At 68.8% G+C, this 54,707-nt stretch carries 59 protein-coding genes (2 of these 59 running past the window's edge); 36 read left to right on the forward strand and 23 right to left on the reverse strand.

Annotated elements, in window-relative coordinates:
* Positions 1–332: the 3' end of a WD40/YVTN/BNR-like repeat-containing protein gene (locus D187_RS25885; protein ID WP_002625564.1), read on the forward strand. The gene continues 991 nt to the left of window position 1, outside the view; only the last 332 of its 1,323 coding nucleotides appear in the window; the start codon falls outside the window, past its left edge; it ends in the stop codon at positions 330–332.
* Between the two features lie 21 nt (positions 333–353).
* Here D187_RS25885 and D187_RS25890 read toward each other — a convergent pair whose 3' ends face one another.
* Positions 354–980 (reverse strand): FMN-binding negative transcriptional regulator, encoded by a 627-nt coding sequence (locus tag D187_RS25890; RefSeq protein WP_002625563.1) that lies wholly within the window; start codon positions 978–980, stop codon positions 354–356.
* A 150-nt stretch (positions 981–1,130) separates the two neighbouring features.
* Here D187_RS25890 and D187_RS25895 point away from each other — a divergent pair, with 150 nt between their 5' ends.
* The 5 genes from D187_RS25895 to D187_RS25915 are packed head-to-tail and all read left to right on the forward strand — an operon-like array spanning position 1,131 to position 5,625.
* Entirely contained in the window at positions 1,131–1,748 is a 618-nt protein-coding gene (locus D187_RS25895; protein WP_002625562.1) for a hypothetical protein, read from the forward strand.
* Positions 1,748–3,061, forward strand: a complete 1,314-nt coding sequence (locus tag D187_RS25900) for an AHH domain-containing protein (protein WP_002625561.1) — start codon at positions 1,748–1,750, stop codon at positions 3,059–3,061. Before D187_RS25895 ends, D187_RS25900 begins: the two co-directional genes overlap by 1 nt.
* An 8-nt stretch (positions 3,062–3,069) precedes the next feature.
* Positions 3,070–3,642 carry an imm11 family protein gene (locus D187_RS25905; RefSeq protein ID WP_002625560.1) on the forward strand — a complete coding sequence of 191 codons (573 nt, stop codon included), beginning with the start codon at positions 3,070–3,072 and terminating at the stop codon, positions 3,640–3,642.
* A 16-nt stretch (positions 3,643–3,658) separates the two neighbouring features.
* Positions 3,659–4,915, forward strand: coding sequence for a YncE family protein (locus tag D187_RS25910; RefSeq protein WP_002625559.1), 1,257 nt, complete (start codon positions 3,659–3,661; stop codon positions 4,913–4,915).
* On the forward strand, positions 4,912–5,625 hold the full coding sequence (locus D187_RS25915) for a c-type cytochrome (protein WP_043431552.1): 714 nt from the start codon (positions 4,912–4,914) through the stop codon (positions 5,623–5,625). Before D187_RS25910 ends, D187_RS25915 begins: the two co-directional genes overlap by 4 nt.
* Before the next feature lie 6 nt (positions 5,626–5,631).
* On the opposite strand, the gene D187_RS25920 is transcribed toward D187_RS25915, so the two are convergent.
* Positions 5,632–6,591, reverse strand: coding sequence for a terpene synthase family protein (locus D187_RS25920; RefSeq protein WP_020918278.1), 960 nt, complete (start codon positions 6,589–6,591; stop codon positions 5,632–5,634).
* 461 nt (positions 6,592–7,052) lie between these two features.
* Between D187_RS25920 and D187_RS25925 the strand changes: the two genes are divergently transcribed.
* The 3 genes from D187_RS25925 to D187_RS25935 all read left to right on the forward strand — a co-directional run bounded on the left by D187_RS25925 (position 7,053) and on the right by D187_RS25935 (position 9,353).
* Positions 7,053–7,589: a hypothetical protein gene (locus D187_RS25925; protein WP_002625556.1), complete on the forward strand. Its 537-nt coding sequence runs from the start codon at positions 7,053–7,055 to the stop codon at positions 7,587–7,589.
* Positions 7,590–7,658: 69 nt separating this feature from the next.
* Positions 7,659–8,582 carry an NmrA/HSCARG family protein gene (locus tag D187_RS25930; RefSeq protein WP_043431553.1) on the forward strand — a complete coding sequence of 308 codons (924 nt, stop codon included), beginning with the start codon at positions 7,659–7,661 and terminating at the stop codon, positions 8,580–8,582.
* 81 nt (positions 8,583–8,663) lie between these two features.
* Entirely contained in the window at positions 8,664–9,353 is a 690-nt protein-coding gene (locus tag D187_RS25935; RefSeq protein WP_002625554.1) for a hypothetical protein, read from the forward strand.
* A gap of 31 nt (positions 9,354–9,384) precedes the next feature.
* Here the strand turns inward: D187_RS25935 and D187_RS25940 are convergent, their stop codons facing one another.
* Positions 9,385–9,675, reverse strand: coding sequence for a YgaP-like transmembrane domain (locus D187_RS25940; protein ID WP_043431554.1), 291 nt, complete (start codon positions 9,673–9,675; stop codon positions 9,385–9,387).
* Positions 9,676–9,848: 173 nt separating this feature from the next.
* Here D187_RS25940 and D187_RS25945 point away from each other — a divergent pair, with 173 nt between their 5' ends.
* Positions 9,849–10,106: a hypothetical protein gene (locus D187_RS25945; protein WP_002625552.1), complete on the forward strand. Its 258-nt coding sequence runs from the start codon at positions 9,849–9,851 to the stop codon at positions 10,104–10,106.
* A gap of 9 nt (positions 10,107–10,115) precedes the next feature.
* Here the strand turns inward: D187_RS25945 and D187_RS25950 are convergent, their stop codons facing one another.
* Positions 10,116–11,078, reverse strand: a complete 963-nt coding sequence (locus D187_RS25950; RefSeq protein WP_043431555.1) for an ornithine cyclodeaminase family protein — start codon at positions 11,076–11,078, stop codon at positions 10,116–10,118.
* A 194-nt stretch (positions 11,079–11,272) separates the two neighbouring features.
* On the opposite strand from D187_RS25950, the gene D187_RS25955 reads away from it, so the two are divergent.
* Positions 11,273–13,276, forward strand: coding sequence for an ATP-binding protein (locus D187_RS25955; RefSeq protein WP_043431614.1), 2,004 nt, complete (start codon positions 11,273–11,275; stop codon positions 13,274–13,276).
* Positions 13,277–13,303: 27 nt separating this feature from the next.
* Here D187_RS25955 and D187_RS25960 read toward each other — a convergent pair whose 3' ends face one another.
* On the reverse strand, positions 13,304–13,714 hold the full coding sequence (locus D187_RS25960) for an Mpo1-like protein (RefSeq protein WP_002625548.1): 411 nt from the start codon (positions 13,712–13,714) through the stop codon (positions 13,304–13,306).
* Between the two features lie 108 nt (positions 13,715–13,822).
* Between D187_RS25960 and D187_RS25965 the strand changes: the two genes are divergently transcribed.
* The gene (locus D187_RS25965) at positions 13,823–14,869 is read left to right on the forward strand and encodes a hypothetical protein (protein WP_002625546.1); all 1,047 of its coding nucleotides are present in this window, start codon (positions 13,823–13,825) and stop codon (positions 14,867–14,869) included.
* Between the two features lie 3 nt (positions 14,870–14,872).
* Here the strand turns inward: D187_RS25965 and D187_RS25970 are convergent, their stop codons facing one another.
* Complete coding sequence (locus D187_RS25970; RefSeq protein WP_002625545.1) at positions 14,873–15,310, reverse strand: acyl-CoA thioesterase; 438 nt, start codon at positions 15,308–15,310, stop codon at positions 14,873–14,875.
* A gap of 125 nt (positions 15,311–15,435) precedes the next feature.
* Between D187_RS25970 and D187_RS25975 the strand changes: the two genes are divergently transcribed.
* The 4 genes from D187_RS25975 (at position 15,436) to D187_RS25990 (ending at position 20,561) form a co-directional block, all read left to right on the forward strand.
* The gene (locus tag D187_RS25975) at positions 15,436–17,283 is read left to right on the forward strand and encodes a metallophosphoesterase family protein (protein WP_438356964.1); all 1,848 of its coding nucleotides are present in this window, start codon (positions 15,436–15,438) and stop codon (positions 17,281–17,283) included.
* Between the two features lie 129 nt (positions 17,284–17,412).
* Positions 17,413–18,345, forward strand: a complete 933-nt coding sequence (locus tag D187_RS25980) for an aldo/keto reductase (RefSeq protein WP_002625542.1) — start codon at positions 17,413–17,415, stop codon at positions 18,343–18,345.
* Complete coding sequence (locus D187_RS25985) at positions 18,342–19,403, forward strand: LLM class flavin-dependent oxidoreductase (protein ID WP_002625540.1); 1,062 nt, start codon at positions 18,342–18,344, stop codon at positions 19,401–19,403. The genes D187_RS25980 and D187_RS25985 overlap by 4 nt, the downstream gene beginning before the upstream one ends.
* Before the next feature lie 96 nt (positions 19,404–19,499).
* Positions 19,500–20,561, forward strand: coding sequence for an MBL fold metallo-hydrolase (locus D187_RS25990; protein WP_002625538.1), 1,062 nt, complete (start codon positions 19,500–19,502; stop codon positions 20,559–20,561).
* Here D187_RS25990 and map read toward each other — a convergent pair.
* Entirely contained in the window at positions 20,531–21,529 is a 999-nt protein-coding gene (map, locus tag D187_RS25995; protein ID WP_020918280.1) for a type I methionyl aminopeptidase, read from the reverse strand. The two genes, D187_RS25990 and map, sit on opposite strands and share 31 nt — an antisense overlap.
* A 263-nt stretch (positions 21,530–21,792) precedes the next feature.
* Between map and D187_RS50345 the strand changes: the two genes are divergently transcribed.
* Positions 21,793–23,151 carry a Fic family protein gene (locus tag D187_RS50345; RefSeq protein WP_002625535.1) on the forward strand — a complete coding sequence of 453 codons (1,359 nt, stop codon included), beginning with the start codon at positions 21,793–21,795 and terminating at the stop codon, positions 23,149–23,151.
* Between the two features lie 9 nt (positions 23,152–23,160).
* Here D187_RS50345 and D187_RS26005 read toward each other — a convergent pair whose 3' ends face one another.
* The 3 genes from D187_RS26005 to D187_RS26015 form a co-directional block, all read right to left on the reverse strand.
* On the reverse strand, positions 23,161–23,850 hold the full coding sequence (locus tag D187_RS26005; protein WP_002625534.1) for a hypothetical protein: 690 nt from the start codon (positions 23,848–23,850) through the stop codon (positions 23,161–23,163).
* A 260-nt stretch (positions 23,851–24,110) separates the two neighbouring features.
* On the reverse strand, positions 24,111–24,506 hold the full coding sequence (locus D187_RS26010) for a hypothetical protein (protein WP_002625532.1): 396 nt from the start codon (positions 24,504–24,506) through the stop codon (positions 24,111–24,113).
* Between the two features lie 177 nt (positions 24,507–24,683).
* Positions 24,684–25,109: a 2TM domain-containing protein gene (locus tag D187_RS26015; RefSeq protein WP_002625530.1), complete on the reverse strand. Its 426-nt coding sequence runs from the start codon at positions 25,107–25,109 to the stop codon at positions 24,684–24,686.
* A 121-nt stretch (positions 25,110–25,230) separates the two neighbouring features.
* Between D187_RS26015 and D187_RS55480 the strand changes: the two genes are divergently transcribed.
* The 6 genes from D187_RS55480 (at position 25,231) to D187_RS26045 (ending at position 30,449) form a co-directional block, all read left to right on the forward strand.
* The gene (locus tag D187_RS55480) at positions 25,231–26,034 is read left to right on the forward strand and encodes a hypothetical protein (protein WP_020918281.1); all 804 of its coding nucleotides are present in this window, start codon (positions 25,231–25,233) and stop codon (positions 26,032–26,034) included.
* A complete protein-coding gene (locus D187_RS26025; RefSeq protein ID WP_051256539.1) occupies positions 26,031–26,936 on the forward strand; it encodes a type VI immunity family protein in 906 nt (301 codons plus the stop codon). The genes D187_RS55480 and D187_RS26025 overlap by 4 nt, the downstream gene beginning before the upstream one ends.
* A gap of 48 nt (positions 26,937–26,984) precedes the next feature.
* The gene (locus tag D187_RS26030; protein ID WP_155893579.1) at positions 26,985–27,791 is read left to right on the forward strand and encodes a hypothetical protein; all 807 of its coding nucleotides are present in this window, start codon (positions 26,985–26,987) and stop codon (positions 27,789–27,791) included.
* Positions 27,788–28,693 carry a DUF3396 domain-containing protein gene (locus tag D187_RS26035; protein WP_020918284.1) on the forward strand — a complete coding sequence of 302 codons (906 nt, stop codon included), beginning with the start codon at positions 27,788–27,790 and terminating at the stop codon, positions 28,691–28,693. Before D187_RS26030 ends, D187_RS26035 begins: the two co-directional genes overlap by 4 nt.
* Positions 28,694–28,741: 48 nt before the next feature.
* Complete coding sequence (locus tag D187_RS52670) at positions 28,742–29,314, forward strand: hypothetical protein (protein WP_155893580.1); 573 nt, start codon at positions 28,742–28,744, stop codon at positions 29,312–29,314.
* A 229-nt stretch (positions 29,315–29,543) separates the two neighbouring features.
* Positions 29,544–30,449, forward strand: coding sequence for a type VI immunity family protein (locus D187_RS26045; RefSeq protein WP_051256540.1), 906 nt, complete (start codon positions 29,544–29,546; stop codon positions 30,447–30,449).
* Positions 30,450–30,634: 185 nt separating this feature from the next.
* Here the strand turns inward: D187_RS26045 and D187_RS55485 are convergent, their stop codons facing one another.
* The 4 genes from D187_RS55485 to D187_RS26060 all read right to left on the reverse strand — a co-directional run bounded on the left by D187_RS55485 (position 30,635) and on the right by D187_RS26060 (position 36,707).
* A complete protein-coding gene (locus D187_RS55485; RefSeq protein WP_155893581.1) occupies positions 30,635–31,966 on the reverse strand; it encodes a putative sensor domain DACNV-containing protein in 1,332 nt (443 codons plus the stop codon).
* 531 nt (positions 31,967–32,497) lie between these two features.
* Positions 32,498–33,859: a M24 family metallopeptidase gene (locus D187_RS26050; protein ID WP_002629325.1), complete on the reverse strand. Its 1,362-nt coding sequence runs from the start codon at positions 33,857–33,859 to the stop codon at positions 32,498–32,500.
* Between the two features lie 65 nt (positions 33,860–33,924).
* Positions 33,925–35,793 (reverse strand): serine/threonine protein kinase, encoded by a 1,869-nt coding sequence (locus D187_RS50355; protein ID WP_002629326.1) that lies wholly within the window; start codon positions 35,791–35,793, stop codon positions 33,925–33,927.
* Positions 35,790–36,707 (reverse strand): DUF2381 family protein, encoded by a 918-nt coding sequence (locus tag D187_RS26060; RefSeq protein ID WP_081713864.1) that lies wholly within the window; start codon positions 36,705–36,707, stop codon positions 35,790–35,792. The genes D187_RS50355 and D187_RS26060 overlap by 4 nt, the downstream gene beginning before the upstream one ends.
* Positions 36,708–36,778: 71 nt before the next feature.
* On the opposite strand from D187_RS26060, the gene D187_RS26065 reads away from it, so the two are divergent.
* Positions 36,779–37,006: a hypothetical protein gene (locus tag D187_RS26065; RefSeq protein WP_043431557.1), complete on the forward strand. Its 228-nt coding sequence runs from the start codon at positions 36,779–36,781 to the stop codon at positions 37,004–37,006.
* Here the strand turns inward: D187_RS26065 and D187_RS26070 are convergent.
* Complete coding sequence (locus D187_RS26070; protein ID WP_245591825.1) at positions 37,003–37,638, reverse strand: START domain-containing protein; 636 nt, start codon at positions 37,636–37,638, stop codon at positions 37,003–37,005. The two genes, D187_RS26065 and D187_RS26070, sit on opposite strands and share 4 nt — an antisense overlap.
* Before the next feature lie 111 nt (positions 37,639–37,749).
* Between D187_RS26070 and D187_RS26075 the strand changes: the two genes are divergently transcribed.
* Positions 37,750–39,267, forward strand: coding sequence for an HAD-IG family 5'-nucleotidase (locus D187_RS26075; RefSeq protein ID WP_002629330.1), 1,518 nt, complete (start codon positions 37,750–37,752; stop codon positions 39,265–39,267).
* Positions 39,268–39,287: 20 nt separating this feature from the next.
* Here D187_RS26075 and D187_RS26080 read toward each other — a convergent pair whose 3' ends face one another.
* Complete coding sequence (locus tag D187_RS26080; RefSeq protein WP_002629331.1) at positions 39,288–39,800, reverse strand: YfbM family protein; 513 nt, start codon at positions 39,798–39,800, stop codon at positions 39,288–39,290.
* 65 nt (positions 39,801–39,865) lie between these two features.
* On the opposite strand from D187_RS26080, the gene D187_RS26085 reads away from it, so the two are divergent.
* Both D187_RS26085 and trxA read left to right on the forward strand, forming a co-directional pair.
* Positions 39,866–40,783 (forward strand): LysR family transcriptional regulator, encoded by a 918-nt coding sequence (locus D187_RS26085; protein WP_002629332.1) that lies wholly within the window; start codon positions 39,866–39,868, stop codon positions 40,781–40,783.
* Between the two features lie 140 nt (positions 40,784–40,923).
* Positions 40,924–41,259, forward strand: a complete 336-nt coding sequence (gene trxA / locus D187_RS26090; protein ID WP_002629333.1) for a thioredoxin — start codon at positions 40,924–40,926, stop codon at positions 41,257–41,259.
* A gap of 35 nt (positions 41,260–41,294) precedes the next feature.
* Here the strand turns inward: trxA and D187_RS26095 are convergent, their stop codons facing one another.
* Positions 41,295–41,750 carry a DUF2267 domain-containing protein gene (locus D187_RS26095; protein WP_002629334.1) on the reverse strand — a complete coding sequence of 152 codons (456 nt, stop codon included), beginning with the start codon at positions 41,748–41,750 and terminating at the stop codon, positions 41,295–41,297.
* A 168-nt stretch (positions 41,751–41,918) separates the two neighbouring features.
* Here D187_RS26095 and D187_RS26100 point away from each other — a divergent pair, with 168 nt between their 5' ends.
* From D187_RS26100 to D187_RS26115, 4 genes are all read left to right on the forward strand, one after another.
* Positions 41,919–42,422, forward strand: a complete 504-nt coding sequence (locus D187_RS26100) for a hypothetical protein (protein WP_245591826.1) — start codon at positions 41,919–41,921, stop codon at positions 42,420–42,422.
* 118 nt (positions 42,423–42,540) lie between these two features.
* Positions 42,541–42,807: a hypothetical protein gene (locus tag D187_RS26105; protein WP_071903065.1), complete on the forward strand. Its 267-nt coding sequence runs from the start codon at positions 42,541–42,543 to the stop codon at positions 42,805–42,807.
* Between the two features lie 62 nt (positions 42,808–42,869).
* Positions 42,870–43,526, forward strand: a complete 657-nt coding sequence (locus tag D187_RS26110) for a hypothetical protein (RefSeq protein ID WP_002629337.1) — start codon at positions 42,870–42,872, stop codon at positions 43,524–43,526.
* Between the two features lie 83 nt (positions 43,527–43,609).
* A complete protein-coding gene (locus D187_RS26115) occupies positions 43,610–43,879 on the forward strand; it encodes a hypothetical protein (protein ID WP_002629338.1) in 270 nt (89 codons plus the stop codon).
* Here the strand turns inward: D187_RS26115 and D187_RS26120 are convergent.
* From D187_RS26120 to D187_RS26140, 5 genes are all read right to left on the reverse strand, one after another.
* Positions 43,842–45,086: a S1 family peptidase gene (locus D187_RS26120; protein WP_245591827.1), complete on the reverse strand. Its 1,245-nt coding sequence runs from the start codon at positions 45,084–45,086 to the stop codon at positions 43,842–43,844. The genes D187_RS26115 and D187_RS26120 overlap by 38 nt on opposite strands.
* Entirely contained in the window at positions 45,083–45,622 is a 540-nt protein-coding gene (locus tag D187_RS50360) for a hypothetical protein (protein ID WP_002629340.1), read from the reverse strand. Before D187_RS50360 ends, D187_RS26120 begins: the two co-directional genes overlap by 4 nt.
* 16 nt (positions 45,623–45,638) lie before the next feature.
* On the reverse strand, positions 45,639–45,986 hold the full coding sequence (locus tag D187_RS26130; protein ID WP_245591828.1) for a hypothetical protein: 348 nt from the start codon (positions 45,984–45,986) through the stop codon (positions 45,639–45,641).
* A 17-nt stretch (positions 45,987–46,003) separates the two neighbouring features.
* Positions 46,004–46,909, reverse strand: a complete 906-nt coding sequence (locus D187_RS26135) for a hypothetical protein (protein WP_002629342.1) — start codon at positions 46,907–46,909, stop codon at positions 46,004–46,006.
* A gap of 97 nt (positions 46,910–47,006) precedes the next feature.
* A complete protein-coding gene (locus D187_RS26140; protein ID WP_002629343.1) occupies positions 47,007–47,831 on the reverse strand; it encodes a CheR family methyltransferase in 825 nt (274 codons plus the stop codon).
* A 218-nt stretch (positions 47,832–48,049) separates the two neighbouring features.
* Between D187_RS26140 and D187_RS26145 the strand changes: the two genes are divergently transcribed.
* Entirely contained in the window at positions 48,050–48,625 is a 576-nt protein-coding gene (locus D187_RS26145; protein WP_051256549.1) for a CAP domain-containing protein, read from the forward strand.
* Positions 48,626–48,704: 79 nt separating this feature from the next.
* Here D187_RS26145 and D187_RS26150 read toward each other — a convergent pair whose 3' ends face one another.
* The gene (locus tag D187_RS26150; protein WP_002629345.1) at positions 48,705–49,478 is read right to left on the reverse strand and encodes an FKBP-type peptidyl-prolyl cis-trans isomerase; all 774 of its coding nucleotides are present in this window, start codon (positions 49,476–49,478) and stop codon (positions 48,705–48,707) included.
* 291 nt (positions 49,479–49,769) lie between these two features.
* Between D187_RS26150 and D187_RS26155 the strand changes: the two genes are divergently transcribed.
* The 4 genes in view from D187_RS26155 to D187_RS26170 are tightly spaced (at most 44 nt apart) and all read left to right on the forward strand, a layout consistent with a single transcriptional unit that may run on beyond the window.
* Positions 49,770–51,008 carry a hybrid sensor histidine kinase/response regulator gene (locus tag D187_RS26155; protein WP_002629346.1) on the forward strand — a complete coding sequence of 413 codons (1,239 nt, stop codon included), beginning with the start codon at positions 49,770–49,772 and terminating at the stop codon, positions 51,006–51,008.
* Positions 50,998–52,566, forward strand: coding sequence for a sensor histidine kinase (locus D187_RS50365; RefSeq protein ID WP_002629347.1), 1,569 nt, complete (start codon positions 50,998–51,000; stop codon positions 52,564–52,566). Before D187_RS26155 ends, D187_RS50365 begins: the two co-directional genes overlap by 11 nt.
* Positions 52,563–53,699, forward strand: coding sequence for a GNAT family N-acetyltransferase (locus D187_RS26165; protein WP_002629348.1), 1,137 nt, complete (start codon positions 52,563–52,565; stop codon positions 53,697–53,699). The genes D187_RS50365 and D187_RS26165 overlap by 4 nt, the downstream gene beginning before the upstream one ends.
* Positions 53,700–53,743: 44 nt before the next feature.
* Positions 53,744–54,707 carry the 5' portion of a tetratricopeptide repeat protein gene (locus D187_RS26170; RefSeq protein ID WP_002629349.1) on the forward strand. Its footprint extends 251 nt past the window's final position, so only the first 964 of its 1,215 coding nucleotides appear in the window; the start codon lies at positions 53,744–53,746; its stop codon lies beyond the right edge, outside the window.

Below are 54,707 nucleotides of genomic sequence, written 5' to 3' on the forward strand. Positions count from 1 at the left end.
TCTGTGGCGCCTCGCGCCTGCACGACTGGGCCCTGGCCACCACCCCCGACGAGGGCGTCACATACACGCCCCTGCTCGATCTCCCCGACATGAAGCCCTCGGCGTGTCCCGTGGGCACTCCGGCGCGGGATGTCTGCCAGCCCCTCTGGCCCCAGCTCGCCGCCCTCGTCGAGGCCGATCCCCTGTCCACCCCCGGCGGAGACGCCGGGACGCCGCCGGCATACGAGCCCCCGCCCCCGCCTCCACGCAAGGGATGCTCCGCCACGGAGGGACTGTTGCCCGCCGCCGTGCTGCTCGCCCTTGCCCTGCCGCGCCGCTCCCGGCGGCCCTGACCCGGAGCGGGCCGGGAGCGCTCACCCCTGGGGCTCGTACGCCTTCATCAACTCGACGAGCCCCTGGCTCCCGTGCTGATCGCCGAGCCCCACGAAGCGCATGACCCCGTCGTAGTCCCGCGCGTCGCGGTTCTGGCCCAGCTTGAACTTGCCCTCCAGGCGGGTGATTGCGAGCTCGAACGCGACGATGCCCGCGAGCAGCCGACTCACGACCGCCTCGGCCGCGTCCGGACTCCAGGGCTCGTCCCTGCCCGCTTCGTACTTGCTGGCCAGTTGCCGCATGGAGAGCAGGACCTTCCCGGGCTCCTCGACGAGCGAGGGCGTGCCGTACGCATGCACGACCGCGTAGTTCCAGGTGGGGACAGAGGGCGCCGAGTAACAGGAGGGCGAGACATAGGCGTGCGGCCCCTGGAAGATGGCGAGCACCTCGCGCTTGTCCGCAAAGGACCGCCACTGTGGATTCGCGCGCGCCACATGGCCCTTGAGCAGCAGCCGTCCCCCTTCATCCCGCTCGACGAGCAGGGGCAGGTGCGTGGCGAAGGGCACGCCCTGGGGGTCGGAGGTCACCAGCGTCGCGAAGCCGTACTGGCCCATCAGCGCGAGCAGCCGCGGCTCGTCCTGCTCGTGGAAGTGGCGCGGGATGTACATTTCAGTCCTCCTCGGGTTTTCCGTCCCGACCGGTGAAGGGGAGCCTTGCTCATGCGAGGCATCGCTTTGAAGCACGCTGTGGCCTCGCTCTCTCGTCCGGCCAGGACATCCGCTCGAAGCGAGCCCCCCCACCGAATAACCTTCCGGCCCATGAACATGAAAGCCCCGAACCTCGCCGCCCTCGCCACCACCCTCGCCCTGACCGCATCGGCCTGCGGGGAGCAGCCCACCGACACCGAGCCCACGTGCGCCGAGCCCATCTATGCCGGCAAGGCCACGGACGAGGCTTGGCACTCGCTGGTGGACGTGCGCGACAAGCCACTGGATGCCTCGGGTGCCGTGTACCTGACCTCGCCCACCGAGGGCCAGGAGTACGCGGTGGGCTCGCCGCCGCCCACCTGGGAGTGGAGCCTGCCCTTGACCTCGCTTCCGCGCGGGCTGCCGGCCACGCCCCGCGCGACGTCCCGCACCTTCACCACCTGGCTGGGCGAGTTGCTGCTGCCCTCGGCGCGCGCCCACCTGCCGCCCTACACGGGAGAGATCTACTGGGTGGAGGTGTTCGCCCCGGGGACCACGTGCCCCGTGGCGCAGGTGCTCACCTCCGAGTTGAAGTGGCAGCCGGACACGGACACCTGGGCGGCGCTCGGCCAACGCGCGGACAGTTCCCTCACCGTGCAGATAACGCGCGCGTACCTCCTGCAGAACCGCGTCACCGAGGGCCCTTACCGCCTGGAGCAGCCGCGCACCATCCGCTGGAGCGCTCCTTGATGCGGCGCCCGCGCGTGCCGCTCACGCCATCACACATCCTCCATGCCCTCTGCATGCTGCTGGTGCCGCTCGCTGTCCAGGCGGCTCCAGCCGAAGTCGAATCACGGCTCTCGATACTGAAGCCCGTGACGGTGAGCGAGTACCGAGGTGCTCCGGCGCACGGGCTGAAACTCACCTTCGAGAAGCTCGGGCCGAACCCCGCTCTGGCGCTGTTCTCCTTGAAGGACGCGCGGGAAGTGCTCGCGGCGATGGAGCGAACCGGGTCTTCACCTGATGCCCGCTCCTCCAACCTGGAGAGACGCGTACGCGAAGAGTTCGAGGAGATGTATGGGCCTCCCCTGGTCTCGCCACCGTCGTCGCTGGAGAGTGCCAGGTGGTTCCAGGCCCTGAAGCTCTCACCTCGCTACATGGGGGATGGAGCCCGGGAGGCGGCCGTGGAGATGTTCAAGTCTCCGGCCATGCTGCTGTCCGTGGGCATGTCGATGGTGCTCTACATGATGGCGTGGGCCGCGCCGGAACCCGTGTTCTCCAAGGCCTTCGCGGCAGCGGTGACGCTGGGTCTGCTGATGACCTACACGGCAACGGAACTGCACAACGTGGGAATGGCGTGCCTGACCCTGTACCGGGAAGCGGAAGCGGCGAGGACGAAGGAACAGTTGGAAGCGGTGGCAGAGCGATTCGGCAAGGCGATGGGAGGAGTGGGGCTACGAGTGCTGGTGACGGTGGCGGGGACGCAGATGGCCAAGGGACTGCCAGAGGTCCCCGGAGGCGGCTTGTGGACACGGCTGTCGCCTCCGCGCTTCGCCTTCGCGGGAGGGGGCGCACGGGGAGGATTGTCGGTGGGAGCGGGGGCCCGCGCCCAGGTGAGCGTGGCGAACGGAACGGTGGTGCTCATGGGCGTGTCGGCGAACACGACCGCCTCCGCGGTGGCTTCGGCGGTGTCCTCGGCTCGGACCACAGGCGACTGTGCCCAGTCGAAGGAAGACGACAACCATGCGCACCATCTGTGCACGAACAAGAACAACAAGTCCGAGAGTACGGGAGGGCCCTGGACGCCCAGGTTCGAGGAATTCTTTGAGCAGGCGGGGATGAGCCTTGAGGATCCGATAAACATCGTCTACCTGCGAGGCCATAAGGGTCCACATCCCGAGGAGTATCACCGCGAGGTCTTCAGTCGATTGGATACTGCAATGGAAGCATGCGGGACTCCGTCTGATTGTCGAGCCCGGCTTATAAAAGAACTCGACAGAATCGCGGGCTCTGTGTGTACACCAGGATCCAAACTCAACAAGCTCATCAAGAGGAATCCATGACAGCTCAGATGAGATACTTCGACCTCTACGACAACGTATACATTCGAGAACGATGGCATTTGAGAATGCCTCTCCACGAAGAGGAAGGTCGGGAAGAACTCTTCAACACCTGGCGGTTCAAGGAGGGACGGACCCTGAACATCGAGAAACCCATCCGCATCTCCATGAAGCCCGCTGGCCGCCCTCTCGAGTTCTCTCTTGCCCGGGGGGTTCCCATCGTGCACCGCCGGGTGGTCTCGCTCTTCGAGCGTCTGGGTCTCCAGAAGGAAGTGCAGTTCATCCCCGTCGAAGTGGAAGGACAGACAGAGCCCTGGTTCATCCTCAACGCCTTGCAGATCATCCGCTGCATCGATGACGCCCGCTGTGAGGAGGTTCTCCACTGGCTCCCGGAGGACAACCGCCCGGACAAGGAGCCTGGCGAATACCGTAACGTCTCGGGGCTGAAGATAGACCCGGAGAAGATCGGGGAGGCCCACATCTTCCGTCCCTGGGGTTGGAAGGTGATCCTCATCGTCTCCGAGCACGTCAAGCGGGCCCTGGAGGAAGAGGGCATCACCGGCACGAAGTTCATCGAGGTCTGAACCACCAGGAAGCACCATGAACCTGAAGCTCCCACGCCTCGCCGTCCTCGCCACGCTCGCGCTCGGCGCCTGCATCGACACGAGCGGCGAGCCGCCCCCGCTCGACTACGACCACCCCAACGGCTGGCCCGGCCGCAGTGAAATGCCTCCCCTCGGCGGCGGGCGCATCGTCGTCACCAACAGCATGGACGACACCGTCAGCCTGCTGGACCTGGACACCCTCGACACTCCGGACTGGGGAGAGCTCGCGCGCGTGCCCGTGGGACTCAACCCCGTGGAACTCGAGGGCCCCCACCACGCCGCCTTCTCGCCGCGCGGCGACTTCTATTACGTGGGCCTCTCCTACTCCGTGCCCGGCGCGGGCTCGGGTCCCCACGGCGCGCACGGCACCGGCACCGCCGACGGCTACTGTCTCAAGCTCGACGCCAGGGACAACCACCTCGTCGCCTCCACGCGCGTGGACCGCAACCCGGGCGACCTCGTGCTCAGCGCCGACGGCCGCACGCTCTACGTCACCCACTTCGATCTGCTCAAGCTCCAGGAGGCCCTCCAGAACGGCACCCCCCACGACAACCTCGATGCCAACCTCGTCCTCGTCGACACCGACACCATGCGCGTGAAGAAGCGGGTCGCCGTGTGTCCCGCCCCCCACGCCGTGCGCCTGTCCCCGGACGAGACGCGCGCCTATGTCGCCTGCCTCTCGGACGAGGTCGCCGTGGTGCGCCTGGATGACCCGGCCTTCCCCGTCACCCGCATCCCCCTGCCCAACCCGGGCACCGCCCACGCCCCCCGCTACTCCCCCTACTCGCTCACCCTCTCGCCCACGGATGGCTCGCTGTGGGTGGGTTCCCTGGACAGCCCCATCGCGTACCACATGGATCCCCAGTCGCTGCGCATCCTCCCCGAGCGCTCGCTGCTCCCCGAGCGCATGGACGAGGAGTTGCGCCAGGGCGTCCCCATGTTCGGGGCCTTCAGTGTCGATGGCCGGACACTCCTCCTGCCCTACCAGCGGGTGGACACCGTGGCCATCATCGACGTGAGCGGGAGCGGGCCCGCCGTGAAGGGGAAGATTCCACTGTCGCCCGCGGGCTGTCTCAACGTGCATCAAGTGGAGCTGATACCGGGAGGCAAGCAGGCGCTGGCGGTGTGCGAGGGAGACCATGTGGGCCCGGGCACCCTGCACGTGCTGGATCTGGAGGCGGGCACGGTGAAGAAGACGGTGAAGGTGGGCATCTATCCGGACTCGGTGGGCCTGCTGAGGAGCAAGCCATGAGGGCACGAAGGGTGGCGGGCGCGGTGGCCTGCGCGGTGGCGGGGCTGGTGGCCGGGTGTGGTCCCACTCCCGCGGAGGAATACGGCGAGGCCCTGTTCCGGGACTCCCGGCTGTCGACGAGCCAGTACAACGCCTTCTCGTGCGCCACGTGCCACGCGACGTCGAGCGAGCAGGCCCGGGACAAGCTGTACACGGGCCTGTCGCTGGAGGGCGTGGCCTCGCGTCCCCACTGGTGGGGCGGCTACGAGGTGACGCTGCTGGACGCGGTGAACTTCTGCTACACGGCCTTCATGCGCGGCACCGCTCCCCTCGATGCGGAGGATCCCAAGAGCCGCGCCCTCTACGAGTACATGGTGAGCCTCAGCCCCCGGCCCGACGCGTCGGCGCAGCCCTTCACGCTCGTGCGCGACATCACCGACGTGCCGCGGGGAGACGCCCGCCGGGGCGCGGAGGTGTACCGCGCGGCGTGCCAGGACTGCCATGGCGAGGCGCGCTCCGGCCAGGGCCGGCTCACGGAGCTCGCCCCCGTGCTGCCCGACGTGGCCCACGAGTACCACCAGCTCTTTCCCAACAGCCCCCCGAGCCTCGTCTTCATCGAGAAGGTGCGCCATGGCCGCTTCTTCGGCGTGGGGGGCAACATGCCGCCCTACAGCCGCGAGGCCCTGTCGGATGAAGACCTGGGCGCGCTCCTGGCCTGGCTCGGGCTGTGAGCAGGCTCACGCCACGCGCGAGCACTGGGACGCGGCCGTCCGCGGATAGCGGCCCGTCAGCAGCGACCAGTCGAGGTTGGCGCGGATCCACCGGCGCAGCCCGAGCACGAGCCGCGACACGGCGGCGTCATGCGCGCCGAACGAAGGCAGGGCGCGCTCCTGCACGAGGAAGCGCCGCACCGCCGTGTCGTGCATCTCCACCGCCGCGCGCAGCGCCTCGTCCAGCGGCAGTGTCCGTTCGAGTTGCAGCGAGAGCACCAGGTTCGGGTGGAAGTCATCCCTCAGGTCGCACTCCAGCGAGAAGAGATCGTTGGCCCAGGCCATCACGTCCGTGGCGGTGCGCATGAGTTGCACGAGCGCCGGGTGGGCCAGGGTGTCCTCCGGGAGGAAGAAGCCCTCGAGCGCCTCCATCTGGGTGAACACCATGGACGTGCCCGCCGACATGCGGCGCAGTTCGACGTAGGACGACACCTCCAGGCACAGGCGCCCGGCGCGTACCCGCGCCTCGCAAATCGTCCCCCGGAAGTACGACTGGCAGGCCCGGATGAAGCGCTCGCGCCAGTCGCGGGGCATGGACCCGAGCAGCCGCTCGCGGATGTCCCGGAGCAGCCACAGCGAGGGCAGCGCGTCGCGCGCGGGCGTGGCCCCCTGCAACACCGCCAACGCCAGCCAGCTCTGCTCCTGAAGCCATACCGGCGGCACTCCGGCCATCTGGTCATTCCAGGAGAAGCACCAGATGAGGAAGTCGAGCGCCGCGCCCAAGCGCTCCGGGGGCAGCGTGGGATGGGCGCGGCCGAGCAACAGGGGGAAGTGGCCGCGGCACAACTTCTCGAGGTCCACATGCTGCGTGGGCGTCTCCAACTGGCCCGCCCAGCGCGCCAGGGCCTCTTCCTCGAGTTGCCGCAGGCGGGGATGTTCCTGCGTGGGGAATGGACAGAACAGCGGGGGCGAGACGAGGGGGCTCATGCCGCGAGGTTCTGCAAGGCCCGATCCCACCCAGGCGCTCGCGCGAGGCCCGCCGCCCCGCGCAGAGGGAAGAGCCGTCCGTCCTGCCCCGGGACGCCGCTCCTCGCGCGGCATCTGCCCGGAGGTGAAAAAGACCCCGAGGTCCCCCTCTACCCGCGTCCCCCGGAGACGAGGAAAGCGCACGGAGGTGAACACTCTCCAGACGGTCCCCGGCTCGCGAAGCGCGCTGTCTGTCCAGGACTGAAAGCCAGACGCCTGGACGTCTCTCCTTGGGCGTGAGGGGGGCCCTGCGGGAGGGGTTCAGCACGGACCCGGGGGACCGTCGTGTCTGGTACTGGAGCGCAAGACGGAGCGCCCGTCCGCCCGCCTGCTCCAGGCCCATTCCCGGGCACGGGGCACGACCTACCTTGGAAGGCTCAACGGGAAGATTCAACGACGCGTCCAAACGCGAGGAGCCGAGGATGACCAAGACGTTCCGTGACGAGCAGAACACCGTGGCCGCCCCCGACGAGAACACCCGCCAGGAGCTGGACGCCCCACGTGAGAAGCACTCCGCCCCCAAGAGCGAGCCCGCTCCGCAGGCGGCCAACAAGGTGCGCTACGGCCATGCCCACGCGCGCACCGAGCAGCTCTATCAGGAGCGTCGCGCGCGGTATGAGCTGAAGAAGCAACAGGAGGCGGCCCAGGCCGCACGCGAGCAACAGGCCCGGACGCACGAGGAGAGTCCCTCGGTGGAGGCCCGCGCGAGCGAGACCGCTCCGCGGACGCCTCACCTGGAGAGCGCTGGTGAGAACGCCAGCGAGGGCTTCGGCCGGGAGCGCGTGAAGGAGCTGGCGCTCGACGCCGTCAAGAGCGTGATCGGCGCCGCGCGCGAGGCCGTCCATGGCCATCCGCTGGTGGGGGCTCGCAAGCTCGCTGGGGATGCCTTGTCGGGCGCGCTCAAGGTGGCGCGAGAGGTGACGTCGCGCCCCACCTCTCCGAGCGGCGGGGAGCACTGACCCACGCCTGGGCTCGCTCCACGTGCGCACAGTGCCCACCTTGGATGTGATTGTCTGGAGGATGCATAAATGTCCCGACTACTGACGGTGTTGGTGACCGGAGCGACCGGCAAGCAAGGAGGGGCAGTGGCGCGCATGCTCCTCGCGCGTGGGCATCAGGTGCATGCGCTCGTCCGCTCACCGGACAACGCACAGGCCAAGGCCTTGGAGCACCTGGGAGCCCGGCTCGTCCCAGGTGACTTCGAAGAGGTGGACACCCTGGAACACGCCATGATGGGCGTGGACGCCGTGTTCGCCATGGCGACGCCGTATGGCGATGAGGGCCTGGACCTGGAGGGTGAGGTACGCCACGGCCGGCACCTCATCGACGCCGCGAAGATCGCCCGCGTGCCCCATTTCATCTACTCGTCCGTGGCGAGCGGCAACCTGCCCACGGGCGTGCCCCACTTCGAAACCAAGCTCGTGCTGGAGGAGCACCTGCGCCACAGCACCCTGCCCTACACCATCCTGGCGCCCGTGTTCTTCATGGAGAACTTCCTCGGGCCCCTGTTCGCCCAGCGGCTGCATGAGGGCACGCTGGCCCTCCCCCTGCCGCCCCACCGCGGCCTGCAGATGATCGCCCTCGCGGACTTCGGCGCCTTCACCACCCGGGTGATGGAGCGCGCGGAGGACTTCATCGGCAAGCGCATCGAGCTCGCCTCGGACGAGGTGACGGGAGAGCAGGCCGCCGCGCTCATCTCGTACGTGAGCGGGCACAAGCTGCGCTACGAGGAGGTTCCCCTGGAGGCCATACGCTCGCGCAGCGAGGATCTGGCGCGCATGTACGCCTGGCTGCAGACCGAGGGCTACCACGTGGACAGCACCCTCTTGCGCCAGGACTACCCGGACGTGGGCTGGCACACCTTCGAGGACTGGGCGCGCGTCCAGGACTGGAGCGGACTGCTGGGCACCACCTGGCGGGGACCCGTCGCCGCGGAGCCATCCTTGACCTAGTCCGCCCAGCGAGCGGGCACCGCCCGTGCCCCCGCGTCCCCTCCGAGCTCTTCCTACCTTCCTGGGAGGAGGAGCTTTTCCATGCGCATGCGTGCTTTCCGGCCCGTTCTCGCCACGGCGCTGCTCGCCGCGGGGTGTGTGTCCACGACGACGTTGCAACCGCTGGCCTCGACCCCCACCACGCCGGCAGGCACGCCCCTGGATCAGGAGCACGGCGTGCGGCTGGTGGCCAATGGCGCCGCCTGGAAGGGCTACCCCTCCCACCTCGGCCGCATCGTCACGCCGGTGGAGGTCCGCCTGGAGAACCAGAGTGGGCGGCCCCTGCGCATCGCCCCCGAGGACTTCACGCTGGTGGGCACCTCGCGCTTCGAGTACGCCGCGCTCACGCTCCCAGAGCTCAGCCAGGAAAACGTCTCGGGCGTGGGCGGCTCGGGCCAGGCGGGCGAGGGCGTGGCCGAGCCCATCTTCGTGGGCCGCCCTCCCCTCTGGCCAGGCTTCGGCTGGGGATTGGGCGGGTTCGATCCCATCTATGATCCATTCTACGGGCCCTACGCGTACGGCTACGCCCCCGAGCCCCTGCCCACCGAGGACATGGTGAAGGCCGCCCTGCCCCAGGGGACGTTGCAGCCCGGAGGCGCCGTGACGGGGTTCCTCTATTTCCAGAACGTGAGCGAGCGCGAGGGTCAGGTCACCCTGCGCGCGAGGCTGGTGGACGCCCGGACGGGCGAGCAGTTCGGCACCCTCGACATCCCCTTCGAGGTGCGGGGCTAGCCCTCCCGAGGCGGCCCGGAGGCCGCCTGGCTCAGTGCAGCAACAAGGGGCGATCCGACGGGAACAGCGGCGGGTGAGGCAGGAGCGAGTCCTCGCCGATGCGTCCCGCCTTGCGGCGGATGGCCTCGCCCTGGATGGGCAGACCGAAGAGGGGGCCCAGGACACAGACGTCGAACGCCCCCTCGACCAGGGGAAGCAGGCCCAGCAGCGCCATCACCCGTCCCGAGCCGGACCTCCGGGCGAGCCCTCCCACCACCAGCGAGGCGCCCGCCAGCATGCGTGTCCAGCGCCCCGTCCTCGATGCGATCCATCCCATCAACATTCACACACCTCCTGGAAGGAAGATGGGCATGCACGGGAAGAGGACACCAGCGCCCGTGCCCCTCCCGGGTTTTCGTATACCGGCCAACCCTCGGACGCTCCCCTGGTCGCCGGGCCGGTGCCAGTGCCTCGCGCCGGGCCCTAGCTTGGACGCCAGGAAGAGGAGAGGTGACCATGGTGGATCGCTCGGAGTTGCACGCGGGGATGGCGGTCTGGACCCCACGTGGCGAGAAGCTCGGGTACGTCGTCGAGGTGACGGACGAGGAGTTCATCGTCGAGAAGGGAGTGCTCGTGTGGCGCCGGGGCTACGCGGTGCCCCTGGGCGAGGTGCGCGAAGTCGTCAAGGACGAGGTGTTCCTCCACCACGGTCCGGACGCCCTGCTGTCGGGCCCCCGGGAAATCCCCCCCACCTCCCGGCGCACCTCGCACTGAGCCCGTGCGTCAGGCGCCGAAGTCCATGCGCCGCACGGAGTCGTCGCCTCGCGCGCCCTGGTAGACGTGCCAGGCGGCGACCAGATCCTGGAAGGGCAGCCCCACCGAGCCGAAGACGGTGACCTGGCTCGCGTCGCCGCGGCCGGGTTTCTGGCCGGCCAGCACCTCGCCCAGCTCCGCGTGGATGATGTCCACCCCGAGGCCCACGCGCGCGGGCGCGCCCTGACGGGCATTGAGCTCGCGGTGATCACAGAAGAAGGTGGACTGGCGCAAGAGCCCGGCGGAGAGGGCCACGGACTCCGGCGCGTCCGCGTCCAGCACGGTGACGTGCGTGCCCCCGCGCAACATGCCGGGCAGGAGCAAGGGCTCGCGCGAGGCCATGGAGATGACGACGATGTCCGCGTCCTCCACCGCCTCCTCCACGGACAGGGCGGGCCGCACCGGGAGGTTGAGCGCCTGGTACATGCGGGCGGCGAAGTCCACCGAGCGCGCCACGTCCTCGTCATACACGCGCACGTGCTGGAGGCTGCGCACCAGCCGCAGGCTCTTGAGCTGCATGGACGCCGCGGGCCCGGCGCCCAGCAGCGCCACCCGGGACGAGTCGGGCCGGGCGAGCACGTCCGCCGCCAGCGCCCCCACCACCCCGGTGCGCAGCGCCATGAGGTGGCCCGCGTCCATGATGGCCAGGAGCGCCCCCGTCTCGAGCTCGTACAGGTGAACCACGCCCTGGCGGGAGGCCGTGGGCCCGGACGCCCGCGACAGCACCTTCACGGTGGAAGCGGCGAGACCGGACAGGGTGCCGGGAAAAGAGACCTCCAGCGTGGCCTGGCCCGGTGGGGAGGAGAGGAGAAGCTGGGGCTCGGCGAGTCGGCGCTCGGCGTCCACGCGGAACGCGGCGCGCATGTCCTCCAGCAGGGGGAGGGCCTCCATGGACCGGAGGACATCGGTGTGGCTGAGAAGCAGGGTGCTCATCTTCCCAACCTATCCCCTTCTTCGGGGTGGCACAGCCAGCCGGAAGGGCGGTCGGTGCGTCCCGCCGGGCGCCGAGGGAAATGGCGGGCCCGGTGTGAAGGGCCACCTCTCGCCTCTGGGGACAACGGCCACGCCCACTCGCCATGCGCACCTTACGCGCGGACAGAGGGGAGGTGATCTGAGGGGTGTTCGTGATGCAGGAGAAGGGTGAGCATTCCTCGGACGAATCACACGACCTGGCGGACTCCCTCCGGCGGCATCGCGAGGACATCCTGCGCCACTGGGAAAGGGCCGTGGCGGAGCACCAACCGGACGGGCTGGTACGGGAGGCGCTGTTGCACGCCTACCTGCCCGGCTTCCTCGAGCGGATGGCGGACGTGTTGGAGCACCCTCCGGCCGAGGGACAGCTGGCCCGGTTCATCCCCGACGAGCACACCCTGCACCACCTGGAAGCGGGCCTGGAGCCGGATCGAGTCGCCCTGGAGTTCGGGCTGTTGCGCCACTGCCTCCACCAGCACCTGGCCCATGTGGGTGGCTTCGCGCAGTGGGCATTGCTCCACGAGAGCATCGATCAAGGCATCCTCCGCGCCACCTCGCTCTACACGACCATGCGCGACCGGATGCTCGAGGCGCTGGAGCGCGTGTCCGAGGCGGCCGTCACGAATCAGGACGTCGACACCTTCTTGACCCGGTTGCTGAACATCCTGCTGGAGTGCTCGGTGTCGGTGGATGGCGCCGCCATCCTGCTGAGCGACAAGGCGGAGCTTCGGCTGCGCGCCGCGGTGGGTCTCGGTGCGAAGGAGTCCTTGGAGTCCAACATCCACCTTCCGCTCGACGCGGGGCTCACCGGCCAGGTGGCCACCCAACGCCGTCCGATCCTCGTGCGCATGGCGTCCACCCATCCCGAGGTGCGCTCGGACCTCGTCCGTCGGCTCGGCGTGCGCGCCGTCTACAGCGTGCCCCTGCTCCAGGGCGAGCGGCTCATCGGCGTGGCGCACATGGGCTCGAGAACCCTCTTCGACTTCACCGAGTCCGACAAACAACTCTTCCGCACCCTGATGACGCGCGCCCTCAACTTCATCGTGAAGGCGGAGTCGATCGAGCGGGAACAAGCCGCGCGGGCCGAGGCCCAGCGTCTGCTGTCCCTGATGGACACGCTGGTGGAAGCGTGTCCGGTGGGCCTGTGCCTCATGGACCGGGAGCTGCGCTTCATCTGCATCAACGACACCCTGGCCCGGCTCAACGGCCACGTGACGAAGCAGCATCTGGGAAGACCCTTGCGCGAGATGGCGCCCGACTGGGTCGCCGCGCTGATCGAGCCCCACTTCCGCCGGGTCCTGGAGGAGGGCCAACCCATCTGCGACCATGAGTTCACCAGCCCGCCCTGGAAGGAGGGCCCCGAGCAGCACTGGCTCTGCCACTACTACCCGGTGCGCAACGCGGACGGCGAGGTGGACGGGGTGGGCTGCGTGTTGGTGAACATCACCCAGCAGAAGCGGGTGGAGGCGGAGCTGCGCCGGGCGGGCGAGCTGCGCGAGCGGCTCATCGGCGTGGTGGGGCATGACCTGCGCAACCCGCTCAACGCCATCAGCATCTCGGCCGGGCTGCTGCGGCGCGAGGAGAACCTGGAAGCGGACGCGCTGCGGGCGGTGGAGCGCATCCGCGCCAGCGCGGCGCGGATGGCGCGGATGCTCAACGACATCCTCGACTTCGCGCGCAGCAACACGAGTGAGGGCCTGCCCGTCCACCGTGAGCGGGTGAACCTGCACGAGCTCTGCCGGAGCGCGCTGGAGGAGCTTCAGGTGGCGTACGCGAACCAGCGGCTGGAGCTGGACGCGCGGGGCGACGGCTGGGGGTGGTGGGATCCGGACCGGCTCACCCAGGTGGTGGGCAACCTGGTGAGCAATGCCGTGCAACACGGACGCGAGGGCACGCCCGTGCGCGTGGAGGTGCGGGACGAGGGAAACGACGTGCTCCTGGCCGTCCACAACGAGGGCGAACCCATCGCCCCCGAGCTGCGCCCGGCGCTCTTCCAGCCCTTCCGCCACGGCGCCAGGGGCAAGGCCAGCTCGCGCAGCGTGGGGTTGGGGCTGTACATCGTCCAGCAGGTGGCCCACGCGCACGGAGGCGAGACCCAGGTGAACTCCAGCGAGCACGGGCACACCGTCTTCACGGTGCGCCTGCCCCGGGGTGGCTAGCGCGCGGGGGGGCCCCTCACCGGGGGCTCAGCGCCCGTGGCGGCGGTGGTGGTTGCTGCGCACGGGGATGGGGATGGGCTGTAAGTGACCGCCGGACTGATCATCCTCGTCGCGCACGCCCGCGCGCGCCAGGTGCTTGTCCAGGCGGCCCACGAGCATCAGGCCCGCCATGCGGAAGTCCGAGACGAGCGACCACAGCGGATAGGTGAAGGTCGCCGGACGGTTCTTCTCGAGGGTGAAGTGGCTCACCCAGGCGAAACCGTAACCCGCCACCAGCGCGGCCGGCAGCAGCCCCACCCGGCCCGTCAGCGCGGCGGTGCCCGCCAGGCAGACCGCGACGGAGGTGCCCAGGAAGTGCAACCACCGGGTGCTCGCCAGGGCGTGCTCGCGCAGGTAATGGGGCCAGAACTCAGCGTAGGTTGGGATTCGCTCGTTCATAGGATGGATTCTGCTGCCGGAAGAGCCCCCTTCGTCAACCCTCCACGGGCCTCTTTGGCGCTCGGGTGTCATTCCGCCTAGGCTCAGAGGGGCCGAGGGAGCTGGATCGTGAACGACTGGACGCCCAAGCCCATTCCCACCACCGCCCTCGCCCGGCTTCCGCTCACCCCCGAGGAGGGCTTCGTCCTCTCGCGTCTGGATGGGGCCACCCCCGTGCGGCACCTGACGGCCCTCACGGGCCTGCCTCCCGAGCGCATCCAGGCCATCCTCGCCCGACTGCTGACACTCGGCGCCGTCCTTCCCCCGCCCACCTCCGCCGCCCCGCCTCCCACTCCCGCCCCCGCGGCCTCCGCCCCGGCCGTGCCGCCGGAAACGCCCGGGGAGCCGCCCGACGCCGGGGAGGAGGAGGAGGTCGAGGACGCCGGAGAGCCGGAGGACGAGGGCGCCGAGGCCCACGCGGGCACCTTCCGGCAGCTCTTCGAGCGGCGGCTGCATCCGCTCGCGGCGGATGAGCGGGCCCGGCTCGCGCGCGAGTCCGGCGAGCCGGAGTTGTCCGCGCTGTGCTTCGACCCGGTGCCCGCCGTCATCCACGCGCTGCTGGAGAACACGCGCCTGGGGCTCGCGCATGCGCGGCTCATCGCCCGGCACCACCTCAACCCGGTGGGGCTGGAAGCACTGTGTGGCCGCGCCGCCTTCGCCTCGGACGCGGGGGTGAGGCGGTGGCTGGTGCGCAACCCTCAACTGCCCGCGGGGCTCTTCCGCCGTCTGTGGGGAGGCCGCCGGCTGATGGAGCAGTTCAAGGTGGCGGGCAATCGCGACGTCCCCGAGGGCACCCGCCGCACCGCGCGCGAGGTGATGCGTTCACGCTTCAGCACCGCGCCCGCCGAGGAGCGCGTGGAGCTCATCCTCCTCACCGAGGGCCGGGTGTTGGGCGCGCTCATGGGGCTGCCCGTGGACGGCAAGACGGCGGCGCTCTTGTGTGGGCGCGTCTACCGCTCGCCCCTGCTCATCCAGAACCTGGCGCGCTGGAGCGCCGCGCCTCCAGCCCTCATCGCGCACCTGCTCAAGCAGGAGGCCGTGCGCCGCCAGCCCCAGCTGCGGCAGTTGCTCCAGCGCCACCCCAACGCCCCCGCGGACGCGCGCCGGGGCGACTGACGCTCACGAGAAGGAGCGCGCCTCGACGGCCTCGATGGCGGCACGCACCCCGGCGGGCACGGGCACCTTCTGGTGGTCGGCGTAGCGCAGGGTCACCAGCACCGCGCCGCCGCGCGCGTAGATCACCCCGCTGTTCGCGTCCTCCACGGCGTACTCCATGGTGAAGCTCGTCGTGCCGATGCGCGAGACGCGCGCGCCCACCACCAGCTCCGCCGGGTAGACGACCGGGCGCAGGTACTCCGCGTTCGTCGCGGCGACGATGGGACCCACGCCCTTGCCCTCGGGCTTGCGCATCTCGGGGCCCACCAGCCCGACGCGGGTCATGTACGCGATGCGCGCCGCCTCGAACCAGGTGAAGTAGCGCGCGTTGTTCACGTGGCCGAAGGCGTCCATGTCGGACCACTGGATGGGAAAGCGCACGGTGACGGGGAAGTCGTTCATGGGATGGCATGCACCACGGGGGCCCCCTCCGGGGCAACTCCAATCAACCCCTCGCCCGCCCGCCTGGCGCTGGGGGAATCCAGGAGTTGACCGGGGCGGGGCGCATGGGAGACCGTTTTGTCTCCGTGACACGCCCCGAGCCCGCCAACGCGCCGAAGCCCTCTCCCCCGAAGACGAGCGAGGAGTCCTCGAGCGATCGCATCCTCTATGTGCCCTCGGACCGCGGGCTCATGCCCTGGAAGCGCGCGGACATGGTGCGCTGGCTCCACCCGCAGCACCTCATCCGCTCGGGCCTGGACGCGCTCGTGGCCAGCATCTTCGGCGTGCGCGCGGACCACCGGCTCATCGAGGCCGTGGTGCGTCCGCAGGCCCCCTACTTCGACTACTCGGACGAGGCGGCGGGCGAGGACTTCTGGCTCGACTACGTGTCGGACACCGGGGACGGGTGGAACTCCACCTACGCCGTGGCGCGGCTGCTGGCCAAACCGGAGCTGGAGCTGAAGGATCCGAACGGAGACACCCACGCGCTGGAGCGCGGACGCATCCTCGTGTTCGGTGGCGACCAGGTGTACCCGGGCGCCAGCCGCGACACGTACGAGCAGCGCCTGGTGCAGCCCTACCGCGAGGCCATGTCGCGCTCGCCCGAGCCCAGCCCCCACCTGTTCGCCATCCCCGGCAACCACGACTGGTACGACGGCCTGTCCGCCTTCATGCGGCTGTTCTGCGCGGACCGCTGGTTCGCCGGGCGCCGCACGCGCCAGAGCCGCAGCTACTTCGCCCTCAAGCTGCCGCGCGGCTGGTGGCTCATCGGCACCGACGTCCAGCTCAACAGCGACATCGACGTGCCCCAGCTCGAGTACTTCCGCCAGACGGCCGCGTCCATGCAGCCGGGAGACCGCATCATCCTGTGCAACGCGGAGCCGGCGTGGATCCACGCGGCCACCACGCCCCGGCCCCGGGGCTACATGGAGAACAACCTGGAGTACCTCCAGGAGAAGGTGTTCGGCCGGCGCATCAGCCTCTTTCTCGCCGGGGACCTGCACCACTACAAGCGGCACGAGGACGCCGCGGGCCGGCAGAAGATCACCGCGGGCGGAGGCGGGGCCTTCATGCACCCGACCCACGCCCCCCAGGCGCAGCGGCTGCGCTGCGGGTCCGAGCAGAAGAAGTGCTTTCCCGACGAGAAGACCTCGCGGGAGCTCACGCGCCAGAACCTGATGCTCATCCGCCACAGTCCCTTCTTCGGACTGCTCACGGGCACGCTCTATCTGCTCCTCGCGCTGTCGGCGTACACGGAGCTGGGCAACCACGGGCTGCTGAACATGCACGAGGCCCTGCGGCAGTTGGCCGCCTCGCTGGTGAACCGGCCCATGTCGCTGGTGGTGGGCGCGGCCACGCTCGGGGGGCTGGTGGGGTTCGCGGATCCCGCCCTCGGGCGCTGGCGCGTGACCATGGGGTTGATGCACGGCCTCGGACACATCGTCTGTGCGTTCCTCGTGGCCTGGGGCGCGATGTACTTCACCGTCAACACGCTGGGCATCTGCGCCGAGCCACCGCCTCAACAGCTCGCGGGTTTCATCATCCCCGGCGCCAACGCGTGCGCCGGCGGGTGGACGCACATGTGGGCCAAGTTCCTGCTGGGCACCTTCCTGACCTTCGCGGGCGGCTTCCTCGTGGGCCCCTTCGTCATGGGCCTGTACCTCACGGTGAGCCTCAACCGTTTCGGCGCCCACTCCAACGAGGCCTTCATCTCCCTGGCCATCCCCGACTGGAAGAACTTCCTGCGGCTGCGCATCGACCCGGAGGGACAACTCACCGTGTTCCCCGTGGGCCTGGAGCGCGTGCCCCGCAAGTGGAAGGCGACCTACGCCGATCGCTCCTCGCCCGCCTACGATCCGGATGACCCCCAGGCCACCGACCCCCTCCTCATCGAGCCGCCCGTGCGCGTGATGCCTCGGGAGCAGGCGCCCTAGCCCTCCTGTGCCACCTCCCCCCGCCCGGAGGGCCGCGCGACGCTCCGGGCATCCTTCCCGCCGCTCGCGCATCCCATGTCGGGTGCGCCGCTCCCAGGCGCATCCAGGAACGGGAAAGGCGGAACACGCATGGAGACACGGAAGCTGGGGTCGCTCGAGGTGTCGGTGGTCGGCCTGGGGTGCAACAACTTCGGATGGCGCCTGGACGCCCAGGGCACCGCCACCGTGGTGGACGCCGCGCTCGACGCGGGCATCAACTTCTTCGACACCGCCACCCTCTATGGCGAGGGGAAGAGCGAGGAGTTCCTCGGCCGCGCGCTCGGCAAGCGCCGCAGCCAGGTCCTCATCGCCAGCAAGTTCGGCCACCCCGGCGAGGGTCCGGGCAAGGGAGCCAAACCCGCCTATCTCCAGCAGGCCATCGAGACGAGCCTGCGCCGCCTGGGCACGGACTACATCGATCTCTATCAGCTCCACATGCCGGATCCCGAAACACCCATCGCGGACACCCTGGGTGCCCTCGACGCGCTCGTGCGCGCGGGGAAGGTGCGGGAGATTGGCTGCTCGAACTTCTCGGCGGCCCAGTTGCGCGAGGCCGCCCAGGCCGTACGCCCCGGCGCGGCGCGCTTCGTGAGCGTGCAGAACGAATACAGCCTCCTGCACCGTGAGCCCGAGGCCGAGGTGCTCCCGGAGTCCGAGCGCGGCCAGCTCGCGTTCCTCCCCTACTTCCCGCTGGCCAGTGGACTGCTCACCGGCAAGTACCGCCCGGGACAAGCCCCTCCCGAGGGCAGCCGCCTGAGTGGAGGCGGGCTGGCCAATCGCTTCCTCACCGAGGCCAACATCGCCCGCGCCGAGGAGCTGCGCCGCCATGCCGAGTCGCGCGGGCATACGCTGCTGGATCTCGCCTTCTCCTGGTTGCTCGCGCGCGGGCCCGTCGTCGCCTCGGTGATCGCCGGGGCGACCTCGGCCGAACAGGTGCGCGCCAACGTGGCCGCGGCCGGCTGGCGGCTCGACGCGGCGGACCTCGCGAAGGTCGACGCCCTCACCAGGAGCACCTCCCGATGAACGGTGGAACGTCCCGCGGGAGCGGCCCGGCGCTGCGCCTGAGCGTGTTGGATCAATCCCCCATCCCCGAGGGCTCGACGGGGGCCGAGGCCCTGAGGAACACACTGGACCTCGCCCGGCACACGGACGCGCTCGGCTATCACCGCTACTGGGTGGCGGAGCACCACGGGGGCACCATGCTCGCCTGCGCGAGCCCCGAGGCGCTCATCGGCCCCATCGCCCTGGCGACCTCGCACCTGCGCGTGGGCAGCGGCGGCGTGATGCTGCCCCACTACAGTCCCTTCAAGGTCGCCGAGACCTTCAGCATGCTCAGCGGCCTCGCTCCGGGACGCATCGACCTGGGACTCGGCCGCGCACCGGGCTCGGACCGGATCACCGCGCTCGCGCTGCAGCGTGACCGCCGCTACCACATGCCCGACGACTTCCCCTCCCAGCTCGCGGAGCTGTTGGGCTACCTCGCCGGAGAGCTGCCCGAGGACCATGCCTTCGCGCGGCTCACCACGATGCCGGGCCTGCCCGAGGTGCCCGAGCCCTGGCTGTTGGGCTCCTCGCCGCAGAGTGGCATCTGGGCGGCCGAGGCGGGCCTGCCCTACGCCTTCGCCGACTTCATCCAACCGGTGGGCGTGCCCATCGCCGCGCGCTACCGCGAGGAGTTCACCCCCTCGCGCTGGCTCGACGCGCCGCGCGTCCTCGTCGCCGTCTGGGCCCTGTGCGCCGCCACCGACGCGGAGGCCGAGCGGCTCGCCTCCAGCATCAAGATGGCGGGGGCCATGCTGGTGCGGGGCCAGCCCATCCCCGTGCCTCCGGTCGACACCGCGCTGCGCTTCCTGAGCAACCTGGGCGGCATGTCGGCACTGCCCTTCCGGGAGCGGCGGTTGATCGTCGGCTCGCCCGCACGGGTGAAGGAATCCATCGAGACGGTGGCGCGGGAGTATGGAGCCGACGAGGTGATGATCGTCACCATCACGCACGAGCACGCGGCGCGCCGCCGCTCCTACGAGCTCATCGCCGACGCCTTCGCCCTGCCCCGGCCCCCGCCCCCGCCTACCAAGGGCTGAACGGCTGGCGGGGGGGAGTGGGTCCCGTTACAACCGCCCCCTATGCCCAAGGGATCCGTCTTCGGCGGGAAGGCCCACGGCCTCCGCCTCGAGCGAATGTCCGCGTCGCCCCGCTTCAGCGAGGGGGTCTTCCACAACACGGCCGGGGTGGGCCGGGGACTCAAGTCCGGCACCACGCTGCCGACACTCGGCGAGTTCTTCACCGGGGGCCAGGCGCGCACGCCCCCGGGCCTGCTGCCCACGGAGAACCCGCTGGCGACCTGGGCCCGGCCGGTGGACACGGGCCTGCGGGCGACGTGGCTCGGCCACTCCACGGTGCTGCTGGAGGTGGATGGGCTGCGCGTGCTCACGGATCCCGTCTGGGGCGAGCGCGCCTCACCCTTCGCCCTGCTCGGCCCCCGGCGCTTCCAGCCCATGCCGGTGACGATCGCCCAGTTGCCGCCGCTGGACGCGGTGATCATCTCGCACGACCACTATGATCATCTGGATCATCCGAGCGTGCTGGAGCTGGCGCGCCTGGGGGTGCCCTTCTACACGTCGCTCGGGGTGGGCGCGCACCTGGAGGCGTGGGGCGTGCCGCCCGAGCGCATCACCGAGCTGGACTGGTGGGAGTCCGCGCGACTGCCGCGCGGCGAGCTGCGCATCACCGCCGCGCCCTCGCAGCACTTCTCGGGGCGGGGGCTGGGCGACAGCAATCGCACGCTCTGGTCCTCGTTCGTGGTGGAGGGCCCGCGGCACAAGGTGTTCTTCAGCGGCGACACGGGACTGACGCCCGAGTACGCGGAGATCCGCCAGCGGCTCGGGCCGTTCGACCTGGTAATGCTGGAGGTGGGCGCGTTCCACGAGGCCTGGGGAAGCATCCACCTGGGACCGGCCAACGCGCTCGAGGCGCTGGAGCTGCTCGGTGGGGGAACGCTGCTTCCGGTGCACTGGGGCACGTTCAACCTCGCCCTGCACGCCTGGGACGAGCCCGCGGAGACGCTCTTGCGGCTGGGTGCGGAGCGGGGCGCGCGGCTGGTGATGCCCCGCGCGGGCGCCCCGGTGGAACCCTCGCGGGTGGAGGGGGTGGAGCCCTGGTGGCGCGCCGTGGGTGCCGGCGCGCCCGAGCCCCTCGAGCCCCGGGAGGCTCAGGCGACGGTGAGGATCTCCGCGCCCTGATCCGTCACCACCAGGGTGTGCTCGAACTGGGCGGTGCGGCTGCCGTCGGCGGTGACGGCGGTCCACCCATCGTCCCACTGCCGGTGGTGCCAGTGGCCGAGGGTGATCATCGGCTCGACGGTGAACGTCATGCCCGGGAGCATGATCGTCTTGGCCTCGGGGTCGAAGTGGTGGGGAACCTGGAGCGAGCTGTGGAAGCGCTCGCCGATGCCGTGGCCACAGTAGGCGCGCACCACCCCCATGTGGTTCTTGGTCGCGTGCGCCTCGATGGCCCGGCCGATGTCATTGATGGGCCGGCCCGGCTTCACCGCCTCGATGCCGAGCATGAGGCACTCCTTGGTGACCTCCACCAGGCGCCGGCTCTCGGCGTCCACGTTGCCGATGAGGTAGGTGGCCGAGCAGTCCCCGTGCACCCCATCCAGGAAGATGGTGATGTCGAGGTTGATGATGTCCCCGTCCTCGAGCGGGCGGCTGTCGGGGATGCCGTGGCAGATGACCTCGTTGACCGAGGTGCACAGCGACTTGGGGAAGCCGTGGTAGTTGAGGGGGCTGGGGTAGCCGCCGCGGCGGATGTACTCCTCGTGCGCGATGGCGTCGATCTCGTCCGTGGTCATGCCGACGCGCAGGTGGGCGGCCGTCGCGTTCATCACCTCGGCGGCGGCCTTGCAGGCGCGGCGCATGCGGGCGATGACGTCGGGGCTCTGCACGTCGGAGATGGGGCCGCTGCGGGAGGGACGCCCGGTGGCCGCGTAGTCGGGCCGGGGGATGTGTAGCGGGACGGGGCGCATGGGGCTGATGACGCCCGGCCGGATGCCGCGCGAGCGGGCCTCGGGCCCTCGCTTGCGAGCCTCCACGGCGTCCGCGCCCCGATGGCACTTCTTGTACTTGGTGCCACTCCCACACCAACAGACGTCATTGGGCTTGGGAAGCACGGCGGGGGGAACACGTTCAGTGGAAACGTCGGTCATGACGGTGAGCTATAACCGGTGGGCCCCAACGAATCCATCCCCCGCGCACCCTCTTGTCCGGTGTTTTCCGGGTTACCCTCCTGGAGCCCACCACGGGAGGTAGGCCCGAGCCCTCGGCCGTGGGCCTCCCGGGCGCCTTCGGCCAGGGTGCTCGGCCGACCTGGGCCTCTCCTCCGGCGTCCAGGTGGAACCCGAGGATGCCATCCTCGAGCGCACCGTCCCCGAGACGGGGGTTAGAGTTGCCGGAGAGGGAGGAGCCACGGGTGCACCCCTATCACTGGGACGCGGGGCTGGAGCCGAGGCTCCAGCAGGTTGCTGAGCGGGTCGGCAGGCTGAGGCAAGCACGGCTGCACCCGGCGGCCGTCCAGAACCTCCGCCACTGGTTCCGCATCCACCACACGTACCACTCGAATGCGATCGAGGGGAACCGTCTCACCCTGCCCGAGACGCGCGCGGTGCTCGAGGACGGCATCACCATCTCCGGCAAATCGCTCAAGGACCACCTGGAGGCGGTGAACCTCTCGCAGGCGCTCGACTTCATCGAGGAGCTGGCCCGGGCGGAAACCCCTCTCAGTGAGCGCGAGGTGCGCGACATCCATGCCATCGTCCTGCGCTCCATCGATGTGAACAACGCCGGGCGGTACCGGGGCATCAACGTGCGAATTGGAGGAACCGACTACACGCCGCCTCCAGCCCATGCCGTCCCGGAGCGGATGGAGGAATTCGGCCGCTGGCTCGCGAGCCACGAGCCGGAGCACCCCATCGTCGTCGCCGCCATCGCCCATGCGTGGTTCGAGACCATTCATCCCTTCATCGACGGGAACGGACGGACGGGACGGCTGCTCGCGAATCTCCTCCTGATGCGCCAGGGCTACCCGGTCACCGTCCTTCGGGTGGAGGAGCGCGCGCGTTACTACACGGCGCTGGACCAGTCCCATACTGGCGAACTCTCCCCCATCGTGGAACTGACGCTGGAGACCGTCGAGCGCAGCCTCGCCGAGTACGAGCGGCTCATCCAGGAGGTGGAGGTCCGCGAGCCGGCCATCGAGTACCTCGCCGAGCGATTGGCCTCCACACGGCAGGAGAGAAACCCGAAGTACCTCGGATGGAAGTACGGCGTTGAAGCGATCCAACAGAATCTGGCGGAGACGGCGGAGCGGATCACTGAGCAGTTGAAGGGGCGAACCTCGGGCATCGACTTGAGGTTCATGCCCACGCTCGTGACGGAGCAACTCTGGCGAGAGTCTCAATCAAGGAGGCAAGTGATTGGCCAGTTCTCCGCGAACAGCCCTCGTGCCAGCTTCTCTTGTTCTCTCAGCGTCGGCGAGCCTCCCAGGGAGGCACAACGTTTGATGGGGGAGGTGGCGGGTCCTGCCATCTACGTCGATCTCAAGGAAAAGGCAGACGAGCCCGAGCATTTTCTCATGGCCGTACCAGACCAACACCTCTTCACCGCGCTCTACGCGACGGGCAAGGGATTCAATGCCCTGATCTCGCCCCCCTTCAGAAAGACCTCACCTCCGAACGAGCCCGAGCCAGAGATGAACGTGAAGAGGCAGGTATCCGCCCTGAAGATCGCGACGGACATCTGGACCTATCTCATCGAGCGTCACCTCACCTGAAGACAGTGACTATCCGCCCGCGCTCGCATCCTTGAGTTCGCCGGGAACGAGCCGATCCCTTACCCCCAGGTGCGCCTCCAGCGTGCGCTCCAGGAAGAGCACCTGCTCGGCGGAGAGCTTCTTCGAGACGAGCTTGCGGCTGCTGCCATCCCGGCACAACACGCGCAGCTGATACACCTGTTTGAATTTCCCCCCGGCGAACTCCGTGCGCTTCTGGCCATAGAGCTGACGAAGTTCGTGCGCCTCCACCGTGCTCGGAAGGACGAACCAGGGCAGCGGGCCATGCCGCACCGAGATCCCCGTCCGGGGTGAGGCCTCGATGCGCGTGCGGTTGACGCTCCGCAGGAGCACCCCGTAGCCGATGAAGGGACTCGAGGCGAGGAAAAGCCAGGGCAGCATCTCCTGGTCCGCGCGCACCGTGTATGCCCCCAGCAGCCCCGCCAGTCCCAGTCCCACGAGACCCAGGAACACAAGGGCGTTGAGCCAGAGATCCACCGGACCCCAGCTCCAGCTCCAACTCACGCGGAGGACGTCTCCCTCGCGCGCCATCTCCCAGCCGTCGTCCAATCGCCGGGGAGCGTCCACCGCCGTCGTGACGGCGTAGAGCCCACCGCACGAGGAACACCTCACACACAGCGTGTCCGGCAGGGCGTCCCCCTCCTGGAGATGGGCACCGCAGAGATCGCAACGAGAAAGCATGGGCGAACTCTAGCGACTGTCCCTGGCTGTCCGCGAGGCATGCGGGAGGGAGATGACGTGCGCGGCTGCTCGACCGGGGCGAGCTCGACATGGCGGACCCTCGCTCGGTGACCACCGCGCTCGAGCAGCACCAGCCGTGGGCCGTCATCAACGCGGCGGGCTTCGGGTGCGTGGATGCCAGAGAGGTCGATCCGGCGGGAAGCATCGCGCCGGGCCGAGCCCCCGGAGGGTCCCCCGCCCGGCTTGCTCGCGGACAAGGCTCAGAGCTGGGCGTGACGCCGCACGCCCATGCCGCGCACGGGCCGCTCGGCGGCCTTGTAATCGGTCGCCAGCCAGACCAGGAAGAGGCCAATCGCCGAGACGATGAAGAAGTTGGACGCCGAGGCGATGGTCGAGAAGCCAAACAGGAAAGGCGCCGCGAGCAGGACGATTGCGACGACGGCCTCGACGATTCCGTGGATGGGGAAGGGAATGAGCCTGGCCACCCCGAGCGGATAGGCGGTCAGCAGGCTCATGCACAACTGCATCATGGCCATCAAATAGCAAAGCACCGCTGGCAGTCCCGGGAAGCCGAACAGGGAGGGAGCCAGCGCGAACAGCACCACGATGAAATAGTCACCGTAGCCATGAATCTTGGGGGAAAGAGGGACTTTCATCGTGGACCTCGTGCACCGGGGACCCAGACAGACACCTGCTGGCACGGCCCTGCCTGGAAATGGGTGCCTTCCGGAGTGGACGTGCCCTGATCTCCAGCGTGGCCACGCCTCGGGTCAATGCCAGCCCGGGATGCTCACGCGTCAGGGGAGTGTCCGGAGTGAGGAGGGCATGCGGGCCTACTCGGTGCCAGCCCGCTTCAGGGCCCCGAGAACCAGTCCCATGACATGGAAGGCGAGTCCCATGCCCCAACCCACCGCGGGCCATTGGACCCACCAACCCGGGCCGCTCATCATGTCCACGATAGAGAGCCCGCTCATGACGATGCCGTAGCTCATGCCGTGGGCCGCCAGGCCGATCAGCGCGCCCCGGCGACGGGACTGGCGCTTGAGCTTCTTCGCCCGGTCGGCGAGCACCTGCTCCACGGCGTCCTCACTCACCCCCAGCTCGCGCGCCAGGGCGAGGAGATCCTCGCGCGTGAGCTGACGAGACCCGGTGGAGGGGAGGTCGTACCGGCGCTCGAGCATGCGCGAGGTGGCCTCGCGAACGATCTCCGCGGCCTCATCGTGGGTAAAGCGCGGCGGTTGTTGCCGGGTGTCAGCCATTCTCGAAGGTTATCCAAGGAAACCTCCCGCGCAACAGGGCCGCGCTCCTCCGCGCATTCACTTCATCGACGGACTCCGCCGTGAGAGAGTCCACACGACCCATGCCCCTCGGAAGCACACCATGCCCTCTGTCGTGAAGCGCTGGAGACGTCCGGGACTGTTTTTGCTCGGAGGACTGCTCTGGGTGTGCGGTCCAACGGGCCATGCCGGCGATTCCGTCACGAACGCCTGTCGGCAGAATCCCGCCAACTGCGCTCTCCTCAACGGACAGGAGGCGGGCGCCGCCCCCACCGTCCGTGGCGGGGCCGAAATCGCCTCCATCGCCGCCACGCTCCGCTTCCTCTCCCCCGAGTTGAAGCTCCGCATCGAGCGGACCCTGCATGAATGCGCCGCGTGGGCGGATGCCGAGGTCAACCGGCGGCGCCTGGGCGGCGATGCACCCTCACGCCAGCAGTGCCAGGAGGTGCTTCCCACGCTGGACCCCTGTGGGCAGAAGGTGACCCGGGCCATGCAATGGGGTAGCGAGAAGCACGGCCTGGCCACCCAGTGCGTCCAGGAGCAGTTGGACCCGCTGATTCCAGGACGCTTCAGCCTGGAGCCCCGCTACCGCTACGACAGGCCAACGGGACAGGTGCAGTGGCTCAGCCCGGCGGAAGTCCGCGCCCTTCTCCGGCAGGATTGCGGCAAAGAACTGAAAGGGACACTGGTGCCGGACGTGGTCATCCACTCCGGCAATCCACTCCAGGCCATCTCCATCTACGACTTCAAGTTCCCTTGTCCTCCCCACAACAAAACGCCCTGGAGGATGTATGAGCATGGACAGTACAAGGGATTGAGCCAGGGACAAGTGTACGTCGAAGCACTCAAGACAGAAGCAGCCCTCGTCACTCCGAGACGTGGAATAGAGCAGAGGATCCATCCATGAGCGAGCACTGCCCGACCATCCGCATCTGCGCACAAGATGGCAGTATCTTGATACGAGATGGATTGAGCATCTGCTTCTACATGCGCCGCCATCACCACGAGGTGGCACAAGACGTCATGCGTTCCCTGGAGACATACCTGCGGGTCCTGGGCCCGGAAGCGCTCGGCTGGTACGCGGATAGCGAAGGAGACTGGCAGGAGTTGGATGAGGCGGGCTGGGCACACATCCAAAGCCGGATGCAGGGAAGCAGCCCCCTCATCACGTTGTCAGACAACCCCCGCGAAGCCGGTCCCTATCAATTCGAGTACTTCGGCAAGGACCTCGAAGCCCCGTTCTTCATCGACAACCCCCATGCGGTCTGTGCGTTGGAGTTCTGGCTGCCCACCGGGTTCCTGGAGGAACGAGGGCCCGCGCACGTGCGCGAACTGGCCCTGGCTCTGGCCGCTCCCCTCCCCTTCAACTCCGGCCATGTCAGCCTCTCCTTCAACGCCCTTCACCAACTCGCGGGCGTCTCCGATGAACTTCGACAATTGCGCCTGCGCTACCCCGGAATGGACGTCCATGGACTGGAACGCATTGGTTGGCATATCGGCACACGGATACGAGGCCCCCACTGGCTGACCTTCCTGGGCCCACACGTCCTCGGCGAGTTGGGCGGAGTCCCGGGACTGCGCTCCCGCCTCGTCTCCCCGGACATCTCCGTTCAACTCCTGGACGGCGAGCGCGCCCTCGTCACCCTCGGCGAATGGCCCGAGGCGGGTGACACCACCCGGGGGTTCACCCTGCCCCTGCACCGGGAGCTCGCCCGCGTGTTGGAACCCTGGCTCTACCACGAGCCTCCCCTCCGCGACCCCGTGGCCAACGAGGACACCCTCCGCTGGGAGCGCCGTTTCCTCGACTGACTCCGCCGTGCGAGAGTCCACGCGGCCCATGCCTCTCGGGAGCACATCATGCCCTCTGTCGTGAAGCGCTGGAGACCTTCGGGGTTGTTCCTCCTCGGGGGCCTGCTCGCGGTGTGCGCTCCAGTGGCGTACGCCGGCGATTCCGTCACGAACGCCTGTCGGCAGAATCCCGCCAACTGCGCTCTCCTCAACGGACAGGAGGCGGGCGCCGCCCCCACCGTCCGTGGCGGGGCCGAAATCGCCTCCATCGCCGCCACGCTCCGCTTCCTCTCCCCCGAGTTGAAGCTCCGCATCGAGCGGACCCTGCATGAATGCGCCGCGTGGGCGGATGCCGAGGTCAACCGGCGGCGCCTGGGCGGCAATGCACCCTCACGCCAGCAGTGCCAGGAGGTGCTTCCCAAACTGGACCCCTGTGGGCAGAAGGTGACCCGGGCCATGCAATGGGGTAGCGAGAAGCACAGCCTCGCCACCCAGTGCGTCCAGGAACAGTTGGACCCGCTGATTCCAGGACGCTTCAGCCTGGAGCCCCGCTACCGCTACGACAGGCCAACGGGACAGGTGCAGTGGCTCAGCCCATCTGAAGTCCGCACCCTTCTCCGGCAAGATTGCGGAAAAGAGCTGAAAGGGACCTTGGTGCCAGACGTGGTCATCCACTCCGGAAATCCACTCCAGGCCATCTCCATCTACGACTTCAAGTTCCCTTGCCCTCCCGATAACAATGCGTCTTGGAAAAAGTACACAGCGGGTCACATTGACCAGGACTTAACCCAGGGGAAGGTGTACGTCGACGCACTCAAAGCAGAAGCCGCCCTCGTCACCCCGCGACAGGGAGTCCATCAAAGGATACATCCATGAGCGAGCACTGCCCGACCATCCGCGTCTACGCACAAGATGGCAGTATCCTGATACGAGATGGATTGAGCATCTGCTTCTACATGCGCCGCCATCACCGCGAGGTGGCACAAGGCGTCATGAACTCCCTGGAGACGTATTTACAAGCCTTTGGGCCAGAAGCACTCGGCTGGTATGTGGATGACGAAGGGGACCCGCAGGAGTTGGATGAGGCGGGCTGGACATACATCCGAACCCGGATGCAGCAAAGAGGCCCCCTCATCACGTTGTCAGATAATCCCCGCGAAGCCGGTCCCTATCAATTCGAGTACTTCGGCAAGAACCTCGAAGCCCCGTTCTTCATCGACAACACCCACGCGGTCTGTGCGTTGGAGTTCTGGCTGCCCACCGAGTTCCTGGAGGAACGAGGGCCCGCGCGCGTGCGCGAACTGGCCCTGGCTCTGGCCGCTCCCCTCCCCTTCAACTCCGGCCATGTCAGCCTCTCCCTCAATGCCCTTCACCAACTCGCCGGCGTCTCCGATGAACTCCGCCAGTTGCGCCTGCGCTACCCCGGAATGGACGTGCATGGACTGGAACGTCTCAGTTGGCACATCGGAACAAGGATACGAGGCCCTCACTGGCTGACCTTCCTGGGTCCGCCCATCCTCGGCGAGTTGGGAGGAGTCCCGGGGCTGCGCTCCCGCCTCGTCTCCCCGGACATCTCCGTGCAACCCCTGGACGCCGAGCGCGCCCTCGTCACCCTCGGCGAATGGCCCGAGGCGGGTGACACCACTCAAGGGCACACCCTGCCCCTGCACCGGGAGCTCGCCCGCGTGTTGAAGCCCTGGCTCTACCACGAGCCTCCCCTCCGCGACCCCGTGGCCAACGAGGACACCCTCCGCTGGGAGCGCCGTTTCCTCGACTGACTCCGCCGTGCGAGAGTCCACGCGGCCCATGCCTCTCGGGAGCACATCATGCCCTCTGTCGTGAAGCGCTGGAGACCTTCGGGGTTGTTCCTCCTCGGGGGCCTGCTCGCGGTGTGCGCTCCAGTGGCGTACGCCGGCGATTCCGTCACGAACGCCTGTCGGCAGAATCCCGCCAACTGCGCTCTCCTCAACGGACAGGAGGCGGGCGCCGCCCCCACCGTCCGTGGCGGGGCCGAAATCGCCTCCATCGCCGCCACGCTCCGCTTCCTCTCCCCCGAGTTGAAGCTCCGCATCGAGCGGACCCTGCATGAATGCGCCGCGTGGGCGGATGCCGAGGTCAACCGGCGGCGCCTGGGCGGCAATGCACCCTCACGCCAGCAGTGCCAGGAGGTGCTTCCCAAACTGGACCCCTGTGGGCAGAAGGTGACCCGGGCCATGCAATGGGGTAGCGAGAAGCACGGCCTGGCCACCCAGTGCGTCCAGGAGCAGTTGGACCCGCTGATTCCAGGACGCTTCAGCCTGGAGCCCCGCTACCGCTACGACAGACCAACGGGACAGGTGCAGTGGCTCAGCCCGGCGAAGTCCGCGCCCTTCTCCGGCAGGATTGCGGCAAAGAACTGAAAGGGACATTGGTGCCGGACGTGGTCATCCACTCCGGTAATCCACTCCAGGCCGTCTCCATCTACGACTTCAAGTTCCCCTGCCCTGCCAACAATGAAGCTACCTGGAAGATGTATGGGCATGGGCATATCTACAGGGGCTTGAACCAGGGACAGGTGTACGTCGAAGCACTCAAGACAGAAGCCGCCCTCGTCACTCCGAGACGTGGAATAGAACAGAGGATCCATCCATGAGCGAGCACTGCCCGACCATCCGCATCTGCGCACAAGATAGCAGTATCCTGATACGAGACGGATTGAGCATCTGCTTCTACATGCGCCGCCATCACCACGAGGTGGCACAAGGCGTCATGCGTGCCCTAGAGACATACTTGCAAGTCCTGGGCCCGGAAGCGCTCGGCTGGTATGCGGATAGCGAAGGAGACTGGCAGGAGTTGGATGGCGCGGGCTGGGCACACATCCGCAGCCAGATGCAGGGGAGCAGCCCCATTATCATATTGAAAGACGATCCGGCAGGCGCCAGTCCCTATCGGTTCGAATATTTCGGCAAGGACCTCGAAGCCCCGTTCTTCATCGACAACCCCCATGCGGTCTGTGCGTTGGAGTTCTGGCTGCCCACCGGGTTCCTGGAGGAACGAGGGCCCGCACGCGTGCGCGAACTGGCCTTGGCTCTGGCCGCCCCCCTCCCCTTCAACTCCGGCCATGTCAGCCTCTCCCTCAACGCCCTTCACCAACTCGCCGGCGTCTCCGATGAACTCCGGCAGTTGCGCCTGCGCTACCCAGGCCTGGACGTCCATGCACTGGGACACCTTGGTTTGCACATCGGCACACGGATACGAGGCCCTCACTGGGTGACCTTCCTGGGCCCACCCGTCCTCGGCGAGTTGGGCGGAGTCCCGGGGCTGAGCTCCCGCCTCATCTCCCCGGACATCTCCGTGCAACCCCTGGACGCCGAGCGCGCCCTCGTCACCCTCGGCGAATGGCCCGAGGCGGGTGACACCACCCGGGGACTCACCCTGCCCCTGCACCGGGAGCTGGCCCGCGTGTTGGAGCCCTGGCTCTACCACGAGCCTCCCCTCCGCGACCCCGTGGCCAACGCGGACACCCTCCGCTGGGAACGCCGCTTCCTCGACTGACCCCACCGTGCGAAATGTCATGGTTCCCATTCACCAACAAAGATTCATCCATGAGAGAGCACCGTCCACCCATCCACCTCCAAGCACCGTCGCGCCACCGGACATGACGCGATCACTCGATACGACCTAGATCATCGTTCATCCGGGGACACTAAGTATTCAACATCTACAATGGATATATTGGGTCAGAAGAGGCCGAATCTCCTCATTTGAATGTCCGACCAGACCACCACTGAGGACCCAACACGCTTGACCGCCTTTGCTCCACCATCTTGAGAAACCACAAACACAGCCGCGTCGTCGAAGCTCGAAGCAAAGCGAAAAGCCGAACGATGGCGCGTACCAAAGGCATCAATCGACACTGTGCGACCTTTAGTTCCGTCTGCAGAAGATGCGAACCACACATCACGAAGGCTCGGAGACGAAGCAACAACCTCCGCACCGAAACCAAGAACCCTCAACCTATCTGTCATTACAATCGCCCCATCAACCCCACTAAGAGCAGTGATAAAATCAACAGCTTCCTCAACAGCTTCGTTCGCCTCCTCAAGCATCTCGTTCAAGATCCCACCTCGCCTAAAATCGCCTTGTTTTATTGCTCCTCTTTTAACCCTCATGGAGTGCTCATGAAAACGCTGACGATTCACAAGACACTCCTTTGCGGCACTCCAAGCAGCATCATGACTGCACTGATATTTAACAAAAAGACGATCGGCGAGTCGGGTATCATCCAAGGACATCTCATCACGGACAACAATAACCACCCCCCCGTGCCCCATCTCAGCAATTCTCTGAATCAGGCGCGAAACCAAATCGAGATAAAACCCACGTAAATAGCCGTCATCCCCTTTATCAACCAAACTCATCTTCTTAGCGCCTAATTCCTGACGAACTTCACCACGTAAAGAGCGCGCCCCATTCGAAAAAAAGCTGCCAATTGGACCTTTATCCAATACATCCGACAACGGCTCAACGAGTTGACCATCCCGCAAGCCGATGAGGAGCACACCTTCAGTAGAAATAAGTAGAGACGCTGGCTCAAACGAAGCGATGGTAACCGCAGTAGGTGGCGGGTAACCCATGTCTGCCTCACCACGAGCAAAACTCCACCAAGACCCCCCTGTATCGACAAGACCCCAAATTGATAATTGTTCGCCCGGAGCGCTGGGAGTCGGATCAACAGCGATCAGGACTTTTGTTGGATCGGTAGCAGGAGCAAGTCGAAGCAACTCGCCTACTGACAAGGGACGCGGTGTTTTAAATGGGACAACCGTCGTCTGAGATATATTTTTCGAGAGAAACTGATTCGGCGACTGATACGTACTGGGAAGCAACGCCAAGCGGAACACAGTCCGACGATGCTCCTCCGTTTTAAAGCTGGCCTGGAACGCAACCGAAAGACACTCACGAAGAACTTTATCACTGGGAATGCGCGGCTTGGGTTGCATCAAGGTGCGATAAGAGCGCCAAGCTTTTTTAAGGGGAGCAATGAGGTCAGTGGGTTGCACGTGTTTCATACGAACATCATACCAGGACAAGAGGACAAGAGTGATCTAGAATATGTATACTGGACCAGTATCGCAGTAGGCGACAAATCAGCACGAAAGAACAAGAAGCACCTGCCAAAGTCCTTGGAACGAGCCTTCCGTCAATCCGGGCAGGGCTGGTACTGTGATCAAACAACCTCAACCCTGTTTGATGGAGCATCCCGGCAGAAGGTAGTTTAATCGATACCAGCCACACCAACGACTGCTTCGCCAAGCCCCAAAAGGTTGGCCACCCTGCTTTCCGCTCACCCGTTCTGACTACATGCAAAAAATGAACTTAAGACAATTGCTATATCGAGTGCATATTGACACAGTCATAATAGGGATCCAATTTCTTGGCCTGGGCAGCGATAACCTCCGACAAAAATTCCTTCCATTGGCTTAGCGCACATCGTGGAGCCCTTGGCTCTACCACCGGCGAGTACTCTGGAGCGGCGTCACCCCAACAGACACCCGCCGCTGGGAACGCCGCTTCCTCGACTGACTCCCCGCACGGGCGTTTCAGGGAGGGACGGCCCGGCCCTCGTCTCCCTGGATGAGGTAGTACGCCTCCTGCCGCGGCACGAAGAAGCGCCAGCCCTCGGGGGTGAGGTACACCGGGTCCTCCGCCATCGCGAACACCTCCTGCCCGTCCCACTCGGCCACCGGAGCGCGTGTGCTGAGTTCCATCGCGAGGTAGGAGCCCTCGCGCAGCCGCTTGGGCTCCTCCTTGCGGAGGGTGGAGCGGAAATCGATGGACGCGCCCAACCCGTGCCCCTGGTTGCCCAGCGGATGCGAGTACACCTGCGCTTGAATCCCCTTCTCCTTCATCTCCGCCATCACCGCCTCGTACACCTCGGCCGACGAGCGGCCCGGACGCGACGCCTTCACCAGCGCGTCCTGCAGCGCGTTCGTGTTCGCCAGCACCCGCTTCAACCCCTCGGGCACGTCCTTCTCCCCCTCGCGCGCCACGTAGGCCATCTTCTGCCAGTCGCTGTGCAGCCCCAGGTAGCTGATGCCGAAGTCCACGTGCAGCAGATCCCCCCGCTGGATGACCACGTCCTCCGGCGACACCGCCAGGAAGCCGCGCGATGTCCCGTTCGCCCCTCCCTGGCGCTGCACGCGCAGATCCGGCTGGAACCACGTCCCCACGCCCCGCCGCCCCAGCTCGTCGTACAACCAGCGGCGCACGTCCCCCACCCGCGTCACCCCCGGCTTCACCACCTCGGCCGAGAACGCCCGCTTCACCACCCGCTCCGTGAGCGCCACCAGCGTCCGGTAGTGCTCCAGCTCCTCGGGAATGCGCGTGTCCAGGTACTCCTCGATGAGCGGCGCCGCGCTGGTGAAGCGCGCTTCCGCCTCCGGCCCCATCGCCTCGACGAGGTACGCATACCCATCCCTCGTCAGGCTGTGCGTCACCCCCCGCTTGCCCTCGATGCCCAGGGCGATGGTGCGCGGCTGGTACCGCGCGTAGAGCTCGCCCAACACCTGCTTGGACTCGCGCTTCTCCTCCGGCACCTCGAAGAAGCGCGTGAGGTTCTCCTCCCGGTAGCTCGGCAGGGCCACCTTCCTCAGCCCCTGCTCGCCCGCGTCGATGAAGACGAACACGTCCCGCAGCCCCGCGTAGGGCCGCGGCGGTGCCACGTACGGGGTGAGCGGATCATCGTGGAACTCCTCGTTCACGATGATCCACATGCCCACGCCGTGATGGCGCATCATCGGCAGCAACGACTCGTGACGCCGGACGAGCCAGGCCTCGCGCACGGCGAGTTGCTCGGACCAGGACAGCAGCCGCGGCGTCTCCGGCTCCACGGAGACCGGCCGGGCCGTGGCACACGCCACGTTCAAGGCCAGCAGCAGGCAGGGGGCGGGCCAGCGTTTCATCTCGGGGACTCCCAGGTGAAGGGGAGCCCCAGGATACAGGCCCGTGCCAGCCTCCGGACCCGTCCTCAACGCCAGTCCGGTGGGGCCAGACGGATGGGGGGCACCTCATAGCCCTCGGGCCCCTGCAACACCGTCTCGAAGCGCGGGTCGTTGAGCGTCACGCCGCCCCCCGTCGTGTCCACCCGGGAGGGATCCACACCCGCTCCCGGAATGGCGTACTTCTGCCAGGTCGCGATGCCGTACTGGTGAATGCCGTCCACGGCCACCCCGCAGATGGGAAACTCGGCGCCCTCGGGCATGCGGAGACGGTCGAACCGCATGTGGACGCGGTTGGGGCTCATCTCCGCCACACCGAAGATCGTCACGTACAATTCCTTCCCCTTGATCTCCACGAGCATGTCGGCGGAGACGGGACCCGGCTTGAGGTTGAGCGGCCCCCCATCCTCGATGCGCTCGTCCGAGGCCGGAGTCCCCGACGTCGGCGTCAGGAAGGAGGGATGCTCGTCGGGTTTGATGCCCAGCTTCACCGGCGTGGCGCGGGCCTCGGGAGGACACCGGGAGAGATAGCCCGCGGGGTCGGGCTGCCGGGGCACGGTGGCGCATCCGGCGAGCTGCGCGGCGGACACCCCCAGCAAGCCCGTGAGCAGCGCGCACCGGCGCGAGCGCAGCGGCACCGGAGTGATGTCGGGGGTGGATTCGGGACGAAGGGAGGAGGGCACGGGCTGCGATCCTTTCTCGGACGGCACCGGAGGAACCGGTGCGGTGGGCTCCGTGCGAGCGCCCTCCTCCCAGCCAGGAGGATGCGCCACGCGGAGGCACATCCACCCTATCCCGAGCACTCCAAGCACCAACGCCAGGGCGGCGAGGCGCCCCGGCCTCGCACCGGTCCGCCTCCGTCCCTCACGAGGCCGCCGCGCCTCCAGAGCGGCGTGCAGTACCTCCTCGGCCTCGTTCAGCAGTTCCATCTCCTCGGGAAGTTCCCGTCCCCACGCGCACTCGGAGGGCAGCTTCGACGGAGCCCTCCAGACCCCGGTGTTCGCGCCCTCCGCCCGGAGCCGGTCCAACACCAACCGGACCGCCTCGGCGTTCGGAGGACGCTTCGCGGGATCCTTCTCCAGCAGGGACATCGCCAGCGCCGCCAGGGGCTCGGGAATCGAGGGGTCGAACCGCCGGGGATCCGGCACGGGCATGGAGGCGATGGCGATGAGCAATCGTGACAACGGCAGGCGGTTGCTGAAGGGCCGGCACTGCGTGAGGGTCTCGTAGAGCAGCACGCCAAAGGCATACAGGTCCGCCGAGGGCAGGGCCCGCATGCGGGCGCCGGGCACTTGCGCGTCGGAGAACAGGAAGGAGACGACCTCGGGTGGCTGGCAGTAGAGCGTCCCGGGCGCTACCCCCTCCGTCAGGGTCCGCGCCCCGGGCAGGTGCGACGAACCGAAGTCGATGAGCAGGGGCTCGCCATCCGCCTCGCGCACCAGGACGTTGTCCGCCTTGAGGTCCCGGTGGCAGACGCCTCGCCAGTGCAGCACCTCCAGCGTCCGCGCGAGCGTGCTCAACACCCCCACGGACTCATGGAGCGAGGCGCGCCGACGCCAACGCCAGACATGAAAGGTGTCTCCCGGAACGTAGGTCGTGAGGAAGTACGCGTAGCCCGTCCGCGCATCCGGCCACCGGCTCCACTCGAAGACCGGCAACACCAGGGGATGACCCACCAGATGGTCCATCGAGGCCACCTCGCGGCGCATCCAGGCATCCACCTGATCCGGGTCCTCGGCGGACAGGGGCCGGGCGGCCATCTTCATGGAGAACTGGAGTCCTCCGCGCTCCACCAGGAAGACGAAGGAAAAGCCTCCCACCCCCAACCGACGCACGATGCGGAAGTCGCGCACGAAGTCTCCCGCGCGCAACTCATGGGGATGCTGGGGTGGGCTCATGGGGACGTGCTCGGCTCCTTCCGGGACAACGGTTGAAAGACTCCAGGGGTCTCGGCTTCATCCAGCGCCAGCTCCACTCCCGAGGCGCCCCCTGGCAGCAGGCCCGTCGCGATGTGCCGCTGGGAGGTCGAACCCGCCACCCCCGAGACCAGACGCGCGGGCCATTCCCACACCTCTCCGTCCGGGAGCGTGGCCCGCATCCGGACCTGGGCCAGCGGCCAGGGAGGAGTCCTCTTGTTGCCGCCCCTCGCGGACACCGTGGCGAAGAAGCGCCGTCCCAGCCACAGCACGGAATCAACCTGGCCCCGAGAATTCCGGGTGTCGATCTCCGCCACCCGTTGGGGCAGGTCGAGCGTGGCTTGGGCCCCGGGCGCGTCGAGCAGGCTCCGGGCCATGCCGTCCACCCCGTCCTCGTCGGAGCCCGACGCGGCCCGCACCACCTGCACCCGCACATCCACCGCATCGCGCCGCGTCACCAGCACGAAGCGCAGCGGCTCGGCACCGGGCCCGGTGCTCACGAAGAGTGGAACCCGCTCACCCGGAGCGAGATCCGCGGAAGGAGAGAGGATCAACGAGCCCCCGCCCACGTCGAGCACACGGAGGGAGGGATGACCCCGCTCGAAGTCCAGGACCTCGGGCCGCGAGCACTCCGCGAACGACACGAGCGTGGCCACCCCCACCGCCACGTGCAGTTCCAGGGGCGGCACCCGCCCGGGATTCGAGGGATGCACGAGCGTGCGCCGCTGGAGCACGGCCCCTCCCGCTTCTTCCCATGCGGAGGCAGGAGGGGCGGCCAGGATTGACAGGAGAAGCCATGCCCCAGGGCGCACGCCGCGAACAGTACGGGCAGGCCCTCGAGGCGGCAAGAGAAAAACCACTTCTGCGGTCACTCCCTCCGGGATGACCTCCGCCATCCTCTCCGCCCGTTTTCCAACGGACCCGCGTGGCCCGAATTGCCACGCACCCCATGAGTCAACGATGCTCCATGAGGACGCACCAAGAGGGGGAGAAGATCATGCGCGAGAACGTCCAGGGCTCTCGACTCCGTGTCGTTGGAGGAGTGCTCCTGTTGCTGCTGCTCGAGGGATGCGCCACGGGCGCCCCGCTTCCGGGGCTCCTGGGAAACCGCAAGCCGCGTCCTGCCACTCGCGAGCGCCCCCCCGCCCAGCCGGAGCGCCCTACCCGCGAGGCCGTGACCATCTACAATACCTAGGGTGCCGCGCTGCTCTGCGCGGCGAGCTGGCGCGCCCGCTTCTCCACCGCGCGCACCGTGTCCAGCACGGCGTCCTTCTGTCCCACGCCGGCGAGGAAGCCGGGGATGGAGCCACCCGGCTCCACGGTGAAGCGGTAGACGTAGCGCACCCGGTCCTCGCCCAGGGGCGAGAAGAGCCAACTTCCCGAGTTGTGGCGCAAGCGCACCACGCCGCTGCGCTCGGGCACCGCCTCGTTGTCCGGCGTCCAGCGTTGCAGGAACGTGACCGTCCCGTCCTCCGCGTGGCCCTCTTCCTCCACCACCCGCAGGACGTAGTCGCGGTTGGAGATGAGGGGGAAGTCCAGCTGCGTGTACGTCAGGCGCGTGCCGGGCGCTTCCTCCAGGACGCGCGACTCCGTCACATAAGGCATCCACTGGCGGAAGGTCGCGTGGTTGCGCAACGCCGCCTGCACGTGGGGCAGACCCACGGCCATGCTGCCCTCGGCCCAGACCTCGCGGCCTCCGGGAATGTCCGGCCGCAGACGCACGCGGATGGACACCGCTCCCGTCGACACCGTCTCCCACTTCTCCTCGGCCACCGCCACCGTCGCCACCGCCCACACCAGGAGCGACACCCCTAGCGAATTCCGCATGTTCATCTCCCCTGATTCGAGACGGAGCGATTGTCCGCTGTCCCGCCCGCCACCAACACCCACCACGCCAGAAACAGTGACTTTTGTCACGGTCCAGGGCACGAAGTGGCCATGATTGGCCACTTGCAAGCACCCCCACCCGAGCGCGGCCTGTTCTGCAACCGCACCCTCAACCTGCGGGCCATCAAGGCCATCGGGTACGACATGGACTACACGCTCATCCACTACAAGGTGGAGGTCTGGGAGAAGCGTGCGTACGAGTACATGAGGGATCGGCTCGCGGCCCAGGGTTGGCCCGTGGCGCACCTCACGTTCGATCCGGTGCTCGCCATGCGCGGGCTCATCATCGACACCGAGAAGGGCAATCTGATCAAGGCCAACCGCTTCGGCTTCGTGAAGAAGGCGCTGCACGGCACCCGGCCCATGAGCTTCGAGTCCCAGCGCGACGAATACATGCGCACCGTCATCGACCTGTCCGAGCGGCGCTGGATCTTCCTCAACACGCTCTTCTCGCTGTCCGAGGCGTGTCTCTACGCCCAACTGGTGGACCTGCTGGACGAAGACAAGCTCGAGGGGCCCATGGGCTACAACGACCTCTACGAGCACGTGCGCCGCAGCCTCGATGCCACCCACATGGAGGGCGCGCTCAAGGCGGAGATCATCGCCAACCCGGCGCGCTACGTTCAGGCCGATCCGGAAACGCCGCTCGCCTTGTTGGATCAGAAGCACGCGGGCAAGAAGCTGCTGCTCATCACCAACAGCGAGTGGGCGTACACGCTGCCCATGATGCACGCCGCGTTCGACCCCCACCTGCCCCAGGGCATGACGTGGCGCGAGCTGTTCGACGTGGTCATCGTCAGCGCGCGCAAGCCCGAGTTCTTCACCACGCGCTCCTCGCTCTTCGAGGTGGTGACGGTGGCGGGACAGGAGGGCCTGTTGCGTCCGCACTCGGGGCCGCTCAAGCCCGGGGTGCCCTACTTCGGCGGCAGCGCGAGCGAGGTGGAGCGTTCGCTGGGCATGAGCGGGGATGAAATCCTCTACGTGGGCGACCACATGTTCGGCGACGTGCACGTGAGCAAGAGCGCGCTGCGCTGGCGCACCGCCCTCATCCTGCGCGAGCTGGAGGACGAGATCCGCGCCATCAGCGCCTTTCGCACCACCGAGACGCGGCTCGCCGAGCGCATGCAGCAGAAGGAGCGGCTGGAGGCCGAGGCGTGCCAGGTGCGGCTGGAGTTGCAGCGGCGGCGCCTGGGCTACACCGCGCGCGACGAGTCGCTGCCGGGCGACGAGCAGTTGCACGCGCGCTCCCTGGAGCTGCGCGCCCAGCAGGAGGCGCTCGACGCGGAGCTGGGACCCATGGCGCGCGCCGCGAGCGAGCTGTCCAACCCGGTCTGGGGACTGCTCACCCGCGCGGGCAACGACAAGAGCCACCTGGCGCGCCAGGTGGAGCGCTACGCGGACATCTACACGTCCCGGGTGAGCAACTTCCTCTTCGCCACGCCCTTCGTCTACCTGCGCAGCCCCCGGGGCAGCCTCCCGCACGACCCGAGCACCCCCGGCGGCACGCCCGTCTTCCCGCACCCCACGACGGGAGGAGACACGGGGGGAGGGGACACGGGCGGGGCCTGAGGGGCGCTTCGCCGGGCGCGTCAGTTCAGGAACACGAGCAGGGCCTGCCCCTGCTCGGCGCCCTCGCGCAGGAAGCGCTGGAGCGCGTCGAAGTCCTCGAACAGCGACTCCAGCGACTCCTCATCGGCGTGGTCCGACCAGCCCTGCGGGTAGATCTCCAGCTCGTCCATCTTCCTGGCATTGAAGCGCCGGCGCAGCGCCTCCCCGTCGACGCTCCCGAGCGCCCGGGAGATCTCCTTCACCTGCTCGGGGGTGAATGCGCGCGCGGGGCCATAGCCGAAGCTCTCGTCGCCCACGGGCTGGCCACCCGCGCCGATGAAATTCAGCGGCGGCGAGCCTTCCCAGGCCGTTCCCGTCAGCAGGAAGTGCAGCGCCTGCCAGTTCTTCTCCATGGGCAGGTACTCGGCGTTGGAGGAGGCGTCGTCGTCCAGGACCTCGGAGTCATCGAGGAGGTCGTTCAGCTGCTCGGGGGAGGCGAGCAGGGCGCGCAACTGGTCGGCGCTCACACGCCGGAAGTTTCCATTGATGCTCATGGGCCGGGAGAATCCCCCAAGATCCACCCCGGGGCCAGCGGACACTGGGTAGGCTACCCACGCCCGTGTCCCCCACGCCCCCATTGCTCGATGACATGCTCGTCTTCGCCGAGGTGGCGGACACGGGGAGCCTCACCGCGGCGGCGGCGCGGCTGGGCCTGCGCAAGTCCACGGTGAGCCGGCGGCTGGCGGCCCTGGAGGAGCGCCTGGGCACGCGCCTGCTGGAGCGCAACACACGGCGGCTGAGGCTCACGGAAGCGGGGCGCGAGTACCACGCGCACTGCGCGCGGCTCGTCGCCGAGGCCCGCGCGGTGAACCAGGCGATGAGCGAAGCGCGGGACATCCCCCGGGGCACGTTGCGCGTGGCCACGTTCTCGCTGCTCGGCGAGCTGCTCACGCCCGTCATCGCCGACTTCCTCTTGCGCCACCCCCAGGTGCGCGTGGAGGTGTCCCTGGCACCCGCCCACGTGGACCTCGTGGCCGAGGCGTATGACGTCGCCCTGCGCACCGGGCCGCTCGTGGACTCGGCCCTGGTGGCGCGCCGGCTCGGCCACGTGCGCACCGGCTATTACGCGAGCCCCACCTACCTCGGCCGGCGCGGCACGCCCCGCTCGCCCGAGGAGCTCGCCCACCACGAGTGCGTGCTGGTGGCGGAGCCGGGCACGGACGAGGTGTGGTTCTTCACGGGCCCGGGCGGCGCGCGCACCGTGCCGGTGACGGGCAGGTTGCAGGTGCCCAGCGTGCGCGCGGGCCACGCCGCGGCCCGGGCGGGGCTCGGGCTGGTGCGCCTGCCCACCGTGCTCGTCGCGGAAGACGTGCGCGCCGGCGCGCTCGTGCCGGTGCTGGAGGCGGTGTCGCCCCCGGGCCTCGCGCTCTACGCCGTCCATCCCAGCCGACAGCGGATGCCCGCCAAGGTGAAGGTCTTCCTCGAGGCCCTCACCCGGGGCGGCCCGGGACTGCCCTGGGAGGATGGGCCCCGGTAGATGGGCCCCGGTAGATGGGCCCCGGTAGATGGGCCCCGGTAGGGGGCTCTTCACGCAACAATCCGTCGCGCGCCGGGCCCTCGTCCCCGCCCGCCCCCACCGCTATCTCTCTTCCCACACCACACACGAGGGAGAAGACCATGGCGGGAGACATCATCGACGTGAGGGACGCGGAGTTCGGCGGGCAGGTGCTGCGGGCGGACGGGCCGGTGCTGGTGGACTTCACCGCCCACTGGTGCGCCCCCTGCCGCGCCCTCACCCCGGCGCTGGAGGCCCTGGCCACCGCGAACAAGGACCGGATGAAGGTGACGCGGCTGGACATCGACGAGAACCCGGAGACGGCCCAGACGTATGGCATCCGCTCCGTGCCCACCCTGCTCCTCTTCAAGCAGGGCCGGGTGGTGGGACAGATTGTCGGGGCCCAGCCCCGGCAGAAGCTGGAGGGCGCCGTGGAGAAGTTCCTCCAGGCGCCCTGAAGCCCCCCGCCGGGGCGCGCCCCTCCCGAGGCGTCCTACTGGGTGCGCCGCCACAGGTAGTGCAGGTCCCAGGACAGGCTGCGCTCCACGTCCTGGCACTCGCCCTCGGAGAGCAAGCCGCGCAGGGTCTGGAAGACGGTGCGCACCAGGGGCTCCACCGCGGAGACGTCCAGGCGCAGCTCCCGCGCCACGCACGTGAACAGGGCCTCCTGGCCCGCGATGGGCTCCGGGGAGTCCTTGCCCGCGTCCCGGGTGGGGAGGAACTCCACCAGCTTGCGCATCAGGTGGCCCTGCGGCTCCTGGTCCTCGTCCAGCTCGAGGTTGCGCAGCAGGGCGGTGATGACCGAGACGGCCGCGCACTCGGCCAGGGCCGGGTCCAGCCGTCCCTCCTGGGTCAGCGACGTGGTGAAAGCGGCGGAAGAGGGCCCGGGCCGGGAGGGGGGACGCTTGTCACCACGGCTCAGGGGATTGCCCGGTGGGGTGTCAGACACGTGACGCTCCTCGCGAAAGGGTGTCTGGAGAAGGTGCTCATTCCGGCCGGGAATGGGGTGGGGTCGGGGCGCGCCAGGGCAGGGGGGAGGGCCAGGCCGCCTGGGCAGCGGGCAGGCCACCTCGACGATCAGCAAGTCATGTCAGACTCGGTTAGTATGAAGGACGCCGTGAGCCACTCGACCAACGGCGCATTGAGCATCCTGGGGCAGGGCAACCTTCTCGGGGAGAATTATCTGATGCCTGTCCTCAATGGGGGCGGACGGAAGAAGCGGGCCCGCAAGCAGGAGGCCACCCCGAAGCCGGGGTTCGCGGCCGCCCTGAAGCTCGTGGTGCAACTGGGCCGCGAGAAGCAGAAGGAAGTGGGGAAGACGGCGCTCTCGCGCTGCCCCCGCTGCGGCCATGTGGGCCCCACCGAGCAGGACTTCGGCACGCGCGTCATCCGGGGCGAGCGCCGCCCGCAGTCATGGTGCCGCAACTGCCGCAAGGTGAACCTGCCGCCCCTCAAGGCCCTGCCCCACGCCGCCAACCGCAAGGTGAAGGCGACACTCGTGGAGACGGCCAACGAGAAGCCCGAGCGGCCGCGCAACGCGCCCAAGCCCGCCCCCGTCCAGGAGGACGGATGGCTGTTTCCGCCCGACGTGCTCGGCAAGCGCAAGCGCCGCAAGTCCTGACGGGAAAGCCCCCCGCGAGCAGCCGTTCAGGCCCCCCGGCGCTTCTCCCCGGGGTGACACCGCCGTGCCTCGCGCCCCACCTTGTCCTGAAGTCCACGTTCAGTCCAAGGGAGCGCACATGGCAGTTCGAACGGATATCGTGGGAATCAAGAACCGGCGGCAGGTCGGCGTGCACGCCGCGCAGCCCAGTCCGCAGGCGAGCAAAGGCAGAGCCATCCCCTTCCATGATGAGATCCCCCTCTTGCGCCGGGAGCGGCTGCTGGAGCGGGTGACGCTGGGGCCGGCCGCCGAGCCCCACCACCCGAAGACGCCCCGGCTGGCGACGTCGGTGAACGGGCGCAAGAAGCCACCCAGCCAGATGCACATCCGCCGCAGTGGCGGGTAGACAACGCCCTCCCGACGCAACAAATCGGGACGCGGGCCGCGAGCGGTCTATGTTGGGGGAGAATGAGCGACTCGCTGTTCTCCTCCGACGTCGAGACCGCCGACACCCTCCACCTGGGGCGACAGTGGCTGGGCGATCTGCTGGATGTGGCCCTCTCGCTGCTGCTGGGGTGGGGGCTCCTGCGCGCATTGGACGTGAACCGGACTCCCGGACGGCTCATCGCCGTCACGGCGGGGGTGTGGTGCGTGGTGTGTCTCGTGGGGGGGTTGAGCGGGTGGACGCTGGGACAAGCCCTGGTGGGCCTGCGGCTGGTGCGCGGCGACGGTACGCCCGGGGTCTCGCGCGGAGCGGCCCGGGTGCCCCTGGCCCTGGTGGACCTGATCGTCTCCCCCATCCTCCAGCGCCGCGTCTTCGATCGTCGCCTCGGGCTCGAGGCGAAGTCCGTGCCGCCCTGGCGCGGGGGGCTGCCGTGGAAGGGAGCCTGGCTGGTGCTGGCGCTCGCCGCGGTGTGGTTCATGGTGGAGCCCACCCGGAGCGAGACCCTTCGCTACCTAAAGACCTTGGATGGGTGGCGGTGCTGCCATGGACGGGCGACGCCCTCGCCCTCGCGGTGCGAGAACGCGGTGTCCCGCGCGGTGCGCGAGGCGGCGGGTGGAGACGCCCAGGCCCAGGCCGTGGTGGCGGATTGTCCCACGGCCACGGCGGCCATGGGTCGCTGAGGGGCGAGCGGGCACCGAGGGAGAGCGAAGGCGGAGGATGAAAAACGGCCGGGCTGTCCCTACCTCCATGGAAGGAGGCAGCCATGGCCGTCAGAACTCGAATGGCAGGAACGAAGAATCCGCGGCGGATGACGAGCGTCGACGAGGCGCAGACCAACCGGCAGGCGACGAATGGGAAGAAGACCGTTCCGCGAGATCAGGCCGCGGCCCTGCGCCGGCAGAAGTTGATGCGCAAGGCGACCCCGGGGCCCGCCATGACGGAGCCGGTGGGACACGGACCCGCCACCACCGAGGTCCGGCCCACCCAGAGGACCGTCACCCGGCGCAAGATGAAGCGCGGCAACGCCCGGTAGCCCGCCGCGCTCGCGGGAGCGGCCCCCGGCGGAGGTACAGCCACGCGGCGACTGCTCCCGGCGCCAGAGCTCCCGGGCCCGGCGCGCCCATGCAGCCCCGGGGGAGGTCCTCCCCTTTGGAAGGCTCGGAAGGGGGCTCGGAAGGGGGCTCGGAGACGGGCTCCGCGCACGGGGTGAAACAGCGGCACGAGTCATCGCCCTCGGGCTCCAGACGCGCGCACACACCCCCGGCTCCGCACTGGGCGTCCTCGGCGCACGGGGCGCCATAGTCTCCCGGTTGAAGCGCGGGCAGGAAGCAGCGGCGCGAGGCGTCCGACGTCTCGGCGCAGGCGAGGCCCGCGGGGCAGTCCGCGTCACGCGTGCAGGCCTGTGTGCAGAGGGCGTCCAGGGCGAGCCCCCGGCCGGGCGGCTCCGGGCGCTCGTCGAGGAAGGGCTGGAGGAAGGAGTCGCGCACCGCATCCACCCTCAGGTTGACGGCCTCCTTCTGGCAGGCGAAGTCGCCACTCACGGTGACGCCCGCGAGCACCTCGCCGCCCTCCGCGTCCCGCACCAGCACGGGCCCGCCGCTGTCGCCCACGCAGCTCATCGCGGGATCCGGCCCGGCGAGGAAGGCGTCCGGCCGCACCTCCGTCACGCGCAGTCCCCCCTGGCGCCGCACTCCCGGGAGCGCGTTTGCGTCCCGCGTGTCGCCAAAACCCACCACGCGCGCGGCCCCGCCCGGCGTCAGCACGTCCTCGCCCGGGCCGGGAAGCCGCGGGGAGGGCACCTCCACCGCGACCGCCAGGCGCAACAGGGCCACGTCGTGGGCGTGGGTCTCCCGCTCATAGTCCGGGTGCCGCACCGCGCGCGCCACCCGGACGAAGCGCCCCTCGGTGTGCGTCTCCGACGGCAACCGCGCACCGAAGAAGACCTCATAGGCGCCCTCCGGACCGAAGACGTCCAGGCAATGCGCCGCCGTCAGCACCACGTCCGGGGCGATGAGTGTCCCCGAGCACAGCAGCGTCAGGGACTCCCCCGAGCAGCGCACCCGCCGGGCCACCAGCGCCACTACCGCCCCATCCCCGGGTGCCTCCGTGCCTCCCACCACCGCGTCCCCCCGAGAGGCCAGGGTCCCGTCCACCTCGGAAGAAACAGGCGCGCAGGCGCCGAGGCTCGCCCCCCACAGCCCCCCCCACGCGGCGAGCCACCGGAGCCTGCCCCCCCTCACCGCGCCTGCTCCTCCTGACGGGCCGCGTCCGCCATCACCGCCGTCTCCTCGCGCAGCGAGCCCAACCTCACCCGGTGACGCGCGAGCTGCACCGCCAGCCGCCGGGACTCCGTCTCATCCCCTCGCGCGCTCGCGGACTGGCGCTCCGCCTCCAGCCGCTCCACGTCCCTATCCAGCAGCTGCGTGATGCGCACCAGCTTCTCGTGGCGCCACGCCGCAGTCTGGGGCTGCTCCGGCTCGATGGGATCATTCTCCTGTGGAGGGGAATCCGCCTCCTCGGACTCCGGCGGCGGCTCCTCCCTCGCCGCGAGCGCCTGACTCGCGGCGGGGGCCGGACCCGTCGCCGCTCCGGACTCGACGGACGGGGACGGCACGGACGGCCCGGGCACGGACGACGGGAGACCGGAAGCGGAAGGCACGGCCAGGGACGTCTCCGGAGACGGAGCGGAAGACATGTCCCGGAGCGCCCACTCAAGCGTGCCTCCCAACACCAGACACGCGGCGAGCGGAACAACGACACGGAAGCGGGGATTCATCACACGATCCTTCTGTCTACAGACGCAGCTTCCAACCCTCGGGGTGGCGCTCCACGCGCAGCAGTATCGGCTGCTCGCGCACCCGTCCATCCCGGGCCACGCGCGCACGCACCATCACCGCGTCCGCGTCGCGCCCATCCACCTTCACGTCCAGCACCTCCACCAGGGAGAAGCCGTGCGCGATCAAGTCCGCCACCGTCTCCTGGCAGGAGGACCCCCCCTCCCCGGTGAGCATCGGCCCGAGCACCGCGCAGTCCCCCGAGGGCAGCTCGGTGAAGAAGCGCCGCACGGTCTCACGCGCGGCCTCGGTCTTGCTCGCCGTCGAGGGGGCACAACCCACCAGTGCCCCCATGAGCAATGCCAAACCTGGTCGCCGCATCGTCAGTAGCAGTCCGGGGCGTACAGCTCGTCGTCGCTCGCGGAGGCGAACTGGTCATCGCAGTAGGCACTGGCCAGCGCGTGGCCGTTGCGCACACAGCCGTCATGGTTGGTGGCATCCACCGTGTACTGGGTGTCTCCGCCACAACCCCCGCCGCAGCGGCCGAAGCAGTTGCCCCGCACCTTCGGACGGCTCAAGTGGTCGGGCTCACCGCACACCCAGCTGCCACTGCTGTTCAGGTACAGCTCGTCCCCGCTGCACGTCCCGTGGTCGCCGAGCTGGGCGATCTGCTGGTTCTTCGCCAGATCGGAGCCGCCATGCTGGCAGTCGTGCTTCGCGTACGAGTACCAGTTGTAGGAGCTGCAGCTGCCCGTGTTGAGGCCGTTGCACTTCGCGTAGCTGCACAACATCGTGTAGCCCCGGCCCTGCTCGCCCATCACCGTGCGCTGCAGTTGCACCGAGCCCGGGTGCTCGGCCCACAGGCCCACCGCGCGACGCAGGTACTTCAGCTCGGGCGTGAGGGCGGCGCCCGCCGGCAGCTCCGCGTTGAGCGCCGCGTACAGGGCCGAGAGCAGCTCCCGGTCCCCATCCAGCATCTGCGTGTCCTGGCCACTGTCCTCCGCGAAGCCATCCAGCGACGACACGCCGTTGGCCGTGTCCACCAGGCCCGTGAGCGTCATGCCGTTGTGCCGCACCTCGAGGCGGAAGACACCCGGCTCCACCTGCCGCGAGGAGAAGAGGGCCTCCACGCCCCCGTGCGTGAAACGGCCCGAGGCCCCTTCCGGCCCCCGCGTCAGCGACAGCCCGTCCGAAGCACCGGACGGCTGATCCGAAGTCATCCCCTCTCCCACCTGCCCGCCACAGCCCCCCAGCATCATCGCCACGACTACACCCAGGAAGTTCCGCATGCGCTCGTACCCCCTCCGCTTGTTTTCCTAGAAAGCGAGAGAGCATCACCTGTACGGGAATTATCGGGTTTCAGACAAGTCGTGGTGCGTCAGCCCGTCACGGCGTCTCCCAACGGAAGAGGGACAGGTCCGGCCCGGCGGCCCGCGTGAGTCCCGGTACCCGTTCGGGGAGGGACTCGTGGGCACCGAGCACGAGCAGACCCCCGGGGAGCAGCCGCGTGAGGAGCCGCGCCAGCACCTGCCGCTGCACGGGGGGCGCGAAGTAGGTGAAGGCCACGTTGCGACAGAGCACCAGGTGGAAGGGGCCCTCGGGCATGTGCTCGCGCAAGTCCTCCCGGCGGAAGTCGAGGCCCTCGCGGTACTCGGGCCGCAGACAGTCCTCGTCCCCGAGCGGGGTGAAGGCCTCGTGCCGCCACGCGGCGGGCAATTCGCGCAGCGTGGCGCGCCGGTAGCAACCCCGCCGGGCGCGCTCCAGGAGCGAGGCGTCCGCGTCCGTGGCCACCAGTTCCAGGCGGAAATCCGGGAAGCGGGGCGCGAGCCCCCGCCGGAAGAGGACGGACACGCTGTAGGGCTCCTCGCCGCTGGCGCACCCCGCACTCCAGACGCGCAAGCAGGACTCCCCCCGGGCGCGCGCGGACGCCAGCACCTGGGGCAGCAGCGGCTCGAGCAGCGCGTCGAAGAGGGCCGAGTCCCGGTAGAAGCGGGAGATGGTGACGCGGCACAGCGCATCCAACACGGCCCGCTCGGCCGGATCCGCCTCCAGCCGCGCGACATAGGCGTCCAGGCCGGACAGCCCCAGCGCCTTCATCCTCCGGCCCACGCGCTTGCACACCTGGGCGCGCACCCGGCGAAAGCCCTCCTCGCGCAACCCCAGGCGCGGCGCGGCCCACCGCAACAACTCCCGGCATTCGGCGTCCGTCATCCGGGGCTCGCATTCACTCGCGCGCCGGGAGCACTTCCAACCATGGCGTGGGCGTCCCGGGGAGCCACGGCCGGACGGAGACCAGCGAGGGAGTCGTTCGAAAAGTCCAAGGTCGACCCGGGGCAGGAGCGAGGCGCTAGGGTGTTCCCATCCTCGGAGTGCATCCTTGCCATGAATCGCCCCTCCACCTGAAGTGCGAGGAGCCCCTGGAGTCCGACATGCCCCTGTTCCGATCCTCCCTGCTCGTCCTGTCCCTGGGCTACCTGGCCTGGGCCACCCTCGGGTGTGGCGGCGAGAGCGAGGCCGCGCCCAAGGCTTCCGCCAGGACCGCCACCACCCCGCTGGCCACCGAGATGCTCGCCGCGCACAACGGGGCCCGCCGGGCGGCGAAGCCCACCCCCCAGCCCGCGCTGCCCGCCCTGACCTGGTCGGAGGACGCCGCCCAGGTGGCGCGGACGTACGCGAAGCAGTGCAAGTTCGAGCACAACCCCAAGCGCGGCCCCTACGGAGAGAACCTCGCGGCGGCGGCGCCCGCGGGCTCGAAGACGACTGCACAGATCGTGGCCGACTGGGTCGGCGAGTCCGCCGACTACACCCATTCGACCAACAAGTGCGCGCCGGGCAAGGTGTGCGGCCACTACACCCAGGTGGTGTGGCGCAAGAGCACCCAGGTGGGGTGCGCGACGGTCACCTGCACGAAGAACTCCCCCTTCGGCGCGCAGTTCCCCAAGTGGCAGCTCTGGGTGTGCAACTACTCGCCTCCGGGCAACTTCGTGGGACAGAAGCCCTACTAAGGCGACGGGCCCTCGCCTCCCCTTCACAACGGGGAGGAACGAGGGCCCGTGCGGGCGGCTCGAGGAGCCGTGAGCCGGACTACTTCTTGGCCGGCTGACCCTGCGGCGCGGGAGCCGCCGGCTGACCCTCCGGAGCGGGCGGCGCGGGGGGCGGCTCGTTCTTCTGCACGTCCAGCAGCTCCACCTCGAACACGAGCGCCGAGCCACCGGGGATGCCCGGCGTGCCGCGGTCGCCGTAGGCCAGGTCCGACGGGCACACGAGCTTGGCCTTGCCGCCCACCTTCATCTTCTGCACGCCCTCGGTCCAGCACTTGATGACGCCGTTGAGCGGGAACTGGGCCGGCTCATTGCGCTTGTAGGAGCTGTCGAACTCCTTGCCGTCCGGCAGCGTGCCCCGGTAGTTCACCTTCACGATGTCGCTGGCCGTCGGCTGCGCGCCCGTGCCCTCGGTCAGCGTCTTGTAGATGAGACCCGACTCGGTGCGCTCGGCGCCGGACTCCTTGGCCGCCTCCTCCAGGAAGGTCTTGGACTTCACCTTCTCCTTCTCCGCCCGCGCCGTGGAGCGGGTGCGCGCCAGCTCCGGCAGCTTCGGGCCGAAGGCCTGGATGTCCACCACGGGCTCCTTGCCCGTCACCTGCGCCGTCAGACCCGCCTTGACGTACTCCAGCTCCTCGGGCGACATGTCGAACACCTGGATCTGCCGCGCCAGGGTGACGCCCAGGGCGTAGAAGGTCTTCTGCTCGTCCGTCTGCGGGTTGGCGCCGGCACCACTGGCCCCCCCGGCGTTGTTGGCTCCCTGCGGCTGACAACCCGCCACGGCGAACAGTGCCGCCACCACCAGAATCTTCCGCATGTGTCCTGCCTTTCTCTCCAGGGCAGCAAGCGCCACCCGTCCGCGCGCCCTTATACAAAAAAAAGCCAGCTCGGCGGCAAAGCTCGCCATCCTTAACTTTTCCCTCGGAGCATCCGCCCTGGCGGGGCTGAAGATATGGGACCCAACCAGCGAAGCCCTGGCCGTCAGGAATGAAAGGGGGCAGTCTGGCGTGTTGTCCCCCGGACGCGGGCTCCCGTCTGGTGCGACATCACCTCTCGCGGGAGCGGGCCGTATCTGTTACGGCGGCATACCGGAGTTCTTGGAGGCGCCGTGCAAGCAAGGGAAGTCCTGCGCACCAGCGTCTTGCTGGTTGATGACCAACCAGCCGACCTGGCTGCCCTGGAGCGCTACCTGGCCCCCTTCTCCCTCCACCTGGTGAAGGCGTCCTCCGGCGAAGAAGCGCTCGATCACGTGCGGGACGAGGACTTCGCGCTCGTGCTCATGGACGTGCGGTTGCCGGGCCTCAATGGGGTGGAGACGGCGCGGCGCATGCGCCAGTTGCTGGCGCGGCGGCCCCTGCCGCTGATCTTCCTCAGCGGAGCGAGCGCCGAGGAAGCCATCGTCGCGACCGCGTACTCGACGGGAGGGGTGGACTGGCTGAACAAGCCGGTGGATCCCGAGCGGCTGCGCGCCAAGGTGCGCGTCTTCGTGGATCTCTACCGGGAGCGCGAGGCGCTGAGGCTGCGGCAGGCGGAGCTGCGCGAGCGCGAGCGCGAGGTGCTGGACGAGCGGCGGCGGCGCGCCGAGCTGGAGCGTGAGCGCCTGGTGGTGGAGCTGCGCGAGGCGGTGCGCCTGCGCGACGAGTTCCTCTCCGTGGCCAGCCACGAGCTGAAGACGCCCCTCACGCCGCTCGCCCTGCGCCTGCAGCTCATGCGGCAGGAGCTGGGCAGGCCCGAGGTGGACGTGGAGCGGCTGCTCGGGCACGTGGAGGCGGCGGGCGCACAGGTACGGCGGGTGACGGCGCTCATGGACAGCCTCTTGGATGCCACGCGAATCACCAGCGGGCGGCTCACGCTGCGCCGCGAGCAGGACGTCAACCTCGCGGCCGTCGTGCGCGACGTGGTGTCCAGCTTCGAACTCCAGGCCGCGCGCGCCAACTGCCCACTGGAGCTGGAGGCTCCCGCCCGGGTGCTGGGTCAGTGGGATGTCTTGAGACTCGAGCAGATCGTGACCAACTTGTTGTCCAATGCGCTCAAGTTCGGCGCGGGCGGCACGGTGAGCGTGCGCGTCGAGGAGGACGAGGGGTGGGCCCGGTTGACCGTGCGCGATGAAGGCATTGGGATGGACGAGTCCATGCGCGCGCGCCTCTTCCGCCGGTTCGAGCGGGGTGTGTCGGAGCGGCACTATGGAGGCCTGGGCCTGGGCCTCTTCATCACCCAGCAGGTCACCGAGGCCCTGGGGGGGCGCATCCGCGTGCAGAGCGCCCCGGGGAGCGGCTCCACCTTCATCGTGGAGTTGCCCTGCTCGGCAGGAGGAGAAGACAGCGGAGGCGTCACGCATGGCGCGTGAGTTCCTCGAGCCCATCGAGCAGTTGAGGGTTCTCGTCGTGGACGACAACCCCGCGGATCGGCTCATGGCCGTGCGCGTGCTCAGGCGGGCGTTTCCCGGCATCCTCCTGGAGGAGGTGGGCGAGGAGGCACAGTGGGACCAGGTGCTCGGCCACGAGCGGTTCGATGCCGTGCTCGTCGACTACCTGCTGCCCTGGACCACCGGGTTGGATCTGCTGCACGACGTGCAGCGCACGTGGCCGGGCATCCCCGTCATCATGCTCACCGGCACGGCCGAGGAGTGGCAGGCGCTGCAGGCGGTGCAGGAGGGGCTCGAGGAGTACCTGCCCAAGACGCCCGAGTCCTACGCGGTGCTGCCACGCGCCCTGCGCTTCGCCCTGGAGCGCACCCGCCAGCGTCAGGCGCTCATCGAGTCCAAGGAGACGCTGCACCTGGTCATCGAGGGGGTGTACGGGCACGCCATCTTCATGCTGGACGCCGAGCGGAGGATCGTGAGCTGGAACGCGGGCGCCCAGTCCATCACCGGCTACTCGGAGCGCGAGGTGCTGGGCCAGCCCTACCGCGAGATGCTCGTGCCCGTGGAGCTGCGCCACACGGTGGTGGACAAGGAGATGGAGGCGGCCGAGCACCATGGCGTCTACACGGGCGAGGGCTGGCGTTCTCGCCGGGGAGGAGGCCGGTTCTGGGCCGACATCACCGTGAGTGCCCTGCACAAGGAGGGCGGCGCGCTGCGCGGCTTCGTCGTGGTGCTGCGCGACGCCACCGAGCGCCGGCGCATGGAGGAGGAGCAGCGGCGTTCCAACGAGTTCCGCGAGCGGCTGCTGGGCATCGTCAGCCACGATCTGCGCAGCCCCTTGCAGGCCATCATCCTCCATTCGCAATTGCTCTCGCGCCAGGTGAATGATCCCAAGGTGAAGAACGCCACCACGCGCATCAACCTGGGCGCCGAGCGCATGACGCGGATGATCGCCGACCTGTTGGACTTCACCCGGGGCCGGCTGGGCGGCGGCATCCCGGTGGATCGCCGGCCCGATGATCTCTTCACCCTCACCGCCGAGGTCGTCGAGGAACTGCAGCTCATGGCCCCCCAAAACCCCATCGAGCTGAGCACCCACGGCGACGGCCAGGGCGAGTGGGACCGGGGCCGCCTCATCCAGGTGGTGCAGAACCTGGTGACCAACGCCGTGAAGCATGGCGCCCAGGGACAGCCCGTCCAGGTGACGTTGACGGGAATGGATGACCTGGTGGTGATGCGCGTGCGCAACCAGGGCCAGCCCATTCCGCCCGAGTTCGTGCCCCACCTGTTCGATCCCTTCCGCCGGGCCGCGTCGCAGGAGAAGAGCGATCCGCTGTCCGGGCTGGGGCTGGGGCTCTACATCGCGCAGGAGATCGTGCACGCCCATGGCGGCACCATCCACGTGGACTCCGGCCTGGAGGCAGGGACGACCTTCACCCTGCACCTGCCGCGCAAGGCCGCGCACCGCAGCGACTACCGGCGCACGAGCGCCCGCCCCGAGCACAGGGAGGCCCCCGCCTCGCGGGAAGAGGAGCACACGTGACGCGCGGCCCGGGGAGCACGCCCCCGGTGTCGCCTCGACTCGCCACGCCGGCGGACAACGAGCGGCTGCTCGAGCTGTTCGGCGCGGTGCCCATGCAGGGCGAGCTGGTGCTGTCCACCCAACGCTCCCCGGACTTCTTCCGCCTCTATGACATCCAGCGGGGGACGGCGGAGGTGTGGGTACACGAGGCGGCGGAGGGGCTCTCCGCCATGGGGACCTTCTTCGCACGCGAGGGCTGGCTCGATGGCCGTGCGTGCCGCGTGGGCTACCTGGGAGATCTGCGCACGCGCTTCTCCGCGAGACGGCAGCGGAGCGTGGCGCGCTTCTACGGGCCCCTGCTGGAGGAGGTGGCCCGGCGGCTGGGCGTGGAGACCTTCCTCACCTCGGTGATGGCCACCAATGCCGCGGCGCTCCAGGCGCTGGTGAGACGCCGGGAGCGCCGCGTGGCCCAGCCGGAGTACACGCTCTTGCGCCGCTTCTCCGCGGTGTCCGTGCACTTCACCCATCGCCGCGCGCCGCGCCCGGGCCGCTTCCACGTGCGCCGCGCCCGGCCCGAGGACGTGCCGGCCATGGTGGCACTGCTGGACGCGGATCACCGCACGCGCCCCTTCGGCTACCGCTACGACCAGGGGGAGCTGCAACACCGCTTGGCGCACTGGCCGGGGCTCGGCGTGGACGGGTGCTACCTGGCCTTCGACGAGCGCGGGGCGCTGGTCGGCTGCACCTCGGTGTGGGATCCCCACGAGGTGAAGCGCTACCGGGTGCTGGCGTACCGGGGCTCGATGCGCTGGGTGAAGTGGGGCTACGACGCGATGGCCACCGTGCTGCGCTCGCCCCGCCTGCCCGAGCCCGGCCAGGACTTCCGCTACTTCTACCTGTGCGACACCAGCATCACCGGCGACAATCCCGCCATCCTGCGCGCCCTCGTGGAGCGCGTGTACGCGGATCATCAGGACCGGGGCTACCACTTCTTCTCCCTCTACATGGGGGAGGCGGATCCGCTCCAGCCGGCCCTGCGGGGCTTCTTCCAGCGGCGCCTGGACTTCCACCTCTACGCGGTGACCCCGGCGAGCCTCGCGGGGCGGCCCCCCCCGCCCGGGGGACGGACGGGCTTCGAGATGGCCCTGGCGTGAGCCCGCGGGTTGCGGCACGTGCCCGCCGCGCCCATGCTCCGCGCATGCCACGACTCCGACTTCCGGGCGCCCTGCTCGCCCTGCTGCTCACGGGGGCCGGCTGTGCCGCGAGCCGCGCCGCCCGCCCCGTCTCCGAGGAGGACCGGGAGGGCTACGAGGCGCGCCTGCGAAAGGCCCAGGCCCTCCAGCGCGGGGCCCACCTGGACGCCTCGCGCGAGGAGCTGGAGTCCCTCGCACGCGACGTCGGAGAGCGGCTCGAGAAACACCCCCGGGACGTGGGGCTGCACACGGTGCTCGCGCGCGCCGCCCTCGCCCTGCACCAGCCCGACAGGGCCCGCGTGGAGACCGAGCGGGTGCTCGCGCTCGCGCCGGATCAAGCCGAGGCCCACTACCTCCAGGCCTTCCTCCTGGGCGGGGCCCGTCAGCCCGCCGCCGCCCTCGCCGAGGCCCGGAGCGCCACGCGGCTCGCCCCCCACCAGGGCCGCTACTGGCAACTGCTCGGCACGCTCCATTTGCAGTTGGAGCAGCCCACCGAGGCGCGCGCCGCCCTCACCCGGGCGCTCGAAGTGGAGCCGCGCGACGCCCAGGGCCACTTCCTGCTCGGCCTGCTGTCGCTCGAGGAGGGCAAGCCCGACGAGGCGCTCACCGCCCTCGAGCGGGCGCGCGAGCTGGAGCCGGACTACGTCATGGCCCACACCCATGCCGGACAACTCCTCCAGCAACGGGGCGAGTCCGCCGCCGCCCTGGCGTGCTTCCAGAAGGCCGCCACGCTGGAGCCCCGGAACTGGCGGACGCGGGAGTCGCTGGTGCAGGTGCACCAGGCGCTCGGGAACATGGCGCGGCGGGACGCCGAGCGAGAGGCCCTGCTCGAGCTGCATCAGGAGGGGCTCGTGGCGCAGGACTACTTCATCCGGGAGCGCTTTGGCGAGGGCGAGCACACCGTGGTGGTGGTGGAGGACTTCGAGCTGAAGGGAGACTGGGCGAAGCGCTACGAGTTCCAGGTGTACG

The organism is Cystobacter fuscus DSM 2262 (genome assembly GCF_000335475.2).
Taxonomy (GTDB): Bacteria; Myxococcota; Myxococcia; order Myxococcales; family Myxococcaceae; genus Cystobacter; species Cystobacter fuscus.

What these genes read in the sequence shown, in the direction of transcription:
- D187_RS25890 (WP_002625563.1), bottom strand. Translation starts at nt 980, where the DNA reads ATGTACATCCCGCGCCACTTCCACGAGCAGGACGAGCCGCGGCTGCTC.
- D187_RS25895 (WP_002625562.1), top strand. Translation starts at nt 1,131, where the DNA reads ATGAACATGAAAGCCCCGAACCTCGCCGCCCTCGCCACCACCCTCGCC.
- D187_RS25900 (WP_002625561.1), top strand. Translation starts at nt 1,748, where the DNA reads ATGCGGCGCCCGCGCGTGCCGCTCACGCCATCACACATCCTCCATGCC.
- D187_RS25905 (WP_002625560.1), top strand. Translation starts at nt 3,070, where the DNA reads ATGAGATACTTCGACCTCTACGACAACGTATACATTCGAGAACGATGG.
- D187_RS25910 (WP_002625559.1), top strand. Translation starts at nt 3,659, where the DNA reads ATGAACCTGAAGCTCCCACGCCTCGCCGTCCTCGCCACGCTCGCGCTC.
- D187_RS25915 (WP_043431552.1), top strand. Translation starts at nt 4,912, where the DNA reads ATGAGGGCACGAAGGGTGGCGGGCGCGGTGGCCTGCGCGGTGGCGGGG.
- D187_RS25920 (WP_020918278.1), bottom strand. Translation starts at nt 6,591, where the DNA reads ATGAGCCCCCTCGTCTCGCCCCCGCTGTTCTGTCCATTCCCCACGCAG.
- D187_RS25925 (WP_002625556.1), top strand. Translation starts at nt 7,053, where the DNA reads ATGACCAAGACGTTCCGTGACGAGCAGAACACCGTGGCCGCCCCCGAC.
- D187_RS25930 (WP_043431553.1), top strand. Translation starts at nt 7,659, where the DNA reads ATGTCCCGACTACTGACGGTGTTGGTGACCGGAGCGACCGGCAAGCAA.
- D187_RS25935 (WP_002625554.1), top strand. Translation starts at nt 8,664, where the DNA reads ATGCGCATGCGTGCTTTCCGGCCCGTTCTCGCCACGGCGCTGCTCGCC.
- D187_RS25940 (WP_043431554.1), bottom strand. Translation starts at nt 9,675, where the DNA reads ATGTTGATGGGATGGATCGCATCGAGGACGGGGCGCTGGACACGCATG.
- D187_RS25945 (WP_002625552.1), top strand. Translation starts at nt 9,849, where the DNA reads ATGGTGGATCGCTCGGAGTTGCACGCGGGGATGGCGGTCTGGACCCCA.
- D187_RS25950 (WP_043431555.1), bottom strand. Translation starts at nt 11,078, where the DNA reads ATGAGCACCCTGCTTCTCAGCCACACCGATGTCCTCCGGTCCATGGAG.
- D187_RS25955 (WP_043431614.1), top strand. Translation starts at nt 11,273, where the DNA reads ATGCAGGAGAAGGGTGAGCATTCCTCGGACGAATCACACGACCTGGCG.
- D187_RS25960 (WP_002625548.1), bottom strand. Translation starts at nt 13,714, where the DNA reads ATGAACGAGCGAATCCCAACCTACGCTGAGTTCTGGCCCCATTACCTG.
- D187_RS25970 (WP_002625545.1), bottom strand. Translation starts at nt 15,310, where the DNA reads ATGAACGACTTCCCCGTCACCGTGCGCTTTCCCATCCAGTGGTCCGAC.
- D187_RS25980 (WP_002625542.1), top strand. Translation starts at nt 17,413, where the DNA reads ATGGAGACACGGAAGCTGGGGTCGCTCGAGGTGTCGGTGGTCGGCCTG.
- D187_RS25985 (WP_002625540.1), top strand. Translation starts at nt 18,342, where the DNA reads ATGAACGGTGGAACGTCCCGCGGGAGCGGCCCGGCGCTGCGCCTGAGC.
- D187_RS25990 (WP_002625538.1), top strand. Translation starts at nt 19,500, where the DNA reads ATGTCCGCGTCGCCCCGCTTCAGCGAGGGGGTCTTCCACAACACGGCC.
- map (WP_020918280.1), bottom strand. Translation starts at nt 21,529, where the DNA reads ATGACCGACGTTTCCACTGAACGTGTTCCCCCCGCCGTGCTTCCCAAG.
- D187_RS26005 (WP_002625534.1), bottom strand. Translation starts at nt 23,850, where the DNA reads ATGCTTTCTCGTTGCGATCTCTGCGGTGCCCATCTCCAGGAGGGGGAC.
- D187_RS26010 (WP_002625532.1), bottom strand. Translation starts at nt 24,506, where the DNA reads ATGAAAGTCCCTCTTTCCCCCAAGATTCATGGCTACGGTGACTATTTC.
- D187_RS26015 (WP_002625530.1), bottom strand. Translation starts at nt 25,109, where the DNA reads ATGGCTGACACCCGGCAACAACCGCCGCGCTTTACCCACGATGAGGCC.
- D187_RS55480 (WP_020918281.1), top strand. Translation starts at nt 25,231, where the DNA reads ATGCCCTCTGTCGTGAAGCGCTGGAGACGTCCGGGACTGTTTTTGCTC.
- D187_RS26025 (WP_051256539.1), top strand. Translation starts at nt 26,031, where the DNA reads ATGAGCGAGCACTGCCCGACCATCCGCATCTGCGCACAAGATGGCAGT.
- D187_RS26030 (WP_155893579.1), top strand. Translation starts at nt 26,985, where the DNA reads ATGCCCTCTGTCGTGAAGCGCTGGAGACCTTCGGGGTTGTTCCTCCTC.
- D187_RS26035 (WP_020918284.1), top strand. Translation starts at nt 27,788, where the DNA reads ATGAGCGAGCACTGCCCGACCATCCGCGTCTACGCACAAGATGGCAGT.
- D187_RS52670 (WP_155893580.1), top strand. Translation starts at nt 28,742, where the DNA reads ATGCCCTCTGTCGTGAAGCGCTGGAGACCTTCGGGGTTGTTCCTCCTC.
- D187_RS26045 (WP_051256540.1), top strand. Translation starts at nt 29,544, where the DNA reads ATGAGCGAGCACTGCCCGACCATCCGCATCTGCGCACAAGATAGCAGT.
- D187_RS55485 (WP_155893581.1), bottom strand. Translation starts at nt 31,966, where the DNA reads ATGAAACACGTGCAACCCACTGACCTCATTGCTCCCCTTAAAAAAGCT.
- D187_RS26050 (WP_002629325.1), bottom strand. Translation starts at nt 33,859, where the DNA reads ATGAAACGCTGGCCCGCCCCCTGCCTGCTGCTGGCCTTGAACGTGGCG.
- D187_RS50355 (WP_002629326.1), bottom strand. Translation starts at nt 35,793, where the DNA reads ATGAGCCCACCCCAGCATCCCCATGAGTTGCGCGCGGGAGACTTCGTG.
- D187_RS26060 (WP_081713864.1), bottom strand. Translation starts at nt 36,707, where the DNA reads ATGGCGGAGGTCATCCCGGAGGGAGTGACCGCAGAAGTGGTTTTTCTC.
- D187_RS26065 (WP_043431557.1), top strand. Translation starts at nt 36,779, where the DNA reads ATGAGGACGCACCAAGAGGGGGAGAAGATCATGCGCGAGAACGTCCAG.
- D187_RS26070 (WP_245591825.1), bottom strand. Translation starts at nt 37,638, where the DNA reads ATGCGGAATTCGCTAGGGGTGTCGCTCCTGGTGTGGGCGGTGGCGACG.
- D187_RS26075 (WP_002629330.1), top strand. Translation starts at nt 37,750, where the DNA reads ATGATTGGCCACTTGCAAGCACCCCCACCCGAGCGCGGCCTGTTCTGC.
- D187_RS26080 (WP_002629331.1), bottom strand. Translation starts at nt 39,800, where the DNA reads ATGAGCATCAATGGAAACTTCCGGCGTGTGAGCGCCGACCAGTTGCGC.
- trxA (WP_002629333.1), top strand. Translation starts at nt 40,924, where the DNA reads ATGGCGGGAGACATCATCGACGTGAGGGACGCGGAGTTCGGCGGGCAG.
- D187_RS26105 (WP_071903065.1), top strand. Translation starts at nt 42,541, where the DNA reads ATGGCAGTTCGAACGGATATCGTGGGAATCAAGAACCGGCGGCAGGTC.
- D187_RS26110 (WP_002629337.1), top strand. Translation starts at nt 42,870, where the DNA reads ATGAGCGACTCGCTGTTCTCCTCCGACGTCGAGACCGCCGACACCCTC.
- D187_RS26115 (WP_002629338.1), top strand. Translation starts at nt 43,610, where the DNA reads ATGGCCGTCAGAACTCGAATGGCAGGAACGAAGAATCCGCGGCGGATG.
- D187_RS50360 (WP_002629340.1), bottom strand. Translation starts at nt 45,622, where the DNA reads ATGAATCCCCGCTTCCGTGTCGTTGTTCCGCTCGCCGCGTGTCTGGTG.
- D187_RS26135 (WP_002629342.1), bottom strand. Translation starts at nt 46,909, where the DNA reads ATGCGGAACTTCCTGGGTGTAGTCGTGGCGATGATGCTGGGGGGCTGT.
- D187_RS26140 (WP_002629343.1), bottom strand. Translation starts at nt 47,831, where the DNA reads ATGACGGACGCCGAATGCCGGGAGTTGTTGCGGTGGGCCGCGCCGCGC.
- D187_RS26145 (WP_051256549.1), top strand. Translation starts at nt 48,050, where the DNA reads ATGCCCCTGTTCCGATCCTCCCTGCTCGTCCTGTCCCTGGGCTACCTG.
- D187_RS26150 (WP_002629345.1), bottom strand. Translation starts at nt 49,478, where the DNA reads ATGCGGAAGATTCTGGTGGTGGCGGCACTGTTCGCCGTGGCGGGTTGT.
- D187_RS50365 (WP_002629347.1), top strand. Translation starts at nt 50,998, where the DNA reads ATGGCGCGTGAGTTCCTCGAGCCCATCGAGCAGTTGAGGGTTCTCGTC.